Source organism: Butyrivibrio hungatei (assembly GCF_900101605.1).
Classification (GTDB): domain Bacteria; phylum Bacillota; class Clostridia; order Lachnospirales; family Lachnospiraceae; genus Butyrivibrio; species Butyrivibrio hungatei_B.
On record NZ_FMUR01000013.1, the window covers coordinates 57672 to 115342 of the forward strand.

40 protein-coding genes (2 of these 40 cut by a window edge) are annotated in these 57671 nt (G+C 40.1%); 38 read left to right on the forward strand and 2 right to left on the reverse strand.

Features of this window, described 5'->3' with window-relative positions:
* From BLP87_RS11095 to BLP87_RS11150, 12 genes are all read left to right on the forward strand, one after another.
* A protein-coding gene (locus BLP87_RS11095) for a hypothetical protein (RefSeq protein WP_143002132.1) crosses the window boundary here: on the forward strand, positions 1-485 show its 3' portion. It extends 256 nt beyond the left edge of the window; the window shows 485 of its 741 coding nt (coding positions 257-741); its start codon lies off the left edge, out of view; it ends in the stop codon at positions 483-485.
* A 5-nt stretch (positions 486-490) separates the two neighbouring features.
* Positions 491-2938, forward strand: coding sequence for an amidohydrolase family protein (locus tag BLP87_RS11100; RefSeq protein WP_074462745.1), 2448 nt, complete (start codon positions 491-493; stop codon positions 2936-2938).
* A 148-nt stretch (positions 2939-3086) separates the two neighbouring features.
* Positions 3087-4031 carry a helix-turn-helix domain-containing protein gene (locus BLP87_RS11105; protein WP_074462746.1) on the forward strand — a complete coding sequence of 315 codons (945 nt, stop codon included), beginning with the start codon at positions 3087-3089 and terminating at the stop codon, positions 4029-4031.
* Positions 4032-4263: 232 nt separating this feature from the next.
* A complete protein-coding gene (locus BLP87_RS11110) occupies positions 4264-5595 on the forward strand; it encodes an ATP-binding protein (RefSeq protein WP_074462747.1) in 1332 nt (443 codons plus the stop codon).
* 678 nt (positions 5596-6273) lie between these two features.
* Complete coding sequence (locus BLP87_RS11115) at positions 6274-7653, forward strand: MATE family efflux transporter (RefSeq protein ID WP_074462748.1); 1380 nt, start codon at positions 6274-6276, stop codon at positions 7651-7653.
* 30 nt (positions 7654-7683) lie between these two features.
* Positions 7684-8610, forward strand: a complete 927-nt coding sequence (locus BLP87_RS11120) for a DUF2156 domain-containing protein (RefSeq protein ID WP_074462749.1) — start codon at positions 7684-7686, stop codon at positions 8608-8610.
* 23 nt (positions 8611-8633) lie between these two features.
* Complete coding sequence (locus BLP87_RS11125; protein WP_074462750.1) at positions 8634-9281, forward strand: GNAT family N-acetyltransferase; 648 nt, start codon at positions 8634-8636, stop codon at positions 9279-9281.
* Between the two features lie 135 nt (positions 9282-9416).
* Positions 9417-10331 (forward strand): helix-turn-helix domain-containing protein, encoded by a 915-nt coding sequence (locus BLP87_RS11130; RefSeq protein WP_143002133.1) that lies wholly within the window; start codon positions 9417-9419, stop codon positions 10329-10331.
* On the forward strand, positions 10324-11217 hold the full coding sequence (locus BLP87_RS11135; RefSeq protein WP_074462752.1) for a helix-turn-helix domain-containing protein: 894 nt from the start codon (positions 10324-10326) through the stop codon (positions 11215-11217). The genes BLP87_RS11130 and BLP87_RS11135 overlap by 8 nt, the downstream gene beginning before the upstream one ends.
* A 59-nt stretch (positions 11218-11276) precedes the next feature.
* On the forward strand, positions 11277-11630 hold the full coding sequence (locus tag BLP87_RS11140; RefSeq protein ID WP_074462753.1) for an arsenate reductase family protein: 354 nt from the start codon (positions 11277-11279) through the stop codon (positions 11628-11630).
* A gap of 135 nt (positions 11631-11765) precedes the next feature.
* Complete coding sequence (locus BLP87_RS11145) at positions 11766-12530, forward strand: class I SAM-dependent methyltransferase (protein WP_074462754.1); 765 nt, start codon at positions 11766-11768, stop codon at positions 12528-12530.
* Positions 12531-12542: 12 nt separating this feature from the next.
* Positions 12543-13169, forward strand: coding sequence for a GNAT family N-acetyltransferase (locus BLP87_RS11150; protein WP_074462755.1), 627 nt, complete (start codon positions 12543-12545; stop codon positions 13167-13169).
* A 184-nt stretch (positions 13170-13353) separates the two neighbouring features.
* On the opposite strand, the gene BLP87_RS11155 is transcribed toward BLP87_RS11150, so the two are convergent.
* A complete protein-coding gene (locus tag BLP87_RS11155; RefSeq protein ID WP_026655297.1) occupies positions 13354-14523 on the reverse strand; it encodes an IS110 family RNA-guided transposase in 1170 nt (389 codons plus the stop codon).
* 258 nt (positions 14524-14781) lie between these two features.
* Between BLP87_RS11155 and BLP87_RS11160 the strand changes: the two genes are divergently transcribed.
* From BLP87_RS11160 to BLP87_RS11185, 6 genes are all read left to right on the forward strand, one after another.
* Positions 14782-15729 carry an L-lactate dehydrogenase gene (locus tag BLP87_RS11160; RefSeq protein ID WP_026667905.1) on the forward strand — a complete coding sequence of 316 codons (948 nt, stop codon included), beginning with the start codon at positions 14782-14784 and terminating at the stop codon, positions 15727-15729.
* Positions 15730-16101: 372 nt separating this feature from the next.
* Entirely contained in the window at positions 16102-17403 is a 1302-nt protein-coding gene (gene eno / locus BLP87_RS11165) for a phosphopyruvate hydratase (protein WP_026514103.1), read from the forward strand.
* A 107-nt stretch (positions 17404-17510) separates the two neighbouring features.
* Positions 17511-18086 (forward strand): MptD family putative ECF transporter S component, encoded by a 576-nt coding sequence (locus BLP87_RS11170; RefSeq protein ID WP_074462756.1) that lies wholly within the window; start codon positions 17511-17513, stop codon positions 18084-18086.
* An 11-nt stretch (positions 18087-18097) separates the two neighbouring features.
* Entirely contained in the window at positions 18098-18817 is a 720-nt protein-coding gene (locus tag BLP87_RS11175) for an energy-coupling factor transporter transmembrane component T family protein (protein WP_026514101.1), read from the forward strand.
* A gap of 13 nt (positions 18818-18830) precedes the next feature.
* On the forward strand, positions 18831-22085 hold the full coding sequence (locus BLP87_RS11180; protein WP_074462757.1) for an energy-coupling factor transporter ATPase: 3255 nt from the start codon (positions 18831-18833) through the stop codon (positions 22083-22085).
* Entirely contained in the window at positions 22082-23737 is a 1656-nt protein-coding gene (locus BLP87_RS11185; protein WP_034469159.1) for an ABC transporter ATP-binding protein, read from the forward strand. Before BLP87_RS11180 ends, BLP87_RS11185 begins: the two co-directional genes overlap by 4 nt.
* 330 nt (positions 23738-24067) lie before the next feature.
* On the opposite strand, the gene BLP87_RS11190 is transcribed toward BLP87_RS11185, so the two are convergent.
* Positions 24068-24499: a flavodoxin gene (locus tag BLP87_RS11190; protein ID WP_026667907.1), complete on the reverse strand. Its 432-nt coding sequence runs from the start codon at positions 24497-24499 to the stop codon at positions 24068-24070.
* 232 nt (positions 24500-24731) lie between these two features.
* Between BLP87_RS11190 and BLP87_RS11195 the strand changes: the two genes are divergently transcribed.
* The 20 genes from BLP87_RS11195 to BLP87_RS11290 form a co-directional block, all read left to right on the forward strand.
* Complete coding sequence (locus BLP87_RS11195) at positions 24732-25283, forward strand: DUF3793 family protein (RefSeq protein WP_026667908.1); 552 nt, start codon at positions 24732-24734, stop codon at positions 25281-25283.
* A 168-nt stretch (positions 25284-25451) separates the two neighbouring features.
* Entirely contained in the window at positions 25452-27218 is a 1767-nt protein-coding gene (locus BLP87_RS11200; protein ID WP_026667909.1) for an ABC transporter ATP-binding protein, read from the forward strand.
* Positions 27215-28969 carry an ABC transporter ATP-binding protein gene (locus BLP87_RS11205; RefSeq protein WP_026667910.1) on the forward strand — a complete coding sequence of 585 codons (1755 nt, stop codon included), beginning with the start codon at positions 27215-27217 and terminating at the stop codon, positions 28967-28969. Before BLP87_RS11200 ends, BLP87_RS11205 begins: the two co-directional genes overlap by 4 nt.
* A 2-nt stretch (positions 28970-28971) precedes the next feature.
* Positions 28972-29589 carry a TetR/AcrR family transcriptional regulator gene (locus BLP87_RS11210; RefSeq protein ID WP_026667911.1) on the forward strand — a complete coding sequence of 206 codons (618 nt, stop codon included), beginning with the start codon at positions 28972-28974 and terminating at the stop codon, positions 29587-29589.
* Between the two features lie 78 nt (positions 29590-29667).
* Entirely contained in the window at positions 29668-30435 is a 768-nt protein-coding gene (locus tag BLP87_RS11215) for a ZIP family metal transporter (RefSeq protein ID WP_026667912.1), read from the forward strand.
* 19 nt (positions 30436-30454) lie between these two features.
* Positions 30455-31423: a helix-turn-helix domain-containing protein gene (locus tag BLP87_RS11220; RefSeq protein WP_026667913.1), complete on the forward strand. Its 969-nt coding sequence runs from the start codon at positions 30455-30457 to the stop codon at positions 31421-31423.
* A 101-nt stretch (positions 31424-31524) separates the two neighbouring features.
* Positions 31525-32130 (forward strand): MptD family putative ECF transporter S component, encoded by a 606-nt coding sequence (locus BLP87_RS11225; protein WP_026667914.1) that lies wholly within the window; start codon positions 31525-31527, stop codon positions 32128-32130.
* Between the two features lie 117 nt (positions 32131-32247).
* Positions 32248-33021, forward strand: a complete 774-nt coding sequence (locus BLP87_RS11230; RefSeq protein ID WP_026667915.1) for an energy-coupling factor transporter transmembrane component T family protein — start codon at positions 32248-32250, stop codon at positions 33019-33021.
* Entirely contained in the window at positions 33018-34484 is a 1467-nt protein-coding gene (locus tag BLP87_RS11235) for an ABC transporter ATP-binding protein (protein ID WP_026667916.1), read from the forward strand. The genes BLP87_RS11230 and BLP87_RS11235 overlap by 4 nt, the downstream gene beginning before the upstream one ends.
* 25 nt (positions 34485-34509) lie before the next feature.
* Positions 34510-35133 (forward strand): DUF6796 family protein, encoded by a 624-nt coding sequence (locus BLP87_RS11240; protein ID WP_026667917.1) that lies wholly within the window; start codon positions 34510-34512, stop codon positions 35131-35133.
* A 146-nt stretch (positions 35134-35279) separates the two neighbouring features.
* A complete protein-coding gene (locus BLP87_RS11245; RefSeq protein WP_026667918.1) occupies positions 35280-35864 on the forward strand; it encodes an MptD family putative ECF transporter S component in 585 nt (194 codons plus the stop codon).
* Positions 35864-36583 (forward strand): energy-coupling factor transporter transmembrane component T, encoded by a 720-nt coding sequence (locus BLP87_RS11250; protein WP_026667919.1) that lies wholly within the window; start codon positions 35864-35866, stop codon positions 36581-36583. The genes BLP87_RS11245 and BLP87_RS11250 overlap by 1 nt, the downstream gene beginning before the upstream one ends.
* Before the next feature lie 8 nt (positions 36584-36591).
* The gene (locus tag BLP87_RS11255) at positions 36592-38097 is read left to right on the forward strand and encodes an ABC transporter ATP-binding protein (protein ID WP_026667920.1); all 1506 of its coding nucleotides are present in this window, start codon (positions 36592-36594) and stop codon (positions 38095-38097) included.
* 115 nt (positions 38098-38212) lie between these two features.
* On the forward strand, positions 38213-39307 hold the full coding sequence (locus BLP87_RS11260; RefSeq protein ID WP_026667921.1) for a saccharopine dehydrogenase NADP-binding domain-containing protein: 1095 nt from the start codon (positions 38213-38215) through the stop codon (positions 39305-39307).
* A 2-nt stretch (positions 39308-39309) separates the two neighbouring features.
* On the forward strand, positions 39310-40416 hold the full coding sequence (locus tag BLP87_RS11265; RefSeq protein WP_074462764.1) for a Gfo/Idh/MocA family oxidoreductase: 1107 nt from the start codon (positions 39310-39312) through the stop codon (positions 40414-40416).
* A 1-nt stretch (position 40417) separates the two neighbouring features.
* On the forward strand, positions 40418-45868 hold the full coding sequence (locus tag BLP87_RS11270; protein ID WP_074462758.1) for a non-ribosomal peptide synthetase: 5451 nt from the start codon (positions 40418-40420) through the stop codon (positions 45866-45868).
* Positions 45869-45906: 38 nt separating this feature from the next.
* Entirely contained in the window at positions 45907-53529 is a 7623-nt protein-coding gene (locus tag BLP87_RS11275; RefSeq protein ID WP_051625341.1) for a hybrid non-ribosomal peptide synthetase/type I polyketide synthase, read from the forward strand.
* A gap of 10 nt (positions 53530-53539) precedes the next feature.
* Positions 53540-54301, forward strand: a complete 762-nt coding sequence (locus BLP87_RS11280) for a thioesterase II family protein (RefSeq protein WP_026667923.1) — start codon at positions 53540-53542, stop codon at positions 54299-54301.
* A 54-nt stretch (positions 54302-54355) separates the two neighbouring features.
* Positions 54356-57178, forward strand: coding sequence for an amino acid adenylation domain-containing protein (locus tag BLP87_RS11285; protein ID WP_026667924.1), 2823 nt, complete (start codon positions 54356-54358; stop codon positions 57176-57178).
* Between the two features lie 20 nt (positions 57179-57198).
* A protein-coding gene (locus BLP87_RS11290; protein ID WP_026667925.1) for a non-ribosomal peptide synthetase crosses the window boundary here: on the forward strand, positions 57199-57671 show its 5' end (the start). 1624 nt of this gene lie beyond the right edge of the window; the window shows 473 of its 2097 coding nt (coding positions 1-473); it begins with the start codon at positions 57199-57201; its stop codon lies off the right edge, out of view.

The window sequence follows — 57671 nt, forward strand, 5'->3', positions numbered from 1 at the left end:
AAATTAAAAAAGGAGTGGAGAAGGCAAAAGAAGTAAAAGAAAATCTGGAGGAAGAGGGAATCTTAAGCGATCCTTCCGATATCGAGCTTCATGATGTTGACGGAAAAGGCAAAAATTACGCTTTTACCTACGGAGATGAAGAATTCTCTGCGGTTTATACCAAGGATAACTGGAAAATCGTGGACTCATACAAAATCGAAAATAATGAGGATATGAAGATAATCTGCTCGGCTCTTATAGAGGAACACCAGGTGCACGGAAGAGATATGGAGTCCTACAGAACGCCTGATGATATGGCATATGAGTGGGAACAGCACAACATTGCTTATGCATTTCTTCCTGACGATAACAGATGGAAAGCAAAGACCAAAGATGTCGATCTCAATCCTGCCGACCAGGGACTTTCTTTTACAGAGATTTATGAGCAGCAGACGGGAAAAGAACTTACTATTGATGAGCTTATGAAGCACATGAAGGAAGGATGACTTCTATGACTTATTTTACGTGTTTTTTTCTTGACGATGAAAAAGATATTATAGTAAGTCTTTATAAAGATCTTGATAAGATGTGGTATGTGCTTTCGACGCCGAATCATCACACAGGGAATCTTATACGGAACTTCGCCGCAATATGCAAACTGAGTCTTTCTGAGGACGGAAACGGAATGCTTGTTGCAAAGGGCGAAGTTCCTTGTTTTATTGACGGAAACAATGAAGAGAGCTATATATTTAGCCTTCGCGATGTTGAGATAGCAAAGATCTTTCCCGACAAAAGAGTGGAAGTTATGGCATCTGTCCCTGCGATTGCAAAGACGTTGATGAGCCAGACCAAGAATTATCAGCTGGATCTTAATAAGACTATTTTTAAGACTTACATAAACAAGAATCTCAAGTTCAGAACAGACCTTCATACGCATATGAACGGCAACCTTCCGGCGGATATCCTGATTGCACTCGGGATCTACCATCAGATACGATATCCCTTGTATTATGTAAAAAAACTCAATCTCGAGCTTACGGAAAAGCAATGGATCAAGATGCTGAAAAGCAGAGAGAAAGTGGCAAGACAGTTTTCATCATCAGATCTTTCCGGAAAATATCTGGACAGAAAAATAGATGACAACACCTTCATCAACTTCGCGGATCTTATTCTGAATAACTTAAATGATGCGGAGCTTAATATCGTCAAGATAAGGGGCTCGCTTGCCGTTATAAAGGACGGACAGGCGGTTTTTACAAACCTTGAGAAGGTTTATCTTTATAGATATGTCTTTACCAAAGGAAAAGAATGTGATGAAAAGATAGATATTCACAGCGTTTCCCAGATTCCGGATGAAGATGTGAAAAAAGCATTGAATCAAATGCTCATGGATAAAGAAAATGATGAATATTGCCACAATACTCTTTTCCAGGACAAACTTCTCTGGATAGCCAGAAACTATAAAAGACAGGGAGTTTGCTATGCGGAGATAAGCGATACGACGCTTGTAAAAAAGTATGAATCGATAGATATGCTAAAGCAGGTGCATGAAGTAATGCCTGCAATACACAGAGAGACCGGCGTTATGATAAGGTTTCTTGCCGCAATGCGAAGGATACCTCTTACAATCATCAAAGATGCGGTGACTCCTTCAAATTATCTTGAGCAGAACCTTGAAGTTCTGAAGGCAACAGCGCTCGATCCTTATGTTGCGGGATGTGACTTTGTCGGAGAAGAGATAAATGACATAATCACTTTGAAGCCCGCATTTAAGGAAATAGTCAAGATTGCTGCCAAAGATCCTTCGTTTGTGATAAGAGTTCATGCGGGTGAGAATGACAGCCAGAAAGATAATATATCTCACAGCATTCAGTGTGTAAAAGAATTTCTTGCACCCGATCAGCAGATGCCGCGGATGAGGCTGGGACATGGACTTTATACCTACAGTCCCAGATCAAAGAAGGGCAAAGAAGTCCTTAAACAGCTTCGGGAAAACGGCGTAGTTCTTGAGTTTCAGCTTACGAGCAATGTAAGACTGAATAATCTCAATTCACTTGATAAGCACCCGCTTAAGCAGTATTTAAAGCACGGGCTTAAGTGCGTTCAGGGAACCGACGGAGCGGCTTTGTACGGGACAAATTCCGTTGACGAGCAGCTTTCTCTTATTAAGATGCTGGGGCTTACGGATAGTGACATAAGCCTCATGAAGCAGGCTGAAACAGAGATAATAGAATTAAGCAGGGCATCCTATGCAGCCAAGAAACAGAAGTTCAATGCGCTTATCAAGGACAGAGATATCGAGGAAGTACTTCTTGAGAAGATGAAAGCTGTTAAGATATCGGAAAGGAGACTTTCATCAAAGGGGCTTTTGCTCGATGCCAATAAAGAACTCAAGGAGCGCATAAGAGAAATTTCGTGGTCATATTTCCCGGTAGTGCTCTTGGGCGGAAGCTTTAACACAGAGAACAGAGCTACCAGAGTGACCAAAGAGGGCGCCGCGCAGCTTGATGCCCTTATGGATAAGCTTAGTCCGGAAGAAGTCTGTTTTGTCATCGGGCATAAGCTTTCAGGGTATGAAAAGTATCTTCTTGATAATAACAAGAAGAAATTTAAAGTCTATGCTGTTGTTCCTGCCATGATAACAGAGAAGGAAAAAGATATGCTTCTTTCTTATAAGGTCAGGATCAGAGTTTCTACGGAGACTCAGGGAATGGGCATTTACAAGAGCTTTAACTACGAGATATTCGAGAGAAGACCGTCTATGGTTGTTGCCTTTGACGGTAACAGCGCCGCAGCCAATCTCATTCAGGAAGCCAAGAACGGAAAAGGAAAGGCTCACATCTTGGTGTGGGGACATTCCAAGACACTTCGTCAAAAAGCGCTTTCGCTGAAAGGTTATGTAGATATTTTTGATGAAGAAATTAACCTTGGAGGCAAGGTGACAGATCCGAAGATCTGATAGTAAACGCAGATATTTACTGGGATGCACCATATTGGTGCATCCCTTTTTTCAGGTGGTGCTTGTATAATATAATGGGAAAAGAGATACTGATTTCAACATCTTGCGCAGATGAGAATATAGATTTTTTGAAAGGAATTTTTTATATATGGTAGAATTTGGCGAGCAACTAAGAATAGCGAGAGAAAAGAAAGGGATGACGCAGCAATCTCTTGCGGATCAATTGTTTGTGAGTAGGCAATCAGTTTCACGTTGGGAACGCGGTGAACGTTATCCTGATCTTATTACGACAAAAAATTTATCTCAGATTCTGGATGTGAGCCTTGATACTCTACTGTCCGGAAAGGAGATGGTAAAAGTGGCGGAAAGAACTCCCGTTGTTGAAAATAAACTTGTAAATAATATGGCAATTGCATTATATGCCATCGTAGTTATATCTTTTTTTATAAAAATTGCTGAGAAGGCAATGATATTATTTATTCAGTCATTTAAATCTTTGTCTGAATCAAGGCCGATGAACTATATGCATGGTTCCGAGGATGAACGCATTGTTGTTCTGAGATATATAATTTATGTCATTATTTTTTTATTTGCTTTATATCATGCAATAAAAGATACGTTAACACCTAAGAAAATAGGCGTGATGATGATGGGCTTTTTCATTACACTGTTTTTGCTTGATGGGACTATAGTATTCACTTATTTGAATAATTTTTATGCTTCTTTAACTGATGGGGTGGATACTATGATATGGCTTCGTAAAATAGTGGTTGAATTAATGCAAGCTACTGTTCCGGGTGCTATTGGAGCGGTTGCATCATATTTCTTTTTTATACGCGAAAAAAATCGTAAATTATGGGTAAATATGATCACGGCAATTGCAATTGCCGGTATAATCGGCAATTTATATGATACGTTTCATGACTTAAGCAAATCGAGAATGTTTTTTCCTGCAGCATCTATGGTCACAACAACCGCCAGAGAGACGGCAGCAGATTTTGTTCTGGGTATTGCGGTATTTGTTTTGATCGTCTATCAGACACATGTCTTGTACCGAAAGAGGATAACAGCTGAGAATCTTAGTGCGGAATAATGTTTTTACAAGAACTTCCCACACCCCTGTTAAGTGCAGAAGTGTATGTGCTGAAAATGCAGTAATTGTGCAAAAACAGACACCCCGATTTTGTGTAATTTTCAAGAAAAAAGCACCCCGATTTTATGCAACTTTCTGTGAAAAAGCACCCCGATTTTATGCATTAATATTGACGAAGACTAGGAAAATGCTGTAATATCAAAGTGTAAAAATCGAAGGAGAAATGGTGCTTATGTTAAAAAGAAAAGCATATGCGGAACTATTGAATTGGAAAAGACAAAGGCGTGAAGAACAATTAAAAAAATGCCTTTTAATAAAAGGCGCTAGACAGGTTGGAAAATCTTTTATTGTAAGAGAGTTTGGAGAAAAAGAATATGAGTCTTTTATCAGCATAGATTTTTTTAAACAAAAGCAGTTAAAGCAGATATTTGATGGTGAGTTATCATCTGAAGAGATATTTAAAAGAATGACGGCGAATATTCCGGGAATAAAGCTTATACCCGGAAATACGCTCGTTTTTTTGGATGAAATTCAGTGCTGTGGTAATGCGCGCACTGCTCTGAAATTTTTGGCAGAAGAGATGCGCTATGACGTTATTGCATCCGGATCATTATTGGGACTTTCTTATGGGCAGGATGATGACGATGAAGTTGAGGAACCTGCTTCTCTTCCTGTTGGATATGAAACACAACTTGTAATGTATTCTCTGGATTTTGAAGAGTTTTTGTGGGCTTATGGATATGATTCGGATGTGATCAATGAGCTTAAGGAATATATGGGATCTGACGTGCAGATTCCTGAAAGTATCCATAATAAATTTGAAGAGCTTTTTAGGGAATTTATTGTTGTGGGCGGAATGCCGGAAGTGGTCATGGATTTCGCTATAAACAAAGATTTTAACAGAGTTATGGACATTCAGAATAATATCATCGCGCTATATCAGGATGATATTACTAAACATGCAAAGGGAAAAGAAAAGCAGTTGGTTAGAATGTGCTATGACGCGATTCCGAGACAATTGGCTAAAGAATTAAAAAAATTTCAGTATTCAACGGTTGAAAAAGGACAGACCAGTCGAAAATTCGGAGGCAGCGTAAAGTGGCTTAAAGATTCATGCTTGGTAAATGCTTGCTACAATATTTCTGAACCGTATATTCCGCTTATGGCAAACGAGAAGCCTGAACAGTTCAAACTGTATATAAATGACACAGGGCTCTTGACTTGTATGTACGGATTTGAAACCAAGCGGGCAATACTTAACAATACAATTAAGGGAAATGCTAAAGGTGGCATTTATGAAAATATAATATCTGAATGTCTTATCAAACGCGGCTATAATCTCCATTATTATAAACCGGATGATGAGCATGAATTGGAGTTTCTTATTGAAAAAGATGGAGAGGTAGTACCGATAGAGGTGAAGGCTGGAAATACGGCATCGGTTTCACTTAATAATTTTATAAAAGAGTATTCGCCCGATAAGGCATACAAATTAATAGCCAATAGGAATGGGGTGTCAGGTGCGAAAATAATACTGCCACATTACTATGTGTTATTTATTTAGATGAATTTTTTGTTTTATCAAGCATATAACTGAAACACAGATATTTACTGGGGGGCTCCATATTGGCGCGCTCCTTTTCCAATGTGTTGCTTGTAATATTTTGGACTGAAAATGATACTGAAGATAACTTCTTTGAACCTGAAAAAAATTGAGAGGAATATATGGGAGGAACGTCAGTATGTTATCAGTATTTTCAATATGTTTGTTTGGAAACAACATAGGTGTACATTATATATTAATAGGGATTGTGTTATTACTTTTTGTATTATTTGTAGTCGTGATCGGCGGGGATATTTATGATATGAGAGGGGATATTTTTGCGAGCATGAAAGAAAAATAGCATGGAGAGCTATGTTCTGGTATGTTGATAAAGATTCAAGTTTCTTTTCGGAGTGGTGAAAAAGAGATCGCTGAGGCTACAACATAATGATATTCTGCATTACCAACTGAAGTCTATACATAGATATTTAATGAGGTGCACTGGTATAGTGCACCTGATTATTGCGATTCGCAAAAGACAAAAAATGATAGGTTTACATAACAGAAAATAGGAAGTAAGTATAAAATCACAGGAATATAATTCTTACTTGGTATATATGAGAAGTCAGGTGCCTTTGTGTCCACAGAGTAAACCTCTCGGCACCGTACTATTACTATTACAAGGAAGTTTTTGCCAAAATGAAAACACATAGATCGACTGTAATTAATATGACAGAAGGAAGCCCGGTTTCTTTGATCATCCGCTTTTCTATACCCATGCTCATCGGAAATCTTTTCCAGCAGCTGTACAATCTGGTGGATTCTGTTATTGTGGGACAATTTGTCGGCGCCGATGCGCTGGCTGCGATAGGAGCAACCGGCTCTGTGACATTCCTGTTTTTTGCCATGTGCAACGGAATCGGAAGTGGCGGAGGAATCATAACATCCCAGTTTTTTGGTAAGGGCGATAAAAATGAGATAAAAAGCTGTATTGTAAATACAGGTTATATAATGCTGGTATTCCCAATTATTGTCGGTATAGTTGCGTTTCTTTTATCTGAACCGATTTTAAAAATGCTTGCAACGCCTGATGAGATAATGGCAGATGCTGTGGCATATCTTAGGATCATGTGCCTCGGCCTTGTTTTTGTGTCACTTTATAACTATGCATCTTCGATGCTTAGGGCGCTCGGTGATTCAAAGACGCCGCTTTACTTCCTTATCTTTTCATGCCTTCTTAACACAGCGCTTGATGTGCTGTTCGTGTGTGGACTTCATATGAGTGTGGCCGGCGCGGGAGTTGCTACGGTTATTTCGCAGTTTGTTTCGGGAATCAGTTGCATAATTTATGCGATATGCAGAAATGAGTATTTCAAGATGAACAGAAACGACCTTAAGTTTGACATGGTAATTTCAGGGAAAGTATTAAAGCTCGGAATTCCGTTGTCGCTTCAGTTTTCGCTTATTGCAATATCCTGTATGGCGCTTCAGAAGGTTGTAAACTCATTCGGAAAAGTAGCCGTTGCCGCATTTACTGCGACAAGCAGAATAGAACAGCTCATTCATCAGCCGTATCAGACGCTCGGAGCCGCACTTTCTACCTTTACGGGGCAGAACTATGGTGCGAATAAGACTGACCGTATTACAACAGGTTACAGGAAGAGTATGATGCTGATGGCAATCTTTTCGGCTGCTATGCTTCCCGTTATGCAGTTTTTCGGCGAAGTTATAATCAGAATCTTTGTTGAAGATGAAGAAGTTATCGCGATGGGAGCGATGGCGCTTAAAATATCAAGCTTTTTCTATGTTATGCTGGGAATGATATATGTTGTAAGAGGGGTGCTAAACGGATTCGGAGATTCGTTTTTTGCCCTGCTCAACGGAATTGTCGAAGTTATCGGCAGATTTATTGTTCCGGTTCTTTTGACACAGATTTCGTTTATCGGACTCTGGGGAATCTGGTGGTCTGTCGGAATCGTCTGGTCTATGAGCGGATTTACCGCTTGGCTTAGATATGTGTGGTATAAAAAGAAACGGATCAAGGAAAGCAATATCGGTGCGGAGCTTGCGGCTCATTAATAATGCGTATGCATGGAACGGAAAGGACATATGGGAAAAAATCTTGATTTTCATAAACCGACATTTGAAGAAGCAGCGAAACTTTCGGAGATATATGCTTTAAGAGACAACAAAACCTGCGACAGTACGGTTCTTGATACTTATCTCTGGAAATATCTTTATAAAACACAGATATATCTTGAGGACGAGGCAGCAATCATATTGATGCGGGATGATAAAGGCTATTTTGCGGCAATGCCATATTGCAGGGAAGAAGAACTGCAAAAGTATTTTGATCTGCTTAGAGATTATTTTAATGAGGAGCTTAAGGTACCGCTCAGAATCGATCTTGCGGATGAAGAAGCATTAAATGCGCTTGGCCTTTTTGACAATTCCGATTTTGTGGTGGAAGAGGAAGCCGATTTTAAAGACTATCTTTATGATGCAAACGAGCTTAGAACTCTTGCGGGAAAGAAATTTCAGAAAAAGAGAAATCTGGTAAACAAATTCATGAAGGAATATGAGGGCAGATGGGAATATAAGACCATGTGCTGTACGGATGAATATTTCCTTGAGCAGTTTATGGAAAAATGGGTTGGTACAAGACTCTCTGAAGGTGTCGAGAGCGAAGATACGCTTATAATGGAAAAAGACGGCCTTATAGATATTCTGAGAAACTGCGATAAAGTCACGTTCAGAGTCGGGGGAATCTTTGTGGATGAGGTTCTTGAGGCTTTTGCGATAGGTTCATATAACAGCAGAGAGAAGATGGCTGTTATCAGCGTTGAAAAGGGCAATTCTGAAATTCCCGGAATATATCAGATGATCAATCAGCAATTTCTTTTAAACTCATATGAGGATGCGGAACTTGTAAACAGAGAAGATGACATGGGACTCGAAGGACTGAGGCAGGCCAAGGAAAGCTACAATCCGATCGGCTATGCCAGAAAATACAGAGTTTGCGAGAAGGTCATCTGACGGAAAAAGCGAGAGAAGAATTTATGATAATAGAATATGCGGAAAAAGAGAGGACAAGAAAACTTTACGAAGAGGCATTTGAAGATCCGAAGGAATTTGTCGATTATTATTATTCGGACAAGTGCCTCGATAACAGGATGATAGTGAGCTTTGAGTGTGGGGAAGTCGTGTCGATGCTTCACTTGAATCCTTTTTCTGTGAATCTGTGCGGGACGGTCGTTCCAAGCTATTACGTTGTTGCAGTTGCAACCAAGAAGAATATGCGCCGCAGAGGGCAGATGACGCGCGTGTTTGATAAGACATTTGAGCTTCTTGAGGGTGAGAAAATCCCTTTTATATTTCTTTTACCTGTTGATGAGTCCATATATTCATGGATGGGCTTTGAGAAGATATGCGATTTTTCTAAAGACAGGATTCCAAGTTATGATGAAATCCGGAAAAAATATGATATCTACTGCGTCAGAGACGATGATTATATCAGGAGAATGAACAAGGAAGATGAACTTCGAAAACTTGACATGGGAGAAGTACTTCCCGACAATCCCGTGATAATGGCTAAAATTACCAATCTTGATGCATTTAATGCTGCTGCCGGAATGGCATTTACGGATGAAAAAGAAGCTCTTTATTGGATGAAAAAGAAACGGATATATATTTGCGAAGAAGTGTAAAGCCGCATGGTTACTACATGTCGCCACTGCGTTGACCGCGATTTTTGAGAGTGTAGCTTGTTATTTTTTCTCACAGACGGGATAATAAAATCACATCTGCAGGTGAAAAAATCGAAAGGAGCGGATTTGATTTATATGGTCGAATTTGGCAAGCATCTCAGAAACGCAAGAGAAGAAAAAGGGATAACGCAGCAGACTCTGGCTGAAGAATTATTTGTGGCAAGACAGACAGTGTCTCATTGGGAGTGCGGCAAACGTTATCCTGATCTTATTACGGCAAAGAGAATAACTCAGATTCTGGATGTGAGCCTTGAAGACCTTTTATCCGAGAAAGATATGGCGAAGGAAGAGAAAAGAGATCCTGTAGTTGAAGTTGAGAATGAAGCGTCAAATAATATGATGTTGGCGCTTTATACGGTTATTATAATGTTTATGATCAGAAGTCCGTTTAGCAATTTTATGGGATTTTATACGGAAGCGATCAGGTTTGTTCAAGAAGCTGAATTGTTTAGGATGTTTGTTCGCATTCATCATGTGGTACAAATTCTTTACATAGTAATTTTTACATATTGTGTGTTTAATGCTGTTAAGAGGACACTCACACCTAAAAGAATTGGAATTGTTTGGCTGATATTTTTTACGGTTAATGCTTTATTCTATTTCTGCAATTTCTTTAGTGTTTTTCGTGAATGTTTAACCTGGCAGGTCGTGCTGCTTACGTTTGCGGATATTCTGCTTAATGCGTTCGGAGCGGTTGGAAGTGTTTCATTTTTTATAAAAAACAAAAATTGCAAAATATGGAGTATGATTCTGAGGATTGTTTCAGTGCTCGGATTCTTTGGGGATGTAGTGCTTTATTATGCGCATGAGATTAAGATGTCGCGACTTATTCCAAATTATTTACCGGGGCCGGGAGCCGTACTTGAAACGCTGATTTTAAGACTTCCACTGTATGTTTTGATCATTTATCAGGCAATAGTGCTGTACAGAAGACAAGATAACACTGCCGAAGTAAGTGGCAAAGTAATAGAGGAAGGAGCGAATGTTTAATATGGTTGAATTTGGTGAACAGCTCAGAAAAGCAAGAGAAAAAAAGGGAATGACCCAGCAGGCTTTGGCTGAACAATTGTCTATGACAAAGCAGACTGTATCACATTGGGAATGCGGCGAACGCTATCCTGACCTTGCTACAACAAAGAAAATATCACAGATTCTCAGTGTGAGCCCGGATGATCTTATATCTGAAGAAGATATGGAAAATATAGTTGAAAGAAATCCTGTTATAGAGAATAGTCTGATAAATACCTTAATGGTATTGCTTTATACGGTTGCTGTAATATCACTTATAATTACGCCGTATCCGCGGTTTTTGGGTTTTAATGTAGAAATTGTCGATCATTCCACGTTGGAACAAAAGTTTGGTGAATTTTATTTTTTCGGCGGTGTTTTATCTTTACTTCAGATTGCAGGCTTTTTGTATTGTTTGATAAATGCGATAAAAGGGAAACTTTCGCCCAGAAGAATCGGATTGGGGTGGATGATGTTTTTTACTGTTAACTTTATAATCCATTGTAGCAATCTTATCACCGTATTAAGCTATGGAGCGGATTGGCATATTATTTCACTAATATTGGTAAATGCTATGATCAATCTATTGGGCGTAGTTGCATGTATATTCTTTTTTATAAAAAAGAATAATAATATAATGTGGGCGACAATACTTGGAATCATTTCAGTATTTGGATTGTATGTTAATGTATTACATGAGCTTTATGATTTTATCAGAACAGCTATAGAAGGCGACTGGCATATAAAATGGTATGGATATTCATACTATTGGTACAAAGCCGCACTTTATGCATTCATTATTTATCAAGTAGTAGTGTTGTACAGAAAACGCAAAGTTGTTGCGGAGATAGAGGCAATTGACAAGTAAAAGATTATGGTTGGCACGGGAGGTCGCATGGTCTGCTATGAATTTACGGAGGAAGAGTCATGATAAAAGTGTATTGCTATTCAAGATGTTCAACATGTAAGAAGGCTTTAAAGTGGTTGGATGATAATGGAATTAAGTATGAGAGCCTTGATATAAAAGAACAGCATCCTGATAAAACTACTCTAAAAGAGCTTAACGAAAAGAGCGGTCTTCCGCTCAAGAAGTTCTTTAATACAAGCGGAATTCTGTATAGGGAGATGGAATTATCAAAAAAGATTCCGAATATGAGTGATGATGAGATGCTGGATATTTTGTCATCTGACGGAATGCTGGTCAAGAGACCGCTTCTTGTTACAGATACTGAAGTGATTCCGGGATTTAAAGAGGAAACATGGAAAGCAGCATGTTTGTAATCAGCATAATACTTTTACGTATCAGCGAGCAAAGAGTTGCAAAGCAGCTCTTTGTTTTTTTGAGAAATGTTAGCAATGGCTAACAAAAAGTGATATTATGAAATCCATAGATGATATTTTGTATGGAGGAAGAGTATGAAAGCGAATTATAAAAACTGGATGCCGAAGGGAATGATAAAAGGGGCGCTTATATCAACAGTAGTGTTATGTGTGTTAACTTGCTTAGTGGGAATCGGAACAATAGTAGGAAAGATTTTATTGGCTTTAACGATACTAAGTGCATTTATGACTATATGGATGTTTCTTATGTACAGAGCTTTTTCTTACAACGGAAAAAGGCAGATGTCAAAGCAGATAATTGAAGGCGTTTCATCATATATGAAGATTCCTGACGGTGGCGTAGGTCTCGATGTTGGATGCGGTAGTGCGGCTCTAACAATTGCATGTGCAAAGAAAAACCCTAATGCAAGAATGATAGGAATAGACAGATGGGGCAAAGAGTATGCTTCTTTTAGCAAAAATCTGTGTGAAAGCAATGCTTCTGCCGAAGGTGTTTCAAATACGACTTTTCAGCAGGGAGACGCTGTGAAGCTTGATTTTGGCGATGAGACCTTTGATGCGGTGACAAGCAATTACGTATATCACAATATTCCAAGTAAGGACAGACAGGCAATCTTGCTTGAGACACTAAGGACTCTTAAGAAAGGCGGAACTTTCGCAATCCATGACATTATGTCTAAAAGCAAATACGGAGATATGGAAAGTTTTGCAAAGAAACTCAAAGATATGGGATATGAGCAGGTAAGGCTTATTGATACTACAAACGGAATGTTTATGAGCAAGTGGGAAGCTTCATGGATGGGACTTTCCGGTTCTACTCTTTTAATAGGCAAAAAGTAACAGGAGGACAAGATGATCAAACTTACAGGACTGTCCGATTCGGAAGTTGATGTTATCGCAAAGCAGATAGCTGACGCATTTTACGATTATGAATATAATAAAGAGGACCAAGGACTTATAAAGTTTATTCCTAACAGAGAAAGTATGTATACATACATTGGCGGAATTATCAGAGCTGCCTACAGAAGCGGTATTATTTATACAACTTCTGAGAAAAGAGAAGGCTTTCTTGTTCTTTCGGGAGAAGGAGTAGGAACTGTCGGCTTTGTAGACGGAATGAAGATGATATCTGCAGAGAAAAGAGCTCTCGGCGGATTTAAGAAGATGAAAGAGTTCATTTCAGCATGCTTTTCTAATGGTCATTCCATCGAAACAAGAATGAAAAAAGCCAAAAAGAAATTCATTAAGATCGAAGTTTTGGTAGTTAGAAAAGAGTTTCAGAAACAGGGATTTATGAAGAAGATGCTAAAGTATGTATATGATATGGCAGATAAAAAAGGCATTTCTGTAATTCTTGACACCGATGATAAGGATAAGAGCGAAAGGTACAGATATCTTGGAATGGAGCTTGACCGAGTAAGAAATTGCGGAGAGAACTTCCATATGTATGACCTTATCAGAAAACCTGAGATTGCTTAGTATATCAGTAAAAAGACTAACTATTAAAAGTCAACAAGAAAATGAAGATTTTTGAATAAAACATCGTTAAGTGTTTTAGATAGCCTGGAGGCAGGATTAAGCCTCAATCAGTACCTTGAAAACTGCATGACAAACAGAGCATCTGAACAGGTGCTCTAAGAAAAGGATGTAAGTTAAAGACTCTTTATTTTCGGTAGGCTTCGCCTGTAAGTTCCATCCGATAGATGGTGCGTATCAGCTTTTTCGCCGCATGACCGATAGCAACATTGTAGTGCTTGCCTTCACTTATCTTTTTAGAGAGGTAAGCGCCGAAACTCTCATCCCAGTGGCAGACATATTTTGTGGCATTGAACAAAGCATACCGTAGGTAACGAGAGCCCCGTTTTTCCATGTGGGAAAAGCAAGAATCAAGTTGTCCTGATTGGTATGTAGATGGCGATAACCCTGCAAATGCAAGTATCTGATCGGCATTGCTGAAGCGGTTGAAATCGCCAATCTCTGCAAGAATCATGGCTCCCATACGGTAGCTAATACCAGGGATTGTCATAATCGGAGAGTCGCAAGTATCCATAATGGATTTGATTGAAGCTTCGATTTCATCAATCTCATCCGTCATCACCTCGATCAGATGGATGGTGTGCTTCAACTCCATTGATTTTGCCGGCATAACAGAACCGATTGAATCCTTTGCAGCATCTCTTATGGTGACAGCCATATTTCGTCCGTAGCGTCCCTTAGAAGCTGTTTCAAGGACATTTCTTAGATGTGTAAGGTGACTTTCAGCAATGTAAGAAGCACCGGGAAACTCAGAAAGTAAGGCGTACACAGAAGCCATATGAAGATTAGGAACGAGCTTTTCCAGTTCCGGAAACAGGATATTAATAAGCCGAGCCACAGACGATTTAAGCTTGGCTCGCTCTTGAACCTTGTCAAAACGGTAGCGGGTTAATGACTTGAGTTCTTCGCTGTGATATGATGTGTCTGAGTAGGGCTTGAGAGTCTTATCAGTCATCAACATCATAGCAATCGAACCGGCATCGACTTTATCCGTTTTCGTCTTTCTAAGGCTTAAACCTTTTCTGTAAAGATTTGTGTGTAGCGGGTTGATAACACAGGTGGGTAGACCTTTATCAATGAGCGATCCGAGAAGATTGAGTGAGTAGTGACCGGTAGCTTCAAGACCTACTTTTATTTCGGTCCTATCATCAGTCACTGAGAAAATCTTTTCATACAACTCATCAAAGCCTGTCTTGTTATTCGGGATAGTAAACACCGGATAGAGATTATCGGCTTCTGATCCCAGGATGCAGCAATCATGCTTATCCTTTGCAACATCGATACCAACGTAGATCATACATGTGATCCTCCTTAAAAGTATTTGACGCTGTATTGGATCCACAGGGCTCTCTGCCGATGTAACCTCGTTCTACATAAACCGTCATGCGGTATCTAACTGATTAACATTGTGACAAAGAGGCTGTGGTTGGAGCCTTTTTGAAACCGTCTATGCGGTAGGAGGAACGAACCAATCCACAGCATCTTCAACAGCATATCCTATACCTATAGAGAAGGTAAAGAATGGATATGACTATATAATACGAGGAGGTGCGTCATGGCAACATTAAATGAAAGAAAAGTAGCGGTAGTAGGTTGTGGATTTGTCGGATCGGCATCAGCATTTGCACTTATGGAAAGCGGCTTGTTTTCTGAGATGGTGCTGATAGATGTGAACAAAGAAAAGGCAGAGGGTGAAGCTCTTGATATAAGTCACGGACTTCCTTTTGCAAAGCCTGTGCAGATATATGCGGGTGATTATAAAGATGCTGAGGATGCGGCGGTTGTCGTTGTGACTGCAGGTGCGGGTCAGAAGCCGGGCGAAACAAGACTTGATCTGGTAAAAAAGAATGTCGGAATCTTTAAATCCATCATTCCCGAGATTGCAAAATATAACACGGAAGGAATCCTTCTTATTGTTGCTAATCCTGTAGACATACTTACATATGCGGCGGCAAAACTCAGTGGATTTCCTGAGAACAGAGTATTCGGTTCAGGTACCGTGCTTGATACCGCAAGGCTTAAATATCTTCTCGGAGAACATCTTAAGATTGACAGCAGATCTGTTCATGCCTGCATTATAGGCGAACACGGAGACAGCGAGATCGCGGCTTGGAGCAGTGCGAACGTATCGGGAATCCCGCTCAATGATTTCTGTGAGATGAGAGGTCATTTCGAACATGAGAAATCAATGAAAGAGATCGCCGAGAATGTAAAGAACAGTGCATATAAGATCATCGAGAAAAAGGGCGCAACATACTACGGAATTGCAATGAGTGTAAGACGTATATGTGAAGCCATTGTAAGAGATGAAAAGTCAATCCTTCCCGTATCAAGTATTCAACACGGCGAGTTCGGAATAGATGATGTTGCACTCAGTATGCCTGCAATTGTAGGAAGGAGCGGTGTTGAGGGTGCAGTGCCGATCAGGTTAAGTGACGGCGAAAGAGAAGCGCTTAAGGCATCGGCAGATACACTTAAGGTAGTTCTTAAGGGAGTACTATAATCCATAAACAGGATAAAAATGATACTATTTCTCATTAACCCCTAAAACACTTCTGATTCATTGACATGTAAAATGTGCTATAATAAAATATGCGGTGTTAGCATCTGCTAACACTTGAGTAAATCATGTGAATTCCTCTTTTGATTAGCCGGACTTATGAATCGGCTACTAGCGTACTGGCAAGATGACAATTAGATAAATTACTTGCGAAATAATCCATGTACTGCGTTGTCGTCAATCGTCGATGCTCGCATCGACGATGGTCTCCGCCTTGTACATGAATTATTTCACTTCGTAATTGATCAAAAGTCAACGTGCCAGTACGCTGAAGGGGAATTCTGTGTTTAAAATCTGAAAGGAGTAAGCAAAACAATGGGAAAGCTTGCAATTGAAAAAGTAATCGGAAGAGAAATTTTGGATTCAAGAGGAAATCCTACAGTAGAGGCAGAGGTTACTCTTGCAGACGGAACAGTGGCAACCGGAACTGCTCCGAGTGGTGCATCAACAGGTGAATTTGAGGCACTTGAACTCAGAGACGGAGATAAGTCACGTTATCTCGGAAAAGGAGTTACAAAGGCTGTAGATAATATAAATAATGTGATCAACGATGCGGTTAAAGGTATCGATGCTTCTGATACATATGCTGTAGATGCGGCAATGATCAAGGCAGACGGAACAAAGGATAAGTCTAAGCTCGGCGCAAATGCAATTCTTGCGGTTTCTATCGCAACAGCAAGAGCAGCAGCTAAGTCACTTGATATTCCTCTTTACAGATTCCTTGGCGGTGTATCAGGAAACAGACTTCCTGTGCCTATGATGAACATCCTTAACGGTGGTGCACATGCAGACAGCGCTGTTGATACACAGGAATTCATGATCATGCCTGTAGGTGCTCCTTCATTCAAAGAAGCTCTTCGCTGGTGCGCAGAGGTATTCCACAGCCTCAAGAAACTCATCAAAGATATGGGCGATGTAACAGCAGTAGGTGATGAGGGTGGTTTTGCTCCCAATCAGCTTAAGAGCGACGAGGATGCTATCGAGAAGATTCTTGAGGCTATCAAGGCAGCAGGCTTTGAGCCCGGAAAAGACTTCATGATCGCTATGGACGCCGCTTCATCAGAGTGGAAGAGTGAAAAAGGAAAAGGCTTCTACAAGCAGCCCAAGTCAGGTAAAGAGTTCACATCGGATGAGCTTATCGCTCACTGGGAGAGCCTCGTAGATAAGTATCCTATCATCTCAATCGAAGACGGACTTGATGAAGAAGACTGGGAAGGCTGGCAGAAGATGACAGCTAAGATCGGTAACAAGGTTCAGCTTGTAGGTGACGATCTCTTTGTTACAAACACAGAGCGACTTTCAAAGGGTATCTCTCTCGGAGCAGGTAACTCAATCCTTATCAAGCTCAATCAGATTGGTTCAGTATCTGAGACACTTGAAGCAATCAAGATGGCTCACAACGCAGGTTATACAGCAATTTCTTCACACCGTTCAGGTGAGACTGCAGATACAACAATCGCAGACCTTGCTGTAGCGCTCAATACATGTCAGATCAAGACAGGTGCACCCAGCCGATCAGAGCGTGTTGCCAAGTACAACCAGCTCCTTCGTATTGAAGAGCAGCTCGGTGAAAGCGCCGTATATCCTCAGATGGATGCTTTCCACGTAAAGAAGTAATTTCTAAATAATAAAATATATCAAATAAAGTCTCATGGTGGCAGATGATTCGGGCTATCATGAGACTATTTATGTAAAAAGTTCTGAGAAGTTGGAGGAGTAAGTTTATGAAATTAAAGACAAAAGATATGATCTACGCAGGAGCATTCGCAGCACTTTATGTTGTTGCGGTTTTGATAGTAATGATGCTGGTTGGAACAATTCCGATCATTTACATCGCGTGTCCTTTATTGCTCGGTATTTTTTGCGGTACCATTTATCTTTTGAGCGTTCTTAAAGTAAGAAAATTCGGAGCTGCACTTCTGATGGCTGTATTGTTTGCATGCATAGCAACAGGCTTTGATCCAATCGCATTTTCTGTCTGCATTGTAAGCGCACTGATAGCTGAGATATGCATGGCTCTCGGAAAGTACAAGTCAAAGAAAATGTATGTGGTCTCATACGTCTTTTTCAACTTTATAACTGCGTCTAACTTTTTCAGAATTCTTGTTGCCAAAGATGCATATATAGCAGGTGTTCGTTCAATGATCGGAGATGACTTTGCAGATGGAATGAGCAGGCTCGTAACACCCTGGTGGGCGTGGATCATGATTGTTGGATTTGCGGTTGCCGGAGGAATTATAGGCGGACTTTTCGGATCGAAGATTGTAAAAAAACACTTTGAAAAAGCAGGAATTGTCTAAGGGGATAATCAATGTTTACCGGGAACAATACTTCAATAATAAAAGCAGATCCAAGAACAAAACTGTTGATACTTGTTATTTCTATGATCATACCGCTTAAGTGCGTGACGGTATTTCCGTCGCTTGTTTTTGCGGCGCTTCTTTGTGTGATGTTGTTTTTGGAAGGCGAAAAATATTTATCCGTAATATGTTTTTGTATATCAATTATAATAATGTGTCTGTATGCAGGTGCTGTAAAAGGAGGCTTTGGCTCGGTTCTTAATATGATCTGCATGTCCGTCATGGTACTTATCAGATTCTTTTGCCCGATAACAATGGCACTTTTGCTGTTCACAAAGACGACCGACATGTCGCACCTAATTTCATCTTTTCAAAAGATGCATCTTCCGATGGTCTTTGTTATTCCTTTCGTAGTTCTTATCAGATTTATTCCGACCATATTTGATGAGTGGGACGGAATAAAGAAAGCCATGCTCTTTAGAGGAATAGAATTTAAGCTAAAGAGCTTTATTACAAAGCCCGCGCAGATAATCGAGTATACCATGGTTCCGCTTCTTTTTTGTTCGGTCGAACTTATGGATGAACTCGCATCGTCGGCCATGGCAAGAGGACTCGACAGTAACAGGAAAAGAAGCTCATATGTCGAAGCAAGGCTTAGGGTTACCGACTACGCGATAATCCTGATCTTTGCAGGCTTCCTGGCATATATGTTTTTCATTTACCAGCAATGAGTAAGAGGTGAAAATGATTAAGATAGAAGACGTTTCATTTAGATACGCCGGCGAAAGTAAAGGCGGAAATGGAATCAAAAATATAAATCTTACGATTAAAAAAGGCGAATTCGTAGTTCTATGCGGAAAGAGCGGATGCGGTAAGACAACGCTTACGAGAGTGATAAACGGACTGATACCGCATTTTTATGAGGGCGAGATGGAAGGATGCGCATATATAGATGGTGCAAATGTGACCGGGCAGCCACTTTCCGATATCTCCACGCTTGTCGGTTCAGTTTTTCAAAATCCGAAGAGCCAGTTTTTTCATGTAGATACAACAGGAGAGCTCTTGTTTGGATGTGAGAATCACAATATGTCAAAAGAGCTGATGGAAGAGCGTCTCAATGAAACTGCGGATGTTCTTAAGATAAGACCGCTTCTTAACAGAAATATCTTTGAACTGTCGGGCGGAGAAAAACAGCAGATAGCCTGTGGCTCTGTATATGCTTCGGATCCCGAGGTATTTGTCATGGATGAACCTACATCCAACCTCGACAGAAAAGCGATTAACAGGCTTCATCAGATACTTTCCAAACTAAAGTCCGAAGGAAAGACAATTGTGGTGTCCGAACATCGTTTGTATTTCTTAACGGATCTTGCGGACAGATTTATCTATATAAACGAAGGAAGAGTAGAAGGTGAATTCACGGCAGATGAATTTAAAAAGCTGTCAAATAGAGCGCTGTCCGAAATGGGACTTAGAACAACAGATCTTTCTACCGTTACGGGTAGACCGCTTGAGGTGAAGGCTTCAAAGCCTGTAATAACGATAAGCGATCTTTCGTGTCAGAGAGATAATTCCAACATCCTCGATGTGGATGATCTTAAGCTTCCGTCTAAAAGTGTTGTGGCTTTCATAGGAGACAACGGAACAGGAAAAAGTACACTTGCTGAGGCGCTCTGCGGAGTTCTCGGTTCAATGGGTACTGTGAGTATAGATGGCAGGGTTTTGGATGACAAGCAAAGAGCGAAGTCCTGTTTCATGGTCATGCAGGATGTAAACAGACAGCTCTTTTGCGAATCTGTAATGGAAGAACTTAAGCTTAACAGTGATGTCAGCGATGAGCGTGCACTTTCCGTTCTTAAAAAACTTGGAATAGACGCCCTTAAGGACAGGCATCCTTCTTCACTGTCGGGAGGACAAAAGCAAAGAGTTGCAATAGCTTCTGCACTCTGTTCCGGCAAGAAGATTATATTTTATGATGAACCCACAAGTGGTCTTGATTATGTAGGAATGGAGAGCTTTTCGAAGCTTGTAAGAGATACGGAGTCCGATGTTGAAACATCGATAATAATCACTCATGATCTTGAGCTTATTTTAAACTGTTGTACTCATGTGGTTCACATGGAACAAGGAAGACTCGTGTCGGTTTATCCTTTGGACGAAGCAGGTATCAATAAAGTCAGATACTACTTCACGACAGAAAGTGAAGAGGCTCATACAAGCAAAAGAGAATCAGGCTCTGCGATGAGCAGGATCATAAACAGAATGGGAGCATATAAAAAACATTTTTACGGCGCCATAGTCTGCATGATACTTGGTGTTGCGGCAGGTATAGTTCCTTATGCGATGCTTTATAAGATAACGGATAAATTTCTGTCAAAAGACATTTTTACCTTTAAGGACGTCTGCATTCCTATAATCGTTATCTTTTTGGGGAATGTCCTTAATATGCTCCTCTATACCCAAGGCCTGTCATTGTCACATATAGCGGCATTTAATACGCTCAAGGCAATAAGGATAAAGCTAAAGGATAAACTAAATAAACAGTCTCTCGGAACAATAAGACAGATCGGCACAGGCGCTCTTAAAAAGGTATTTACCGATGACATTGAAGAAATAGAGGTAATTCTTGCACATGCAATTCCTGAAGGAATATCCAATCTTTTGGTTTCTCTTGGAATCATTGTTTTCATGTTCAGAGTAAACTTCCAGCTTGCTCTTGTGGCATTTATCGTAGTGCCGTTGGGACTTCTTTGCATGAAGCGGATGTATGATGACGGCGTTGAGAGAATGGGCGGATATTTTGCCGCTGCAAAGCGAATGAACAATTCCATTGTCGAGTACATCAACGGAATGGAAGTTATCAAGGTATTTAATTACCAGAGTGAATCTTACAAGAGCTATGAATCGAGCGTACTTAATTATCGGAACTTAAGCCTTACCTGGTATAAAGTATGTTGGCCATGGATTGCGCTATACATGAGCCTTCTTCCCAATATGCTCTTGTTCGCGCTTCCCGCAGGAACAATCATGGTAATGTCAGGCGGCGCGACGCTTAACGATTTTATTCTTATCATTTGTCTGTCACTTGCAATCGGACCGAATCTCTTAAGAGCTCTTTCTTTTGCATCATATGTGACTCAGATTAATTACAAGATCCAGGCGCTTGAAAGAGTGCTTGACAGAACGGAATTGTGTGAAGGCTGCGAGAGTTTTTCGGGAGATGAAAAGCTTGATATTGAGCTTAAGAATGTACATTTTTCATACAAGGACAACGAGGTTCTTAAGGATATTAGTTTTGTTGCAAAAGCGGGAGAAATGACAGCGGTTGTCGGAGAGTCAGGAAGCGGAAAGTCGACTATAGCAAGACTTCTTGCGCATCAGTATGATACCGACGGCGGAAGTATAACCTTTGGCGGGAAAAAGATTACCAATCTAAGCTTATCGGAACTTAATTCCAAGATATCTTTTGTGTCGCAGGATGTATTTCTTTTTAACAGAAGTATTATGGAAAACATAAGAATCGGAAATCCCGAAGCCACGGATGAGATGGTCTTTGAAGCTGCGGGGAAAGCTGCGTGCGATGAGTTCATAAAAAAGCTTCCCGAAGGATATAATTCCAAAGCAGGTGATGCAGGAAAAAGGCTCTCAGGAGGTGAGAGGCAGAGAATAGCGCTTGCCAGAGCAATCCTTAAAGATGCACCGATCGTAATACTTGATGAGGCAACTTCTTCTGTTGATATTGAAAACGAAGATAAGATCAACAAGGCGATAGATGAGATCATAAAAGGAAAAACAGTCATCGTCATAGCACATAAACTTAGTGCGATGAGAAATGTCGATAAATTCGTGCTTATCAAAAACGGAAAAGTTGTAGCCGAGGGCAATAAAGCCGAGATCATGAAGAATGAGTACTTCAAACAACTCTATAAACTTTCCAAGGACGCGGAAGATTGGATGGTCAATAACTCGGGAGAAGTTAAGGAGGAAGAAGCAATATGATAAAGCAGATAAGAAGAATCATACGCCTTGCGGGAAAATATAAGACAAGGATAAGGCTTGCATATCTTTTTTCCTTACTTCGCGCAATATGTACATACGGCCCATATTCACTCTCGGTATACATAATAAAGCTTTTGTATGAAAACAAGATGACTATGGAAAAAGTCGGAATGTTGATCGCTGTTATGGCAGCGTTGTTTGTCGGACAAGTTTTCTTTTCGTACATGTCGGACAGACTTCAGTCTACTGCCGGATATTTGCTTTTTTCCGACCTTAGGATAAGCTTGGGAGAAAAGCTCCGTCACATGCCAATGGGATTTTTTACCGACGGAAATATCGGAAAGATCAGTACCGTTCTTGCGGTGGACATGGGCTTTATCGAGACAAATTGCATGAACACGATTTCCTCGTTTGTTGGTGATATCTGTTCTGAAATTTTGGTCATATCGTTTATGACTTTTCTTCATCCTTTACTTGGGGCGTTTACTCTTTTAATGAGTCTTGTGATCGTGCTTATAGGTAATATTTCCATGAGACATGAGCAAGCGGAGGCAGACGGAAAACAGGAACTTAACGAGGAGCTATCAAGTCACGTTCTTGAATACATTGAAGGAATGGGCGTAATAAAGTCCTACAACATGGTTGATCGTGAATCTACCGATATCGAGAATGCATTTGAGAAGATGAAGGATGAATGCATAGCATTTGAAAAAAAGGTCACTCCGAGCCTTAGGATCATGGAGTTTGCAAACGCTGTCGGAGTTCTTTTGCTTATTTCTTTGTGTATAAGACTGTTTGGTATCGGCGAGATAGAAAGATTCAGAGCGCTTGCCGTTTGCATGTTTTCTTTCGGTGTTTTCAGACCGATCAAGGAAGTGTATCTTCAGGTTACAAGGTTTGCTGTTATGAACAGCAGCCTTAACCGAATGGAAGAGATTTTTGATCTTGAAGTTTTGGATGAAAAAGATATTGCGACAATCCCCAAAAAAGCTCCCGTTGGTGTTCCGGAGATTGAATTTAGAGAAGTATCTTTTGCCTATGAAAAAGAGAGCGTGCTGGAAAACGTTTCCTTCAAGGTAGAAAAGAATACCATGGCTGCACTTGTCGGACCTTCGGGTGGCGGAAAAAGTACCGTTGCGAGCCTTCTTACAAGATTTTGGGATGTAAACGGCGGAAAGATAATGATACGAGGTGTCGATATAAGGGATGTGCCTCTGGAAAATCTTATGGATAACATAAGCGTGGTGTTCCAAAAGGTTTATCTTTTCAAGGATTCCATCTATAACAACATAAGAATGGGAAGACCCGACGCCACCCGCGAGGAAATCATCGAGTGCGCAAGGAAAGCAAGATGCATGGATTTCATAGATAAGCTTCCCTACGGGATTGATACGGTAATCGGTGAAGGCGGCGCGAGTCTATCCGGCGGCGAGGCACAGAGAATTTCTATCGCCCGTTGTATCCTAAAGGATTCACCTATAGTAATCCTCGATGAGGCGACAGCCAGCGTCGATGCCGACAACGAAGCGTATATCCAAGAGGCAATCGATGAGCTCTGCCTTGGAAAGACACTCCTTGTAATCGCACACAGACTCAACACAATAAAAAATGCCGATGCCGTATTCAAAGTGGAGAATAAGACAGTGGCATAAAGATTTAGAAGACGTGAAGCATATCTATCGCTCACGTCTTTCTCTATATAGAGAGAAACGCCGAGCTTTGAAAAGCTCGTTTTTTGTATTTGCTGCCCTTTTCATAGACAGCCCGGCCGCAAAGGTATATATTCGGAAATGCGTTGTATTCGTACGAGGCGATGTTTTTCAAGATTCATAAATGAAGCGAGCTCGACTGCTTCGAACAACGCTGAGAGGAGAGCTCGCTTCATTTATGAATCTTAGAAAAACACAACGAAGACGTACACAACGCATTTCCGAATATATACCTTGCGGCCGGGCGTAAGGAAAGGCAGCTACACAAATTGCTTATGCCTGCGCAAGCTGTCTTCCGAGGTCTTCAAGGGCTGAAATGGTATCTGCATCGGGTGCTCCGTTAGCCATTACTCCTTCGCCGCCAACGATAGTTGCGCCTGCAGATGTAAGTCTGTCCTGCCAGTCACGCATCCATTGGCCGTCTCCCCAGCCGTATGAACCAAAGAGCGCAATCTTCTTGCCGCTTGCAAAACCTTCATAATCAGCCATGAAAGGCTCAACTGTTGTCTCTTCGAGAACTTCTGCTCCCATAGCGGGGCAACCGAATGCGATAACAGTATCTTTTGCTGCATCAGCTGCGCTGATAGCGTCAAATGTTGTTACCTCAGCTTCGCCGCCTGCACTTGTGATTCCGTTTGCCACTGCATCGGCCATTGCCTGAGTATTTCCTGTTCCACTCCAAAAAACTACTTTAACTTTACTCATAAAAATGATCATCCTTTCTGAGCAATTTCGCGAGTCATGCTCTTGAAAAATACGTTAGCAAATGCTAACATAAATATCAATAAAAAAACATGATAATATTTTTCAATATTTTACTGATTGAGAAAGTGCCATAAACATGCAGGAAAAGAGAGTATTCTGCATATGCGTTAGGTGCAGCTAACACAACGTATGATGCCAATTATCAAATTAGAAAAAATGATTTGGAGGAGTAATGGGAGATCAATTACTTATAAGTCTTTGTTCACCGACTTTGGCGGGGCTCAAAACAGGAAATCTTTTTACTGTCGATATCGATGACAGGGAGAGTTTTAACAAAGAAGTGAGAGACTTTAATTACAGGTTTGCGAAGAAAGGACTGCGAATGATACCCGTAAAGTATTACGAAAAGCGAGTCCTCGTCTATGTTTACAGACCTGATTTTTTAAAAAGAGATTTTGCGAATAAAGAAGTATGCAAAGTCCTCAAAGAAAAGGGCTACTCATACAGTAACGCAGATCTGTGCGTTGCGGAACTTGCAAAGCATTTAAGACAGGATTCAAAGTTTCCGCATGAGATAGGTCTTTTCCTTGGATATCCCGTGACAGATGTTTTGGGATTCATGAAAAGCCCTGATGAGGGCGTGAAATACACAGGTTTCTGGAAAGTTTACGGCGACACCAAGTCAGCGCTTGAGACATTTGATAAATACAAGAAGGTTACAGAAATCTACAGCACAGCGCACAGAAACGGAGTACCTTTGGAGCAACTTACTGTTGTCTGCTGAGAAAACTTATCAATACCAAAATCTGAACTGTATTGACTTTACAGTTATATGAGGTAGTATTAAAAATCGTAGATGATAATAATTGAATTATTAATAATTTGATTATTATCATCTACGATTTTTTATTATTCTGTTAGCAATGCCTAACGATAAAAACAGGAGGGAGCAATGTTTAAAAAGGTTTTGGAGTACACGGGGAAGTATAAGAAATATACTTTTCTGGCAATGTTCTTGTTGTTCGTAGGACTGGCATTTAATGTCTTACAGTTCGTAGCTATTTATAAAATGATAGATGGCGCGACAGGAGGAGAGACGAGTATTTCATTTTATGCGAAATGGTCAACTGTCATGCTGATATGCGGTCTTGTATACGTGGGATTTTATATTTACGGATTGGAAAGATCCCATTTCAGTGCCTATAACACACTTAAGAATCTGAGAATATCTCTTCAGAAAAAGATGGAAAATCTTCCGCTCGGAGAAATTCAGGAACTTGGTGTAGGTTCGCTTAAGAAAGTATTTATTGATGATATTGATAACATGGAGCTTCTCATTGCACATGCACTTCCGGAAGGATTTTCAAATCTGATTGTACCGCTTCTTGTAATTATCATCATGTTTTTTGTTGATTGGAAACTTGCGCTTCTTTCGCTTGCGTCTCTTCCAATCGGTATGGTTGCTATGTTTGCAATGTATGGTGCGGGAACAAGCAAGATGGGAGATTATTATGCATCTGCTCAGAAAATGAATGATACCATTGTTGAGTATGTAAACGGTATGGAAGTCGTAAAGATCTTTGGACGTGACGGCGACAGCTACAAGAGATTTTCCGGTGATGTCATGAGTTACAGAGATTTTACTCTTGCATGGTACAAGATCTGCTGGCCATGGATGGCTTTGTACGGAAGTTTTCTTCCCTGCGTGGCTCTTTTGACACTTCCTATCGGAGGATATTTTGTATATACGGGAAGTTCAACGCTTTCAAACTTCCTGCTTGTTATGTGCATGACTTTCTCTATAGGACCTACTATTTTAAGAGCGCTTACATTTATGAGTGTTCTGCCACAGCTTAACTATAAGATCACATCCTTGGAGAATATCCTTTCGGCTGAGCCTCTTAAGCAGGGAACAAAGTCCTTTGAGGGAAAAGACCATTCGATTGAATTTAAGAATGTAAAATTCTCTTATGACAAAAAAGTGGATGTAATAGAAGATGTAAGCCTTACAATTCCGGAAAATACCGTAACGGCGCTTGTAGGTGAGTCGGGAAGCGGAAAGTCAACCCTGGCAAAGATTCTTGTTCATTTCTATGATGTTACCGGAGGAAGCGTAAAGATAGGCGGACAGGATATTACAGATATGACATTGGAAGCTTTGAACCGTGAGATCTCTTTTGTTTCACAGGAACAGTTCCTTTTCAACATGAGTATTATTGAGAACATCAGGCTCGGCAAACCGGGAGCTTCCGATGAAGAAGTAATAGAAGCTGCAAATAAAGCACAGTGTGCTGAGTTCCTTAAAAGACTTGATAACGGAATATATTCTATGGCAGGTGCCGCAGGAAAAATGCTGTCGGGCGGAGAGAGGCAGAGAATCGCACTTGCGAGAGCTATCTTAAAGAATGCGCCTATTATTGTTCTTGACGAAGCTACTGCATTTATGGATCCGGAAAATGAGGAAAAGATGAATAATGCAATAGCAGAGCTTATTTCTGACAAGACGGTAATCGTAATTGCTCACAGATTATATTCAATCAAGAATTCAGACAAGATTGTGGTTATGAAAAGCGGCAAGATACAGGCAGAAGGAACACATGATGAACTTCTTAAGAATTCTGAGATGTATGCAAATCTTTGGGAGTTGTCTGAAGGAGCAAAAGAATGGTCGGCTGCAGATAAAGGCAGCAAGGTCACAGTGAAGGAGGCATTTGCATGATCGGGGCAATAAAAAGAATTATAGATTGTTCGGGAAAATATAAGGGAAGGATACAGATTGCATTTATATTTTCATTTTTGAAATCAATTCTTCAGAATGCGGTAATTGTATTGACGGTTCTGATGGTTGATGAATTCTTTAAGGGTACGCTTGTGCCCGGAAGTTTTGTAAAATATGGATTTATGCTACTTGGATGTGTTATTGCGCAGGCTCTTTTTATCCATCTTTCAGACAGACTTCAGTCGGCTGCGGGATTCATGCTCATGGCTGATATGAGAATAAAGCTTGGTGAGCATTTAAGAAAGCTTCCGATGGGATATTTTACAGCAGGAAACATCGGTAAGATCAGCTCGGTTCTTTCAACAGATATGGTATTTATTGAGGAAAACTCAATGATGACACTTGCGGATACTATGAGCTATCTTTTCTCAGCTGCAATCTTTACAGTATTCATGCTTGTTTTTAATCCGGCGCTCGGCGCAGTTGCACTTATAGGATCATTGGTTTTGGTTCTGGTCGGTGAAGTGAAATACAGAAGAGGAATAACTCTTTCAGGTGAAAGACAGGAGCAGAGCGAAAGACTTACAAAAGCAGTTCTTGATTACATCGAAGGAATCGGAATCACCAAGACTTACAATCTTCTCGGAGATAAGTCAAAAGAAATGAGTGACAATTTCGAGAAGTCTTGTAAGGAGAGTTTAAGATTTGAAGGCAAGATGATTCCTTTGGGAATTGCCATAAATATCATTTTTGAGATCTGTTCTGTAGCGCTTGGTTTTGTGGCTTCAATCCTATTTTTAAACGGAACAATAGATATAACAGCATTTCTTGGAGTAACTCTTTTCATGCTTAATGTATTTATTCCCTTGAGAGTTGCGTATATGGAGTCTGAGAAGCTTACGATCATGGATAAGTGCCTTGACAGGATTGAAGAAGTTATGAATGAGCAGGAACTCTCTGATTCGGGAAATAAGAAGATCGGCGGTGCAAAAGAAGGCGTGCCTGCAGTTGAGTTTAAGAATGTAAAGTTCTCGTATGATGCAAAAGAAACTATAAGCAATGTTTCATTCAAAGTTAATGAGGGTGAGACAATCGCACTTGTAGGACCTTCCGGAAGCGGAAAGAGTACACTTGCCAATCTGATGGCAAGATTCTGGGATATAAATGCGGGCGATATCCTGATCAACGGAACAAGCATAAAAGAAGTACCGCTTAAGAACCTTCTTGAACAGATCAGTATGGTGTTTCAGAATGTATATCTTTTCAAAGATACCATTTACAACAATATCATCATGGGAAGACCTGATGCGACAAGAGAAGAGGTTGTTGAGGCAGCCAAGAAGGCAAGATGTTATGACTTTATCATGAGCCTCCCCGATGGATTTGAAACTATGGTTGGTGAAGGTGGAGCATCGCTTTCGGGAGGTGAGAAGCAGAGGATATCAATTGCAAGATGTATCCTTAAGGATTCTCCTATCGTTATCCTTGATGAAGCAACAGCCAGCATAGATGCGGATAATGAAGCTGCTATCCAGCAGGCAATCTCAGAGCTTTGCAAAGGAAAGACACTTATCATAATCGCACACAGACTTAAGACCATTAAAGACTCTGATTGCATCCTTGTTGTCAACAATGGTAAAATTGTTGAAAAAGGAAAACACGACGCGCTTATGGAAAAAGACGGAATTTATAAGAACTTTGTACAGATCAAGAATTCCGATTCCGGATGGTGCAAAAGAAAGATTGGCTGATTATGGCAGTTAGAGATACCAGCATAGATCCGAGATTATTGGAAAGTGCAAGGAAACATTTTAGGGAAAAAGGGTTTCTCGGTGCACAGCTTTCCGATATATGTAAGGATGCAGGAGTTACCACAGGAGCAATTTACAATAGATATAAAGGAAAAGAAGGCTTGTTTGAAGCAGTTGTAAAAGACACGGTCGACAGTATGAACAGCATCTTGGAGGAAGCAAAGACTGTTGATCCAAATAAGCTTTCAGATAAGGAACTTATAGGAGTTTGGGATAATACCGAGGAGAACACAAGACTTTGGAATAAGCGGCTCATGGATATGAAAGACGGACTGGAACTGGTTCTTAAGTGTTCAGAGGGGACTAAGTACAGTCATTTTCACGAACAGTGGCTTGAGAAAATGTCTGATATAGACTATGACTACTTAAAAGCATTGCAGGACAGGGAACTTGCAGATAAGAAAATTTCTCGCAAGGAGCTTCACGTGCTTGTCTCGGCATTGTGGAAGTTGTACACGGAACCGATTGTTCATGGTATGTCTGATAAAGAGATTGAACATCACTGCAAAGTGGTCGGAGATCTGTTCAACTGGTCCAAGGCGGTTGGAATCAAAAAATAATGTGATAAAATGAGGGAGAAAGCGTTTGCTTTCTTCCTCATTTATTGAGCAGAACACTTAACTTAACGAGGTATTTTTATGTTTCAGATTATTTTGATTCCGTTTTTGGGAACTGCGCTCGGAGCTGCGACAGTATTCTTTTTTAAAAAAGCAATAGGAGAAAAGATGCAGCGTGCTCTTACCGGATTTGCATCAGGTGTGATGGTTGCGGCTTCTTTTTTTAGTTTGTTATTGCCGGCGCTTGATCAAACGGCAGATATGGGAAAAATGGGATTTGTTCCCGTATCCATAGGATTCGGCATAGGAATGTTATTTCTTCTTGTGCTTGATGTTGTGACTCCCCATATGCATCTGGATAAACTTGAAGAAGGCCCAAGGAGCGGACTAAAGAGAACAACTAAACTTGTCCTTGCCGTAACTCTGCACAATATTCCCGAAGGAATGGCAGTTGGAATAGTTTGTGCGGGATGGATGTATGGAAACAGTGCCATTACTTATGCGGGAGCACTTGCTTTGGCACTGGGTATTGCAATACAGAACTTTCCTGAGGGAGCGATAGTTTCAATGCCGCTTCTTGGTGAGGGAGTGCCAAAAGGGAAAACTTTCCTGTATGGCGTACTGTCGGGAATAGTTGAGCCAATCGGAGCAATTCTGGTAATAGTCGCATCCGGAGTACTTATTCCAATGATGCCGTATCTTCTCAGTTTTGCGGCGGGAGCGATGATCTATGTTGTAGTTGAGGAATTGATTCCTGAGATGTCTGAAGGTGAACACTCCAATATAGGAACGGTATGTTTTGCGGCAGGGTTCATTCTTATGATGGCACTTGATGTAGGGCTTGGTTGATACAGGTTTTGGTGGAACGATGAATAACAGCAGATACATGAATTCAGTATATTCTGATATGAACGATAGCTTACCCAAGGCATTTTTTATGGATATTCCCAAAGAAATCGGCAACGGGAAAATTAAAAGTACGTATACCGGGCAAGGAATAGTTCTTACTGATTGGAAGATGAATTATCTCTCTGATGCGAATGTTGAAGGCGTCAATAGCGATAAGTATATTCAGCTTATGTTTTGCCTTAGTGGAGAAGCATTTTGGGAAGTCGAGGGTGACAGCAGGACGTATGAGATAAAAAAAGGCGAGATGCGTCTTTGGCCCGGTAGCGGGAAAAATGAATATATGTGTTATAAGAAAAATACGGACTTCGTATTTAGAACAATAAAACTTCCGCTTGAATATTATAATCGCATTATTGAGGGATATCTTGATGAAGATAAGGAGAATATATTAAGTAGAGGCATATTGGAAAATAAATCCAATATGCCTCTGACGCCATATGTTGATTTTATTTTGGAACAGCTGGACGGATTTAAGGAGTATCAAGGATTTCTGAGTGATATGTATCTTGATGGTAAGATTTTAGAACTTCTTACGGTTTATCTTAAGGTTGTTTTTGATGAGGGGCATATGGATAAAAGATATTCCGATATTTCAAAGACCGATCGGGGCGCTCTTATCGAAGCAAAGAAAATAATAGATTCGTGCGAAGACAGGATTCCTACGTGCAAAGAACTTGCATCGGCAGTTAACTTAAGTGTTTCAAAATTTTCCAAGATTTTTTCAAAAGTATATGATAAACCGGTTCATTCTTACATAGTTGAAAAGAGACTTGAAAATGCTGCATATATGCTGATTAAAACGGATATGAGCATTGGAGAGATCGCATTTAAAAGCGGATATTCGAAACCGAGCAATTTCTCCGCGGCATTTAAGAAAAGATACGGTGTTCTTCCAAAGGAATACAGAACCGATTTTGGGTATAATTAAACCGTTTTTGGGTTTTTATTTGATCATGGCGAATTGTATAATTCTTCTCGTGGTTAGCTATTGCTAACGTAATAAGAGTCTTACATGGGAGGAATTAGGGTATGAAAAATACTAAGCTTATCGGAAAGGATCTTATCCTTACGGGAGCACTTACAGCACTTATGTTTATTATCTACATGATCATCAGTATTGTTATGAGTCTTGCGGGACCTGTTACCAACGTTTTCTATCCGCCCGCTGTTTCAGTTGTAAATGGTATTGTTATGATGCTTCTTTTGGCAAAGGTGCCAAAGTATGGAGCACTTTCAATTGCAGGAGTTATACAGGGACTTCTTTCATTCCTTGTAGGCGCATTCTGGACTGTAGGAACAGGCCTTATTGTCGGAGCTTTATTAGCTGATTTCCTTATTATCGGAAAAAGAGAGATCACAACAGGAAAGATGATCGCTGCATATTCGGTATTTAGCGGAATTTTCACATTCGGGGCCATTGCACCCATGAATATTCTGAGAGATGCATTCATGCAGACAACACTCAGAAATGGTCTTTCACAGGAGTATGTTGACGGCCTTATCAATATGACACAGTGGCCTATGCTCACAGTTATTATTATTGCAGGCTTCATCGGAGGACTTGTCGGAGGCTTCATCGGACTTAAGGTGCTTAAAAAGCACTTTGTAAAGGCAGGACTTGTGCAGGCAGCATAAGTATTAAAATTCCAAAAAAGAATGTAATTTTCCAAGATATATTGAAAAAGGCTGATGCTTTAAGGGCTCAGCCTTTTTGCTCATAAATAAAGAATATCTTTTTACGGAGTATTTATTATGAATCAATCTATAAGAGAAAAAATACTTGCGGTATCTTTTCATGGAACTGCGAGACTTGATCCCAGACTAAAGCTTTTATTGCTGATAATACTCGGATGTGTCAGCTTTTTTATAAATGGAGATATACCTGTATTACTGCTGATGTTGTCGGTTACGTTATTTGTAATGGCAGGCAGTGATCCCGGTTGGGGAATAAAGATGTTAATAACTTATCTGGTCATCTCATATCTGAATACGTGTCTCAGATATCTGACGATTCCGGTGCTCAGCCTTATGATAAGTATCTTCGGAGTTACGGTGCTTAAGATGATTCCCATCATTACTTTGGGAAGATGGGTGATAAAAAGTACGTATATGGATGAACTTACGGTGTCGTTCGAAAGAGCAGGTATGCCGCTTACGGTGATCATTCCTTTTGTTGTTATGTTTAGGTATATACCTACTCTTGCAATAGAGTATAGGATGATCAGGAATACCATGAGGATACGGGGGGTGAGCGATACGGTGTTAAAAGTATTAACTCACCCGTTTGCGACCGTCGAATACATACTGATACCGCTACTTATGAGATGCCTTAAGGTTTCAGATGAACTTGCGGCTTCAGGTACCACAAGGGGAATGGAAAGAGAGAATAAGCGCCATGCACTTCTTAAGATAAAATTTGGTGCTAAAGAATATGTTATTCTTGCATGTACGCTTTGCCTGGTCATTGCTCTTTTTGTGGCAGACAGGTCTGAGATAGGCCAATACATATTATGGAGACAGGGATGATTAGATTTGCAGATTTTTCCTTCTGCTATGAAGGAATGAATGAAGATACATTGAAGAATATAAATATGGAGATAAAAGACGGTGAGTTTCTCTTGCTCACGGGAAGAAGCGGCTGCGGAAAGTCAACCTTACTTCGTTCGTTAAACGGACTGATTCCACATTTTTATCCCGGGGAAACAAAAGGAGATCTTTTATACGGAGAAAAATCTTTGCTCAAGATGCTTCCTTCTGAGATTGCGGGAAAGGTAGGTACGGTGTTTCAGGATCCGCGCTCTCAGTTCTTTATGACCGATACGACAAGGGAGCTTGCTTTTGGCTGTGAGAATATGGGTTATGAGCGCGAAGAGATAATAAGCAGAGTTGAGAAAGCGGTGACCGATCTTGAGCTTGAACAGTATCTTAATCGAAGTATTTTTGCGCTATCAAGTGGTGAGAAGCAGCAGATAGCAATTGGCTCTGTATATGCACTTGCGCCAAAAGTATACATATTTGACGAACCTTCTGCAAATCTCGATCATGAGGCTACAAAGCGCCTTGCGGGAATAATGAAGAAGCTGAAAAGTGCAGGATATACGATAATTGTCGCAGATCACAGATTTTATTATTTAAGAGATCTTATTGATAGCGTCATATATATAGAAAATGGCAGTATAGTTGCAAGATACACGGGAAAAGAGTTTTGTGAGCTTGATAAAACGCTGAGGATTCATAAGGGACTAAGAACAGTTTATCCCGAAAAAGAAATCGATAATAAGCAGGATGATAAATTGGCTGTGAAATCGAGGCTTGGAGGACATAAGCTTAAGGTTGAAAATCTTTCTTTTGAATATGAAAAGAAGCAAAGGATACTTGATAATATTTCATTTGAAGCGTCTCCCGGAGATGTTATAGGTGTTATCGGACATAACGGAGCGGGGAAGACAACATTGATTTCCGTACTAACTGGAATATTAAAAGAGAAAGGCGGAAAGGTGTATTATGGTGGAAAGAAGCTTTCACCTGCAAACAGGCGCAGGTTATCTTATCTTGTAATGCAGGATGCCGATTATCAGCTCTTTACAACAAGTGTGGAAGAGGAACTTACGCTTGGAATATCAGATGTTGACAGTGACCTTGTTTCAGGTACGCTTGATAAGCTTGCACTTTCAGAATATAAAGATAAACATCCGGCAGCTCTTTCGGGAGGGCAAAAACAGCGTGTTACTATCGGCGCATCTCTTATAAAAAACAGTGAAGTGCTTTATTTTGATGAACCGACAAGCGGACTTGATTATGATTCTATGATAAGGGTAAGTGAACTTATAAAAGAGCTTTCAGGCGGCGGAGCCATTATTTTTCTTGTATCACATGACTTTGAGTTTATCACTCACACATGCACAAGGATGTTTGATCTGGATGCAGAGAAGATGCTTGATGTGAATAAGGGAAATTTGCAGATGCTTGCGAAGAAGTATTTTGCATAAAATATAAATATAAAAAGGAGCAGGTATGACAACAGTAATTACAGTAGGCCTTATAGGAGCGCTTCTTATGTTCTGCGGAGACATGACCTTATACTTTGATAAGGATGATTATGTGCAAGACGGAACAATAAATCCTATTATTGATATTATGAAAGAGCTTCCTCCAAAGCGTGTTATGCTTGGCGGCTTGATAGGGCCTGTAGCGGCGTTTCTTTATTGTATAGGCTTTTATCACATTGTACTGATTACGGATGAGGCATTTCATAATGCTGCGTTTGCGGCATTTTTGCTAAGTTGTTTCGGTATTATTGCAGGAGGTGCATATCACAGTCACTGTGCTTATCTTGGACTTCTTGGAGCAGATGAGCATCGAGACGGTTTAGATATAGCCATGAAGTATTTTCAGAAGCTTGCACTTATATTGTATGCAGGTGAAGGCTTGGGACTTCTGATTTTGATAGTTCTGATAGCTTTAGGAAAGACAGTGTTCCCGCAGTGGATGGCACTGATATCTCCCGGAGTTCTTTTTCTTTTAAAGCCATTATCAAGGAAACTCCCCAAGGGACTTCATATGGTCATATGCGGAGGGTATACTAATTTCATTTTTATTGTGTATTACGCTGTGGCTATCATGCAGACTTTGTTATAATCAAAGAGGAAAGTCATTTAGTTTAAACGCTAAATGGCTTTTTTTATCAAGTAGGGAAATAATCCTCATAGTTTTATTGACAGGGAGTTTGGTAAGTGATATAAAACGATAGTTAGTTCTTGCTAACTGAAAGGGGAGTAAAATGTATGGAAAAAAAATTTGAAATCAAAGATCTTATTACAGTAGGAGTATTTTCGGCTCTTTACTTTGTAGTCATGTTTGCGGTAGCTTGTTTTGGCTTTATTCCCATTTTTATGGTTTTCACGCCGTTTCTTTGCCCGCTTGTGGCAGGAATTCCGCTTATGCTTTATTTTTCAAAAATTAAGCATTTTGGAATGATAACTATCACCGGTACATTAATTGGAATTATCATGTTCGTTATCGGACATCCTTATCCGATCCTTCTTTTCTGTATAGGTGCAGGTCTTTTAACAGAAGTTATTTTAAAGATGGGGAACTATCAGAGCATTAAGCATTGTGTGGCAGGTTCGGCGGTTTTCAGCTTGTGGTTCCTTGGCATGGTTATAGCATTTTTCTTTAGTTTCCGTGAAGCTTATTTTGCCAGCATTGTTGACGGATATGGACAGGAATATGTTGAAGCTATGAAGAGTTACACTCCTACATGGGTATTCTTTGCAATGATTATTATGTGCCTTGTTGGTGGTGCAATCGGTGGACTCTTGGGAGCTAAGGTACTTAAAAAGCATTTTCGTAAGGCGGGTATGGCGTAATGGAATTTGGAGTATGTAGCGATAAGTCCAAAGCTTTTATAAGGTTGGATCCGCGAAGCAAACTGCTCCTTCTTATGGCGATATCTATTATTATGATAGGCGGAACCACAGTAGGGATAGAGGGGGTGCTGCGTATTATTTGTGCGGCAATCCCTTTCTTGTTGCTGCTGAGTATAAGGCAATACAAGGCGGCAACCATATATTTACTGCTTTTAGGAACGGCACTATTTTGTGAAAAGCAAGTGGCACCCTATACTCATGGGATGTGCAATATTATCCTCATGATGATTTGCGGTTTGATTACCAGATTTGTTGCCGGTTATATGATGGGGTGGTACACAGTTAAATCCACATCTGTAAGTGAATTTATAACGGCTATGGAGCACATGCATTGTCCTTCATTCATAAGCATTCCTATATCAGTTATGTTTCGCTATTTTCCAACTTTATCAGAAGAATACAAATCAATAAATGACGCGAAAAGGATGCGAGAGTTGGGGCACCCATTAAAGCAGCCTTTGACTTATGTTGAATACATATTAGTGCCACTTATGATGTCTACGGTCAGAATAGCAGACGAATTATCAGCGGCTTCATTGTCTAAAGGTCTTAGTGCAGGAGAAAAACGCACGCATATCTGCGAAATAGGTATAGGATCGATTGACATAGTGGCTATCATTGGCTCTATAACGATGTTTGTTTTATTTTTAGTTTATTAGGTGAGAAGATGATAGAATTCAAAAATGTTTCGTACTCGTACAATGTAGTTGATGCAGATGGCAATGCAGTTGATAAAGGTGGAGTTTCCAATATAAACCTTACCATAGCAGATGGAGAGTTTGTTGTTTTAACCGGTGGTTCGGGATGCGGCAAGACAACAATAACAAGAATGATAAACGGACTTATTCCCCAATACTACAAAGGTACTATGGACGGAACGGTAGAACTAGATGGCAAGGATATCTCTGAAACGCCGATATATGAAATAGCAAAACATGTCGGCAGTGTATTTCAGAATCCACGATCTCAGTTCTTTAATGTAAATACCACTGATGAGATTGCTTTTGCATCAGAAAATCAGAGGAGAGTTCCGTTGGAGATAAAAAGCTCAATAAGAGAAACTGCATCTTCAATGTCTATAGAAAGATTGTTAAACAGAAATATATTTGAGCTTTCCGGAGGCGAAAAGCAAATAATTGCTTGTGCAGGGATTAACGTGCTATCACCGGATATAGTTGTTCTTGATGAGCCCTCTTCTAATTTGGATTTTTATGCCATAGAAAGGCTAAAGGAAATTCTGCAGGACTGGAAGGCTCAGGGCAAAACGATTATTGTTGCCGAGCATAGACTTTTCTTCTTGAGAGAGTTGGCTGACAGATTGCTGATAATGCAAAATGGAGAAATTATCCATGAACTGAATAAAGAAAGGATTTCTACCATTAGCAGTGCTGAGACTGAAAAGCTTGGAATCAGACCATTGAGGCTGGACGATCTGCAGACAGATTTCCAGCATAGAGAGCAATCAGATATAACAATAACTCTTGAGAATTTTTGCTTTTCATATAGTGATGGTGAACACGGTATAGACATACCTGAATTAGAGGTGCCTTCCAATAGCGTTATTGCAGTCATTGGGCATAATGGCGCGGGAAAGAGCACCCTCGTAAGAAATATTTGTGGCCTTGAAAAGAAGTTCAAAGGCGTAATGCGATATGGCAAGAAGACCTTGAAAAATAAAGAGAGGTTGCATAACTGCTATATGATTATGCAGGATGTAAATCATCAGTTATTTACAGAAAGCGTAAAAGATGAAGCGGTGCTTAGCATAACAGACGCCTCTCTTAGTGAGGAAGAAAAAGAAAAAAAAGCACTTGATATTTTGTCTCAGCTTGATTTGTATGAATATGCTGACATTCATCCTATGGCTCTTTCCGGAGGGCAGAAGCAAAGAGTGGCTATCGCTTCCGGTTTAGCCTCCGAAAAAGGGGTCATGATATTCGATGAGCCAACAAGCGGACTTGATCTTTCTCACATGAAACAGGTATCAGACGAATTGATCAAGCTGCGAAAATTGGGCAAAACAGTTTTTGTTGTAACTCACGATTTGGAGCTGATACTGTCTTGTTGCGACAGAGTGGTTCATCTGGAAAAAGGGGCAGTTATGGAAAACTATGATATATGTGAGAGTAACATTTTAAAGCTTAAAGCTTTTTTTGGAAAAGAAGCTATGTAAAGCATGTGCCTGATCCAGCGTGACTGGTCGGGCATATCTTTTTACTGAAAAGTGGAGGAATTACTGCAACATAAAGTTAGTTTAAGCTAACTAAAGGTGAGAGGGAAATAATTTTATGAAAAATGTTGGAGTTCTGGGAGCAGCCGGAAGTGTTGGAAGGTACGCCCTAAAGTATCTTACAGATACAGAAAAATATAATGTTTTTGCTTTTGGGCATAAAGAAGAAAAGATTAAGGGCGACAGCTTCTTCAATAATCTTTCAAAGGTGAAATGGACCTTTGGAGATATGCAAAAAAAAGAAAATCTGATGGAGTTTATAAACGGCAAGGATGTTATTTTAAATGCCATGTTTTGTCCGGAAGATATAAGGATATTTATTTCCGAAATCTGTGAGACAAAAGGAATTCCTTGCGTGGATACAGGAATTCCATCCTGTGAATTAACTAAACTTCCGAAGAAAACTCTTTATATATATGGGGCAGGTGCTCTTCCCGGATTATCAGCGGTGATAGGAGTATATGCAGCCGGAAACTTCAAAGAAATAAATGAATATGCTCACATCACATCAATGGACGGCCTTTTTTCAAGGGGCGCAGCGTACGATTATCTGGAAGGTGTGAGCAAAGATGTTCTGGAAAAGAAAGCACCTACAGAAATACGTAAAGACGTTACAATCCCCTTTATCGGCAATAATGATCTGCGACAGTATCAGGATTCGGAAACGGAGGTAGTGGCTCGTGTCACAGGATGTAAAGGTTGCCGTCATTACATTGCTTTTGGGAATACAAATATGCAAAAGGCTGTGGAGCATTCTGTTTTGACTTTTCCTGATAAGCCAAAAGAAGCAGTGGAACAGCTGATGTTACAAAGTCAGCTTAACTATAGCCGTTCAAAAGAGCATATGGCATTCCTGATTGAGGTAAACGGTTGCGACATAAATGACGAGAATAAAGTCCGATCAACAGTTGTGAAATTTACTTCCTCACCGGCTTTAACGGGAATTTCAGCCGGGATAGTGACAGAACTTGTTGCTAAAGAAAAGATTATTAAAGGGGCTTTTTGTTTTTCACAGTTTCCGGCAACAAATCTATATGAAAAATATATTGATGATATTGTGGATAGACTGCGTAGTTCGCCGGAAATGTTAATGTTCGAAGAATTTGACCTTAGACTTGATGACTTAAATACAGAAATGACTGGAGAGATATGATTGTGAAAAATAAGATTAAAGCAATTGTTTGCGGAACGACCTTTGGGCAATTCTATTGCGAGGCATTAACCTTGTTATCAGATGAAATAGAATTTGTTGGAATTTTATCTACAGGCAGTGAACGTTCAAAAAGATGCGCAGCTAATTATGGGGTTAATTCCTACACTTCTATAGACGAGCTGGAAGATGATATTCAGTTGGCCTGCGTTGCAGTTAGATCAGGTGTTCTGGGAGGAAATGGCACCGAACTGGCAGAAGCTTTGCTGGAGCGGGGGATAAATGTAATCCAGGAACAACCGGTGCATTACAAAGATGCGGAACGATGCATACGTGCAGCAAAGAAAAACAAAGTCTTATATCGTATAGGAGACCTGTACGAGTTCTTACCAAATATAAAGTGCTTCATAGAAAGTGCGAAGGCAATATGCAGTATATCAAAGCCAATCTATCTAGATATAGGCGGAGCATCCCAAGTGACTTATCCGCTTGTTAGAATTCTTTCTGAGGCTCTACCGTCGATGAGACCATTTGAAATTAAGCAGGTGGGTAGAGATTCTCATCCTTTCGATGCAGTATCGGCGTCAATCGGAGGAGTGACTGCTTTAATGCAGATTCAAAACGAAGTAGCTCCGGATGATCCCGACAATTTCATGCATTATCTTCATCGTATAACAATTATCACTGAACAAGGCAGGCTTTGTCTTGAAGATACCACCGGTGGGGTTATGTGGTATGGGAAGATGTTTGTTCCTGTTCACGACGCAAATACAACAATTCATGCTGATTCATCCACAGATACAAGCATGTCCTTGCCTCAACATATCCGCTTATATGAATCAAAAGAGAATAGTTTTTTTGAAGTGTTTAAAGCGCAGTGGATACCTGCTATAGCTGAGGATATTAGCTGTATGTTGAAGCTTTGCAGAGAAGAAAACAAGGCTGAAGCAGGAAGCTACTATACCAAAACGGTGTATTCGGCAAAGGTGTGGCAACAGTTGACAGCGGAGCTGGGATTTCCTGAGCTTATACAGGCAAGTAATAACGAGGAATCTGATGTTACCAAAACAATAAAAGATTTGCAGAAAAAATACATAGGAGAGAGTTTGTGATATGACAGAAAATTACAGTAAAGCATTGAGTTTGATTGAAAAACTGGAAAATAAAGGCGTATCTCTCTGGAAAGAGGATGAAAAAATAAAATTCAAAGCAAATACAGGAGCTATACAGCCGGAAGATATTGCGCAGTTGAAGGAGTTAAAGAGTGAGCTGTTGGAATTATTAGATCCTGACAATAGAAAGATTACTCTTTCAGAAAATAAAGCAGACAGGTACAAACCATTCGTGCTTACAGATGTACAGCAATCCTACCTTATGGGAAGAAGTAATCTGTTTGATTACGGCGGACTTTCATGTCATATTTACCTTCAACTGAATTATGAAAAATTGGATGTGAATGAAGTAGAGAGAGTATGGAACTATCTCATAGACCGTCATGAGATGCTTAGAGCTGTGATGCATGAAGAGGGGTATCAGCAGATACTTGAAAAGGCTCCGCATTTTGCTGTTAAGGATTATAAGAACACCCCTGCCGAACAGGTGATGGAAGAAATGGGACATCAGCAGTTTGAAGTGGGCAGCTGGCCATATTTTGCAGTGGGAGTATCAAACTATGATGACAGTGCGATAATGCATTTTTCAATTGAATTCATTATTGCTGACTGGACCAGTATTTGGATGCTACTCCATCAATTTGAAGAATTATATTTCGGTAAAGTGGATGAAATACCTGAAGTTAAGGTGAGCTTCAGAGACTATGTTTTAGCTGAAAGAGAAATGAAAGAAAGTGCAGCCTGTGAAAGGGATAAGCACTATTGGTTAAATAAATTAGAAGATTTCCCAACCTGTCCGCAGATAGATACAGAGCCATATTCTGCAAACAAAGAAGCACGATTCGATAGAAAGTTTTTGCAGCTTACACCGGAACTTTGGGAAAATGTTAAAAATTTTGCTTATAAATTCAATGTCACTCCCACAGCTCTTGTATTAATGGCTTATGCCCATACATTAAGCTGCTTCAGCGAAAACAAGAGATTTGCAATTAATCTTACTATGCTAAACAGACAACCTCTTCATGAGGATATTGGTAAGGTTATTGGAGATTTCACGTCACTTACACTTTTGGATATTGATTTAGATAATAATGAAACATTTATTGAAAATGTAAAGCGTGCCAACATGCAGCTGTTCGAGGATATGGATCACAATTTGTATTCCGGAGTTGCATTTATGCGTGAGCTTGCAAACAGAAAAGGAAGCGCAGCTGCGACAATGCCTTATGTGTTTACAAGTGCTGTGGGACTATTGTCCTCTATGGACGATGCAACTGTAAAGGGAATGGTTTCAGGAATTGGTATCAGTCAAACTCCACAGGTATTTATTGATTGTCAGGTTATGGATGGAAATTTCGGCATGCAGGTCAACTGGGATGTGCGAAGAGGTGTGTTCAAGGATGGTGTTATTGATGACATGTTTACATTATTCAGTGAATTTCTTCAGGCCATGGCAAATGGTGTAGAACCGGAGATTGCAGCAAAGCAGACATATCCAAAGTATCAGAAATCTATATTTTTAAATGCTAACGATACAGCTTTGAAACTACCTAAGCATCTTCTCCATGACAAAGTTCTGGAAGCGGCCGAGAAATACCCAGATAAAATTGCAGTTGTGGCCGGAGAAAATAAATATACCTATTCTGAGCTTATTGAAATAGCAGGAAAAATTTTTGGTGGCTTAATGGAAAACGGTGTAAAGGCAGGAGACACTGTGGGAATAGCTGCCAAGAAATCTGTTTACCAGCCTGCAGCTGCTATAGCAATACTTGCTGCAGGGGCTGTTTATGTGCCTATATCAACGGAACAGGGCGCTAATCGAATTGGCCGAATTATAGAACGTGCGGGCATTAGTACGGTTATCACTTTAACTGATGATGAGACAGAATATCCTGATGGAATTAAAAAAATATTTGTGGATGCAGAGGGAAATAGTGTAGAGCTTCCTAAAACAAATTCAATTGATGCAAGTAGTTTGGCTTATATTATTTTTACATCCGGTTCCACAGGTGAGCCTAAGGGGGTTGCGATATCTCACGGCGCAGCGGTAAATACCATCGAGGACATAATTCGTAAATACGATATTAATGAAAATGATAGCACTATAGGCGTATCGCAATTGAGTTTTGATTTGTCTGTGTTTGACATATTCGGATTGCTTTCAGTTGGCGGCACAGTGGTATATCCGGAGGATAGTAGGAAAAAAGAACCTGAGTATCTTGCTAAGATTATTGAACGAGAGGGGGTTACAGTTTGGAATAGTGTGCCATCACTTTTAAACATGGTGATGGTATATCTGGATTATGAGAACAATGTTCCGGATATTTCTTCTCTAAGATTAGTGATGCTATCAGGCGACTGGATACCGCTCTTCCTTCCGGATAGGCTGCATGGCTATTCAAAGGATGCCAGAGTTGTAAGCCTTGGCGGTGCAACTGAGGCAGCTATCTGGTCTATTTATCACGACTACGAAGGACCATCAGAAGGATTTGCAAGCATACCATACGGCCTTCCACTGGCTAATCAGCAGTTTAGAATTCTTGACAGTAGACTTAAGGATAGGCCTGTAGGTGTAAAGGGTGATATTTACATTTTAGGTGATGGGCTTGCTGACGGATATTACAACGATAAAGAAAAGACTGACCTTCAGTTTATAAAAGATCCTGAGACCGGAAGGATGATGTATAAGACCGGTGACATAGGAAAATATCACAAGAATGGTGAAATAGAATTCCTTGGACGTTCAGACTCCCAAATTAAGTTCAATGGACACAGAATTGAACTTGGAGAAATCGAGAGCGCAGTAAAGCGTTCAGGAACTGTTGAAAACTGCTCGGTAGTATATACAAGCAACGAAGGTGAACATGCCATGATTTGCTTTTATGAGCCGGCTTTCTCAGATGATAATCAGAAAGAAGAGTATATCAATGAGCAGAAAGAGCTTTCCAAAGATATCGAGGAATATGCGCGCCCTGATATAGAGGGAGTTGATACAGCAGGCATAGAGTCTTTGATGAATAAGGAGAACCGGCTTCTTTATATTGCTATGTCTAATGCTATTAATGAAGTGCTGGGTGATGGGTTTACTGAGGGAAGTTTAAAAGAATCTGACAGGATACTGGATAAGCATAAATGGCTGGTTTCTTACTGGATAGATTTGCTTCAAAAGGAAGGATATTTAAAGCCTGATGGCAATAAATATTCCTTCACTGAAAAATGCTGCATAGAAATCTCAAAAGAGAAAATGCAGGCGGAGTGGCAGGAGCTTGGCAGGAACTGGTTGGCAGAGATGGGTACGTCTGAATTCTTGGAATATATTTCTAATTCGGCCCTTTCGTTAACTGGCTTGTTGTCAGGAGAGATTGATCCTATAAAACTTCTTTATCCGGATGGAAAAACAGATGTTGTTGAAGATATGTATATCAACAACAAGATATCAGTTTATTTAAATAGCTGCATCTGCGGCTTTGTGAATAACTATTCTAATCTGGGACGACCACTGAGAATTCTTGAGATTGGCGCCGGTACATGTGCAACTGCACTTCGTGTCACAAAGACTCTTGAGGGTAAAGATTTTACATATTATGTGACGGACATTAACAGCCACTTCATTCCATTGGCTCAGGGTAAGTTTAATGGTGTTCCAAATATGAGATTCTCTGTTTTAAATATTGATAAAGACATTGCAGAGCAGGGATTTGAAGAAAACTATTTCGATATTGTTATTGCAGTTGGAGTTTTGGAAAATGCAAAGGATATATGCTACAGCTTAAAACAGATTAGAAGATTGGTACGTCCGGGTGGATATTTCCTCTTCACGGAGCCGGTGCGAGAGGAAGCTTGGATATTGGCATCTCAGGGATTTTTAATGACAGAGCCTCAGGATGACTTGCGTAAAGATAAAGCGTTTATCGATTCCAAGCAATGGCAGGAATTGCTGGATGAGGCAGATTCTGAAACTTCTTCTTTAGTACTGCCTAAAGAAAATGACAGTTTAGGCGTGTTTGGGCTTGAACTTTATATAAAGCAGTTTAAGACAGAGAGGCAGAACATAAGTGGAGGAGATATCACTTCACTTATAAGGGATAATCTGGCTTCATACATGATACCGACCAGCTACATTATGTTGGATAGTATGCCGGTTACGGCTAATGGCAAGATTGATGGTAAAGCTTTGAAGGCAATTGCAGAAAAAAGAGCTACTGTTTCTGCAGTAGCCGGTGATGATAATACAGATGCATTGTCTGCAGAAATGAATGATCTACAGAAGGAACTTGTTGAAATCTTAGGCGGATTGGGAATGAAAGGATTAGGGCTTAGAGATAGTTTCTATGACCATGGCGCGGATTCTCTTATTCTTGCACAGGCAACAGGTGCAATTCGAGAAAAAATTTTAAAAGACATCCCATTTGATACGGTGCTCAGATTTATGTTAAATCATCCTAATATTCAGGAGCTTTCTGAGTTTGTGGCAGAAAAACGTGGAGACATTCAGGAGCAGACACAAAGCGATACTCTTAAATCAAAACACATAGGAGCAGCTCAGTTGTACAAGGCGGGAGAAGGTCCACTTCATGTAATCTTCCATGCGGCCTTTGGAACAATGAATTCACTGAAATATATTGTGGAAAATCTGGTAAACCGGAACAAGGGAGACGTACTGACTATAGCTCTTGGCGATGCGGACAGATACTATCAGATGGATCGAGAGACTGCGGTGCAGCAGCTGGCAGATGATTATAGCCAAATAATCTTGGAGACCGGGGCTGAACAGATTCAGCTTATTGGATATTGCTTTGGTGGTTGGCTTGCAACTCAGTGTGCAAACAGACTCGTAGAGCAAGGCAAGGAGATAGTAGATGTAATCCTTATTGATTCACAGACAGTACCTTGGATCATAGAAGACCGTTTGATGATAGAGTTAATGTTCCTTCCAAACTTTGGAATAACTCTGGAGGATTTGGGTGTGTTCGAAGATTGCAGAGAAGTTAACTTAGAGAAAATGTTTGTTGATGTTATAAAAGAATTTGGAAAGATTCCGGATAATTTGAGCGATAACTTACAATCAATGCCGGATTATGCAGAGTTTGGCAAGGGCATGAATAGACTTGGAGAAATTTCTATGGAAGACCGTTTTAAGCTTTATGCAAAGCGCGGTTCGGAAAAGACAGGAGAGCAACTGGAGCCATCTATGTTGGAAGGAGTATTTAAAGCATACTGTCAAACAATAAGGTGCTGCAATGGCGAGATGGATTCCTACTTTGGAGACATACGTTTCTTGAATGCGAAGGACAATTCAAGCATGTTCTATAGCAAGGATAAGAATATTGATTATTGGACTGATCTTTGTATAGGCGATATAGAGATTACGGATATTGATGGTGATCATTATAGCTGCGTTGAAAATCCGGACTTTGCTTTAAGCGTATCCAAATTAATAACTGATTACTAAAAAATATTCATGTTTACATTAAGGAAGGACCTTATATTATGCCAAACGATAAAGAGTTGATGAAAAAAGCACTTCTTGAGATCAGACAGTTAAAAGCTCAACTCAAGGAAGCAAAGGGAAATGAACCGGCAGCCATCATTGGAATGGCGTGCCGATTTCCCGGTGGTGTACGTAACACCAATGATTTTTGGAATCTTCTTAAAGATGGAAAAAGCGGGATTTGTGCTATACCGGATAATCGCTGGAATGAATACGGTAAGGAGAAGTTTGATGATAACCCATATCTGAATAAAGGTGGTTTTCTGGAAGATATTGAAGAGTTTGACAACAGACTGTTTAAAATACTTCCTGATGAGGCTGCTTACCTTGATCCTCAGCAGCGAATTCTTCTGGAGGTATGTTGGGAAGCTTTTGAGAATGCCGGATATTCGCCGGAAATGTTAAAAAACAAACGAGTGGGCGTGTTTGTAGGTGTTGTACAAAATGATTTTGGTTATGAAAACATGCTTAGAAACGAAGAAAACATGAACATAACCGGAATAGATCATTCTTTTATTTCCGGAAGGATTTCCTATTTTTTCGGTTTGCGTGGTCCATCTATTTCAATAGACACCGCTTGTTCTTCTTCATCTGTAGCCATAGATACTGCCTTGAAGTACTTAAAGGATAACGATTGTGACATGGCACTTGTATGTGGAGTCAACATTATGTTTTCTCCGGAGATTACTCAAAAGGTTGCAGGACTTGGAATACTATCAAAAAAAGGCGAAGTAAGGGCATTTGACAAGGATGCAGATGGAACAGTTCGCGGTGAAGGTGCCGCTGCCATTATTTTAAAAATGCTGTCTGACGCCAAACAAGATGATGATAATATTCACAGTATTATTATTGGCTCAGAATTAAATCAAGACGGGGAAAGTACCAGCCTTACCGCTCCAAATGGTATTGCGCAGGAAGAATTGTTGCGTAGGGCTTGGGACAAGGCCGGGATAGATTCAGATGATATAGGCTATATTGAAACTCATGGAACAGGAACAGCCATTGGAGATCCAATTGAGATACAGGCAATATCAAGCCGGCTGTCTGATTCCAGAAAAAAGCCTGTGTATATCGGTTCGGTAAAAACTAATATTGGACATCTTGAAGGAGCAGCAGGCATAGCCGGTTTAATAAAAGTTTCTCTAATGTTGGAGAATAAAAAGCTTCCAAAAAGCTTGAACTATGATACTCCATCAGAATATGTCAATTGGTCTGCTATTCCGGTAAAAGTAGCAGATAAACTTATGGACTGGAAAACTGAGAACGGCAAACCCAGAATTGCCGGTGTCAGTTCCTTCGGTCTTTCCGGTACGAACTCACATATTGTACTAAAAGAGTATGAGGATAATAAGCAGGAAGGTAAATCTATGGAGACTTATCCATTTGTGCTTACTTCCGTTGATAAAAAGGGATTAGAAAGACAGGCAGAAGCTCTTAAGGCTTACTTGGAAACAAATGATGAATGTAATCTTACAGATTTGTCCTACTCATACAATATTACAAGAGATAGCTTACCGGAGAGAGGGTTAATTATAGGAGAAAGTAAGGATGAGTTAATCTCAAAACTCTCAAAGCGAATTTCAAGTAATCGTGTGAATAAAAAAAGAAGAGCGGTGTATGTTTTTACAGGCCAAGGCTCTCAGTACAAAGGCATGTGTGAGCAGTATTACAAGGGCAACGAGACATTCCGCCGTAGCTTTGATCATTGTGCTGACCTATTTAAAAAGTATATTGATAGGGACTTGAGAGATATTGTTTTTTCTGAGGATTACGATTTGAATCAGACAGAGAATGCTCAGCCGGCAATATTTGCAGTGGAATACTCACTTGTTCAGATGCTTAAGGTTTATGGAATAAAGCCGGAAGTGGTAATCGGACATAGTATAGGCGAGTATGCAGCAGCATGTACAGCAGGGGTATTTTCAGTTGAAGATGCAGTAAAGCTTGTTGCAGCTCGTGGACGATTTATGCAGGAGTTATCTCCTGAGGGAAAAATGTTGGCAGTATTTGCTGATAGAGTTAAAGTGCAAAATGTGGTTTCTGAAATCCCCGGACTTTATATATCAACCTCAAATTCACCTATGCAAACTGTTGTTGCAGGTACTAATGATGCAGTAGAAAAGGCAGATGAAATTTTTAAGAAAAAAGGAATACGTACAGTCTTCTTAAAAACAGAAAGACCATTCCACACTCCTTTCATGGATGCAGCAGCAAAAGAATTTGGAGAAGTGGCAAAAACTATCGACTACAGTAGGCCAACTGTAAAAATGATATCTACAGTTACAGCCGGATATGAAAGTGATTTATTTGCGGATGCTTCCTATTGGATGGAGCAGATTCTGTCGGAGGTTAAGTATTGCGACAGTATAAATACTGTAGGAAACCTTGAGGAGATTGTCTTTGTTGAAATTGGTGCATTGCCGGTTTTAAATGGACTTATTGCAGCAATCACGGGTGGCGAAGCTGACTGTGTTTGCATAGCTGATAAAAACATAGATAATTCACATGCAATAAAGACTGTTTGTGAACTATATCAGTATGGAATAAAGGTCGATTTCAAAAAATTATATAAGCCTTTCTCACCTGTTTTAAAAGATATTCCCAATTATGCCTTTGCACCTAACAGGATTCCATATATTCATACATTAAGAGGTGAAAGGGAATGCAATGGAACTTCATTAGATTTGAAGCTGCAGGTTGAAAATAACAGTGAAAATGACCTTGAAGTTAATGAAAAAAATGTAAAGACGATATTGTCTGAACTCCTTGGAACAGAGCCGGAGGAGCTTGATGAAAAGGCAGAGCTTGTAAGCCTTGGAATTGACTCAATAAGTGCAGTATCAGTTTTAAAAGCTCTTAATAAAACCTTTGGTACCAACCTGACTTTGAGCCGGCTTTTCAATGCGCATACACCGGGGGGAGTCATTGAGGCTGTGCTTCAAAACAGTAAGAACAACAATAAAAAGGGTGAGGAAGGTCCGGTTGTAGTTACCATAAATGAAGAAGATAGAAATAAAGAGTTCCCGTTAAATGAAGTTCAATACGCATATTGGGCCGGTAGAGACAATAATCGTGCAATGCTTTCAGGTTCGGCTTGCTGTGCTTATTTTGAAGCAGATGTAGACAATCTGGATGAGGCAAAATTTATCGAAGCACTGAAAAAGCTTGAGGCAAGACACGATATGCTTAGATGTCGTATTACAGAGGATGCGATTCAATACATAGAAAAAGAATGTACATCTTCGGTGGTAGTTGTGGATATTTCTGAAGAGAATATAAGTGAACTTGAAGAGATCCGAGAAGAGATGTTCCACAAAATACTGCCCCTTGGCGGCCCTCTATACGAGATAAGATTATCCAGATTATCCGGAGGCAGATATCGTATACATTTTCTCATCGATTTTATGATAGCTGATGCAATGAGTTTGTTTATTTTCAAGCGAGATTTAAACAAGCTATATCGGGGAGAAGAATTAGAGGATCTCACAATTACTTATAGAGACTACGAGTTGTTCTGTCGCAGGTCAAAAGAGATACAGCAAAAACAGATAGAGGACGAGGCCTTTTGGACTAAAAAAGCACAGGATTTTCCAAATGCACCTCAGTTGCCATACAACCGAAGTGTATTTATGGACAATTCCAATAGAAGATTCATTCGTAGACGAATGGATATTACTAAAGACAGATGGAAGAGTTTTTCTAAAAATGCAGCCAGGTTTGGCCTGACTCCTTCAGCGGCATTATTTGCTTTGTATTCTGAAGTTCTTTCTGCTTACGGTGGCGGAGGAAATTATGCAGTTATGCTGACTGTATTTAGACGTCACGATGTGGGTAAGGATACGGAGAATATGATAGGCGATTTTACTAAGCTTGCTCTGGTAGATATTACCAGAAAGCAGACTACCATAGCTGAAAACGCATTGGCGCTTCAGCAAAACATGATGGAAAACATTTCTCATTGTGAGTACTCTGCCGTAAAGTTTACCGACATGCTTAGAAAACAAACCGGAGAGTCTCGTTTATATCCGGTGATATTTACCAGTGCTGTTGGATTGGATGAAAATCTTCAGGAAGAGTCCGGCATTATGGATAGCTTGCGAAGCGTTGTTTCGTCAACACCACAGGTATGCTTGGATCATCAGGTGTTTTTTGAAAATGGTACCCTTGTTCTTTCCTGGGATTCCTTGGATGAGGCATTCTGCGAAGGGGTTGTGGATGCAATGTTTGAGGTGTATTGCGACCTGGTTAATAAAGCTATAGATGGTAAGGAATTTTTCAGCACAACACTTACTGATTTGCGCTCTAAAAAACAGAAGGAGGAGCAACATAAGGCTAATGGAACAAATTATGATTATGTGGGAAAGCTACTCCATGAGGGATTTATTGAGAATGTACAGCGCATTCCGGATAAGGCGGCGCTTATAAATGACGGCTGTACATATACCTATGCTCAATTAAATGAAAGAGCAAACAGTATCGCAAATGCGGTTATTGAAGCAGGGGCAACGCCGGGAGATAGAGTATTAATAGAACTGCCTAAGTCATTTGAACAGATTGCTGCTGTCCTTGGAGTACTAAAGGCAGGCTGTATATACGTTCCTCTTACTTATGGACAGCCGAAGATAAGAACAGAACGTGTTATAGAAAAGGCAAAGCCGTTTTGCATTATTACAGACCGGGATTACGAAAATTATAATCTAAAGAAGCTGGTTCCAGATGAAATAGCCGGAAATTGTAACAAAGATATTTATAGAGAAGTTAAAGCTTCTGATGGAGCATACATCATCTATACATCGGGTTCTACCGGGCAACCAAAGGGTGTTTTCATAACACATGAAGCAGCAATGAATACCATAGAGGATGTAAACAGAAAATATCGTATATGCGAAAGTGACAGTGCCATAGCTGTATCGTCATTGAGTTTTGACCTATCGGTATATGACATATTTGGTATGTTAACAGTCGGAGGAACTATTGTTATGCCGACTGAAGAGCAGCGTATTGATCCTAAGCAGCAATATGAGCTTGTGGTAGCCAATGATGTTACTGTATGGAATTCAGTACCGACAATTATGGATATTTTTGTCGATCATCTGCTTAAACGTGGACTTACCTGTAATATCAGAAAGGTAATTCTCTCAGGAGACTGGATACCAATGGAACTTCCGAATAAGCTTTCCAAGGCACTTCCAAATGGAAGGCTTACCAGCATGGGAGGAGCGACAGAGGCATCAATATGGTCTAACTATTTTGATGTTAATGAGCCACTTGTTGGCTGGACTTCTGTGCCCTATGGTTATCCTCTTGCAAATCAGAGATTTTATATTTTGGATGAGTTTGGAAGAAGGTGCCCCAATCATATTCCGGGAAAACTTCATATTGCAGGAGCAGGTCTGGCAAAGGGTTACTATAACGAGCCCGAGCTTACAAAGGCGGCATTTATAAATCATGAACTGACAGGAGAGCACTTGTACGATACAGGGGATTATGGTTGCTATCACAAGGGTGGATGCATTGAATTCCTTGGAAGAAAAGACGGTCAGGTGAAGATAAATGGATACAGAGTTGAGACAGCAGAGATAGAAGCTGCAGTAAAAAAATGCGGAATAAATGACCGAGCCGCTGCAGTTCCTGTGGGGAATAAGACAAAGCGCCTAGCTGTGTTTATAGAGACAGAGAATAAACCGGATAGTTCAAAAATAATAGAGCAGTTAAAGACATACTTACCTCATTATTTCATTCCGGAAGCTGTTGTAAACATCAGCAGTTTTCCATTGACAGCCAATGGTAAATTTGATCGCAAAAAGCTTGCAGACATATATGAGAATTTGGAACTGAAGAAAGTTAAAAAACATAGGAATACCGATAATGATTCTCCGGTTTTAAAGAAAATATGTGAAATTCTTGATATTGCTGATGTGAATCCGGGTGAAAGCTTCGGACACCTTGGAGTATCTTCTGTTGATATGATTCGACTTGCTGATGAACTTGAAAATGCCTATGGCATCAGACCATCTGTTAGTAAAATGCTTTCCTACAATGCTATTTCGGAGTTGGTGGAGTTCTTTGATGGTAAGGTACAACAAAATGACAATTTAAATCATGCTGAGAGTGTTATGCAGAAGGTTATCAGAATAGAAGATTCATTAAATGAAATCTCTCCATTGGAAAAATATGAAGAAAAGGGAATCACTTTGTATAGCGAAAATGGAGCATTGCGCTTTAAAGCTGAAAAGGGTGCAATGACTGATGAAATTCGTCAGGAACTTAAGCAAGATAAGCAGATGATTTTAGACTATCTTAAAGAGAAGGAAAAAAGGGATAAGCACAAAGAGGAATATATTAAGAAAAATGCTTATCCGCTTACTCCGATACAAAAAGCATATCTTCTTGGACGTTCAAATGATTACGAACTGGGCGGAACCAGTGCTCATTATTATGCGGAATTTATTTGGGATAAAGTGGATGCGGTAAAACTTGAAAATGCAGTTAATACTTTGATTGATAGTCATGATATTCTTCGTTCAATTGTTCTTGAGGATGGAAGACAGATGATTCTGGAAAAGGTGCCTATCTATAGAGTCGCTGATAGAAAGTTATCAGATGGTGACTTCAAAAACCTGAGAGATAACTGGAAAGACAAAATTTATGAGGTTGGCAAGTGGCCAATGTTTGATGTGTTTGTCAGCCGGCTTCAAGACGGTTCAAGGGTGGTTCATTTCAGTTTTGACTGTATGCTCTTAGACGGCTGGAGTGCCAATATGATGATTCGACAGATATACGAATTGTACAAGGGCAAAAGTATTGATGTTCCAAACTATAGTTTTTGCCGGTATGTGTGCAAAAAGGATGAATGGCAAAAGGATAAGGATTATGTAATTTCTGCTGAAAACTATTGGAAACAACGGGCTTCAAAGCTTTCACCCGCCCCTAAGCTGCCATACAACCTTCAGTTCAATCAGGTAAAACAGCCTCATTTTGATAGATTGCGTTATGAACTAAGCCGGGAGCAGACACAGAAACTTAATATCCACTTAAGAAATTATTCTTCAACGGCATCAGCTGTAGTTTGTACAGCATATATGCGTGCACTTAGTATGGCCTCAGGCTCTGAAAAGTTTTCACTAAATCTTACTGTGTATAACAGGTTGCCTCTCAATCAGGAAGTGAAGAAGCTGTTAGGTGATTTTACAAATGTAACTGTTGTTGAATACAAAAGAGACAATGAAGGCAGCTTTCTGGAAGAAATGAAGCAGGTAAAGACACGAATTCTTGAAGCAGTTGAGCATCGAACCTATAACGGTCTGGAAATTCTTAAAGCGATGTCAGACGGAGATCCCTTTAAAGCAGTTCTGCCGGTTGTATTCACCAGTGAGTTGTTCGGAAGTTTAGATGAAGAGGACACGTCAGAGATATTCAAGGAAACAAAGGAGCTGTTTGCAATAAGCCAAACCCCTCAGGTATCTCTGGATCACCAAGCTTTGGTCAGAGAAGGGAAGTTGGTTCTGATTTGGGATTATGTAAAGGAATTATTTAAAGCAGAGGTTATAAGTGAGATGTTTAATAAATACATTTTATTTATAGAAGAACTGGCGGATGCAGATTCCTGGGAAAAAATGTGAGGTGCGAATAATGTATAAACATAAAGTATGGTTTCCTTTTTCGGAGAAGTTAGAAACCAAACAGGATGGCGTGATGGTTTTTTGTTTCCACCACGCCGGTGGTTCGGCTGCTGTTTATAAAAAATGGACGGATATCAATGATAGAAATATAGCCTTTATTCCAATTGAACTTCCGGGTAAGGGTTGCCGAATAGACGAAGAACCTATCTGTGATATGAAAAAGCTTACAGATCAATTAGCCGAAGCAATAGATGAGTTTTCTGATGGAAGAAAAATAGTTTTTTATGGCCATAGTATGGGAGCTGCCATTGCTTTTAAAACAGCTCACACCATGCAGACCCACTGTGACACGAAGCCGGAGCTGTTGATAGTTTCGGGTAGACACTCTCCATGTATTAGCATAGTTGATCGCTATACAACAGATATGGATGACAGCATGCTTGTAAAAGAATTAGAGGTAATGGGAGGTACACCCAAGGAAATACTTGAGAATGAAGAACTAATGCAGTTTCTTATACCGAGAGTAAAGAACGACTATAAGCTTAATGAATCATTCGTCTATAACGGAGAGATAGTTGGTATTCCTATTGAAGCTTATGCCGGCTCAAAGGATTATGATGCCACTATTGAGATGATGGACGAGTGGGAAAATGTTACGACCATAGGAATGAAAAAAAAGGAGTTTGAAGGAGAACATTTCTTCCCTTTTGATCTTGGAAAAGAGTATGAGCTGGAACTCAAGGCTCACATATATCATCAGATTCAAGATTGACTTTAAAAAAAAGGGAGGAAAGGATTCTGTGGAAGAATTATTGGAGGATTAATAATGTCTAACAAGATAATTGAAAAAAATGGAGTAAATATTTCTCCAAGTTTAATTCATGAAGGATTTTTTGATATGGCATCACAATATCCTGAGCGCATTGCTGTGGCTCAGCGTCAAGCGGATGGTGGTGTGAAATGTTTTACATATAAAGAAATAGCTGAAAAGGCCATGCAGTATTCCGGCGCACTAATAGAAAGCAATACAAAGGGGATTGTTGCAGCAGCCCTTGATAAGGGTGCAGAATTTATAAGCGCTGTAATGGGAATTCTTTCTGCAGGATGTGCCTATTTGCCAATAAGTGCAACTGTACCTATGGAGCGCAGGAAGTTCATTTGTGAAAAGGCAGAGATCTCCACTGTTATTACAGATTGTGATAGCAAAGTTTTCTTTGAAGAAATGGGATTAAAGGTTATTACACCTGAAACCGTATTAGACGCAGATAAGGCACAAGCTATTGAAGTTGATCCGGAAAATGATGCATATATTATTTTTACCTCCGGAACAACCGGACAGCCCAAGGGGGTTGAAATACAGCATTTTGCCGCAAGCAACACGATTAAAGATATCAACAAAAGATTTAATGTAACTGAGGAGGACAGCGTATTCGCAGTTTCGGAGATAGATTTTGATCTTTCTGTTTATGACATTTTCGGCATTCTTTCTGTTGGTGGAAAGGTTGTTATCTGCGATAAGAATATGAAAAAGGAAGCTGAACAGTGGAAAGAGCTTATGAAGAAGGAACAGCCTACTGTTTGGAATTCTGTTCCAATGTTATTTGATATGCTCCTGTCTGCGGATTACAAGAATGAAGTGGTAGGAAAGCTACGATTAATTCTTCTTTCGGGAGATTGGATTTATCCATCATTGATTACCAGAATTCGTGAAAAAAATAAAACAGCCAGAATCATTGCGCTTGGCGGAGCAACTGAGGCTTCTATTTGGTCTAACTGCTATGAAGTGGGTCAGGAAATTGACAGCAGTTATAAATCTGTACCTTATGGAAAGGCTCTTACAAATCAAAAGTACAGAATTGTTTCTGAAAACAGAGTGATTGAAGGGGCTTTAGAGGAAGGAGAATTGCAGATAGGTGGTGTAGGTCTTGCCAAAGGCTATGTCAATTCTCCGGAGCTTACTGCAGAGAGATTTATTGAAGATCAGGGATGCCGCTGGTATAGAACCGGCGACAAAGGAAGATATTTAGAGGATGGCAATATTGAATTCCTTGGACGACTTGATAATCAGGTCAAGTTTGGTGGTTATCGTATTGAGTTGGATGAGATAACCAAGAGCCTTATAGCTCATGAGAGAGTTAGTGGGGCAGGAACTGTAATGATTCAGAAAAATGAAAAGCAAATGTTGGCCTCAGTAGTAACAGAGATAATTAACCAGGTGCAAGAGGAGCCAAAACAGATTGGGGCAACGTTTGATGCATCAGAGTTATTAAATAAACAGGCTGTTATAGCTACGGCTGCATTAATGGAGATTCTTGGTCTCAATAAATCACAAAGTCTACCAATTGAAGCAGATAAGCTCTTTAGCCAATTAGGTTTCGATTCTGAAAATAGAAGTGTTTTCGATTATTGGCTGACTGTGCTTGAAAAATATGGATATATCACAAATGCACATGGGAAAATAGCTTTAACGGACAAGAAGGCGGAATCTGTTTTAGAAGAGATGAAGGAAAACATTATCCTTTTATCAGATGTTATGAAGGGGGAGAAAACCGCTGCCGACATGATGGAAGATGAGTGGTTGTGTCCGGAAAAGGTTTCACTAAGAGAAAAGGGAATTATTGCCGGAGTAAATGAAATCGCAGAGAAAATAAATGAGCTCTATGAGGAAGAGAAAATAAATCTTCATGTAGCAGTTCTTGGCGTTAGAACAGGATTGGTAGCAGAGATGCTGGTAAATCTTACCGAGGATTCCGATATCGATTATACGTTTATAGATCAAACGGCTTTCTTTACTTCTCAGGCAAAACAAAGGCTAGGTGAAGCTCATAGTTATCATATTATTAAGGACATTGTCCCGGATGATTTAAGAAATGCTTTTGAAGTAGTGGTGGATATAAATGATATGCATACTCATCCGAATTATGAGCAGGCCGTATTTATAATCAGAGAATTGTTAAAGAATCATGGAAAGAGCTATATTGTAGATCTTAACCAGTTGCCACCGTTATCATTTCTTTCTGCAGCTCAAATGGAAAAGGGATTTATTAACTTTACTAAAGAAAATCGCCCCTGGGAGAACAATCCGGTTATGCCGGCTAAACAAGCAGCAGGATGTTTTTTGAGACAAGGTTTTTGTAATGTTAACTGGCATGGCTATGAGGACTCTGCATTTGTTATTTTGGAGGCTGAAAAGAGAAAAGACTCAGATGAAAGCCTTACAGCTAACGCACTTAAGTATTATTTGGGACAAAGACTTCCTGAATATATGATTCCGGAGAAAATTGTTTTTGCAAGCAGAATTCCTCTTACTAAAAATGGAAAGCCGGATCGACAGGCTCTTATTGATATGGTTAATACAGATGACCTTTCAGATCTGACACCACCATCAACAGAAACGGAAAAGAAGCTGGCAGCTATGTGGCAGGATATTCTTCATGTTGATGAGGTTGGAGTTGAGCAGAGCTTTTTCCGAGCAGGAGGAGATAGTCTTCTTGCAACTCATTTGCTTACAAAAGTACGTCAGGAATTTAATGTGGAATTTTCCTTGAAGGAAATGTATGGCGAGCCAACACTTGGGGCAATAGCGGCGCTAATTGATGAGAAGGCCTCAAATTCTGATGATGAAGATATGGAGTTTGGTGAGATATGACCAAGGAAAGGTAACTAACCATGATTTTATATGATTATGAAATAAAGAACCTTATTCAAATACTTTACCTCCGTGGAAAACATACACCTGATAAAACAGCCTATATCTATATACCGGAAGAAGGAGAAGCGCAGCAGTGTAGTTTCAAATCTTTATACGAAAATAGCGCTAGGATTGCCGGAGTTTTAAAAGCCGGTGGCATTAAAGCCGGTGACAGATGCATGATTATGTACAGGCAGGATATGGAACTCTTGTATGGGCTATATGGTTGTTTGATGGCCGGGGCAGTTGCAGTGCCTTTAGATATTTTTCATGAGGCAACCGATTTAAAGCGCTACGTTAATGTATATGAAAGTTGTGGGGCATCCGGAATTCTTACAAATGATAGTGCGGCTTCTAAAATGAAAGAAATTTCATCTGAACATTTTGGGGGTATTCCGGTATTCCATTATTCCATGACAAAAGAAGCACAATTATATTGCAACGAATTTGA

What these genes read in the sequence shown, in the direction of transcription:
- BLP87_RS11100 (WP_074462745.1), top strand. Translation starts at nt 491, where the DNA reads ATGACTTATTTTACGTGTTTTTTTCTTGACGATGAAAAAGATATTATA.
- BLP87_RS11105 (WP_074462746.1), top strand. Translation starts at nt 3,087, where the DNA reads ATGGTAGAATTTGGCGAGCAACTAAGAATAGCGAGAGAAAAGAAAGGG.
- BLP87_RS11110 (WP_074462747.1), top strand. Translation starts at nt 4,264, where the DNA reads ATGTTAAAAAGAAAAGCATATGCGGAACTATTGAATTGGAAAAGACAA.
- BLP87_RS11115 (WP_074462748.1), top strand. Translation starts at nt 6,274, where the DNA reads ATGAAAACACATAGATCGACTGTAATTAATATGACAGAAGGAAGCCCG.
- BLP87_RS11120 (WP_074462749.1), top strand. Translation starts at nt 7,684, where the DNA reads ATGGGAAAAAATCTTGATTTTCATAAACCGACATTTGAAGAAGCAGCG.
- BLP87_RS11125 (WP_074462750.1), top strand. Translation starts at nt 8,634, where the DNA reads ATGATAATAGAATATGCGGAAAAAGAGAGGACAAGAAAACTTTACGAA.
- BLP87_RS11130 (WP_143002133.1), top strand. Translation starts at nt 9,417, where the DNA reads ATGGTCGAATTTGGCAAGCATCTCAGAAACGCAAGAGAAGAAAAAGGG.
- BLP87_RS11135 (WP_074462752.1), top strand. Translation starts at nt 10,324, where the DNA reads ATGTTTAATATGGTTGAATTTGGTGAACAGCTCAGAAAAGCAAGAGAA.
- BLP87_RS11140 (WP_074462753.1), top strand. Translation starts at nt 11,277, where the DNA reads ATGATAAAAGTGTATTGCTATTCAAGATGTTCAACATGTAAGAAGGCT.
- BLP87_RS11145 (WP_074462754.1), top strand. Translation starts at nt 11,766, where the DNA reads ATGAAAGCGAATTATAAAAACTGGATGCCGAAGGGAATGATAAAAGGG.
- BLP87_RS11150 (WP_074462755.1), top strand. Translation starts at nt 12,543, where the DNA reads ATGATCAAACTTACAGGACTGTCCGATTCGGAAGTTGATGTTATCGCA.
- BLP87_RS11155 (WP_026655297.1), bottom strand. Translation starts at nt 14,523, where the DNA reads ATGATCTACGTTGGTATCGATGTTGCAAAGGATAAGCATGATTGCTGC.
- BLP87_RS11160 (WP_026667905.1), top strand. Translation starts at nt 14,782, where the DNA reads ATGGCAACATTAAATGAAAGAAAAGTAGCGGTAGTAGGTTGTGGATTT.
- eno (WP_026514103.1), top strand. Translation starts at nt 16,102, where the DNA reads ATGGGAAAGCTTGCAATTGAAAAAGTAATCGGAAGAGAAATTTTGGAT.
- BLP87_RS11170 (WP_074462756.1), top strand. Translation starts at nt 17,511, where the DNA reads ATGAAATTAAAGACAAAAGATATGATCTACGCAGGAGCATTCGCAGCA.
- BLP87_RS11175 (WP_026514101.1), top strand. Translation starts at nt 18,098, where the DNA reads ATGTTTACCGGGAACAATACTTCAATAATAAAAGCAGATCCAAGAACA.
- BLP87_RS11180 (WP_074462757.1), top strand. Translation starts at nt 18,831, where the DNA reads ATGATTAAGATAGAAGACGTTTCATTTAGATACGCCGGCGAAAGTAAA.
- BLP87_RS11185 (WP_034469159.1), top strand. Translation starts at nt 22,082, where the DNA reads ATGATAAAGCAGATAAGAAGAATCATACGCCTTGCGGGAAAATATAAG.
- BLP87_RS11190 (WP_026667907.1), bottom strand. Translation starts at nt 24,499, where the DNA reads ATGAGTAAAGTTAAAGTAGTTTTTTGGAGTGGAACAGGAAATACTCAG.
- BLP87_RS11195 (WP_026667908.1), top strand. Translation starts at nt 24,732, where the DNA reads ATGGGAGATCAATTACTTATAAGTCTTTGTTCACCGACTTTGGCGGGG.
- BLP87_RS11200 (WP_026667909.1), top strand. Translation starts at nt 25,452, where the DNA reads ATGTTTAAAAAGGTTTTGGAGTACACGGGGAAGTATAAGAAATATACT.
- BLP87_RS11205 (WP_026667910.1), top strand. Translation starts at nt 27,215, where the DNA reads ATGATCGGGGCAATAAAAAGAATTATAGATTGTTCGGGAAAATATAAG.
- BLP87_RS11210 (WP_026667911.1), top strand. Translation starts at nt 28,972, where the DNA reads ATGGCAGTTAGAGATACCAGCATAGATCCGAGATTATTGGAAAGTGCA.
- BLP87_RS11215 (WP_026667912.1), top strand. Translation starts at nt 29,668, where the DNA reads ATGTTTCAGATTATTTTGATTCCGTTTTTGGGAACTGCGCTCGGAGCT.
- BLP87_RS11220 (WP_026667913.1), top strand. Translation starts at nt 30,455, where the DNA reads ATGAATAACAGCAGATACATGAATTCAGTATATTCTGATATGAACGAT.
- BLP87_RS11225 (WP_026667914.1), top strand. Translation starts at nt 31,525, where the DNA reads ATGAAAAATACTAAGCTTATCGGAAAGGATCTTATCCTTACGGGAGCA.
- BLP87_RS11230 (WP_026667915.1), top strand. Translation starts at nt 32,248, where the DNA reads ATGAATCAATCTATAAGAGAAAAAATACTTGCGGTATCTTTTCATGGA.
- BLP87_RS11235 (WP_026667916.1), top strand. Translation starts at nt 33,018, where the DNA reads ATGATTAGATTTGCAGATTTTTCCTTCTGCTATGAAGGAATGAATGAA.
- BLP87_RS11240 (WP_026667917.1), top strand. Translation starts at nt 34,510, where the DNA reads ATGACAACAGTAATTACAGTAGGCCTTATAGGAGCGCTTCTTATGTTC.
- BLP87_RS11245 (WP_026667918.1), top strand. Translation starts at nt 35,280, where the DNA reads ATGGAAAAAAAATTTGAAATCAAAGATCTTATTACAGTAGGAGTATTT.
- BLP87_RS11250 (WP_026667919.1), top strand. Translation starts at nt 35,864, where the DNA reads ATGGAATTTGGAGTATGTAGCGATAAGTCCAAAGCTTTTATAAGGTTG.
- BLP87_RS11255 (WP_026667920.1), top strand. Translation starts at nt 36,592, where the DNA reads ATGATAGAATTCAAAAATGTTTCGTACTCGTACAATGTAGTTGATGCA.
- BLP87_RS11260 (WP_026667921.1), top strand. Translation starts at nt 38,213, where the DNA reads ATGAAAAATGTTGGAGTTCTGGGAGCAGCCGGAAGTGTTGGAAGGTAC.
- BLP87_RS11270 (WP_074462758.1), top strand. Translation starts at nt 40,418, where the DNA reads ATGACAGAAAATTACAGTAAAGCATTGAGTTTGATTGAAAAACTGGAA.
- BLP87_RS11275 (WP_051625341.1), top strand. Translation starts at nt 45,907, where the DNA reads ATGCCAAACGATAAAGAGTTGATGAAAAAAGCACTTCTTGAGATCAGA.
- BLP87_RS11280 (WP_026667923.1), top strand. Translation starts at nt 53,540, where the DNA reads ATGTATAAACATAAAGTATGGTTTCCTTTTTCGGAGAAGTTAGAAACC.
- BLP87_RS11285 (WP_026667924.1), top strand. Translation starts at nt 54,356, where the DNA reads ATGTCTAACAAGATAATTGAAAAAAATGGAGTAAATATTTCTCCAAGT.